This is a genomic window from Legionella norrlandica, from assembly GCF_000770585.1.
In the GTDB taxonomy this organism is placed as follows: Bacteria; Pseudomonadota; Gammaproteobacteria; order Legionellales; family Legionellaceae; genus Legionella; species Legionella norrlandica.
The window spans coordinates 1-47852 of the sequence record NZ_JNCF01000020.1; the positions used below are offsets into that span (position 1 = coordinate 1).

Sequence of the window (47852 nt, forward strand, 5' to 3'; positions counted from 1 at the left end):
AAAAAGAAAAGGAATTAAAATTAGTAAATACTGAATTGCACCAGATAAATCAAGATAATGTAAGGGAAATACAACAATTAACAAAGAAAAAAGAACAATTAGAACTAGAGATTATTAATTTAAAAGAAAAAATACAAGAGCAAAAGAAAACTATTGATGATTTGTCTAAGAAAATACTGGAGCAAGATAATCAGATTGTAGAATTAAAACTGAAAAATGAAGAACAGGCTCGTAAAATTATTGAACTGGAAGCTGTTAAAAAACATGAGGAACAACCATCGCAACCTGTTGAAAATAAAGAACAGATGGAATTAATACAGCAATTGCTTTCTCAAAAAGAAATTAGTTGCGCTAATCTAATTGAAACACAATTAATACCGTTAACTAATAATTATCTGCATCATTTAATTGAAAAAGCAAGAAAAATTAATCCAGCCGTTACTGATCAGAGTTACGACACCTTGCCTCCATTGGCTGGCTCAAAAAAAGATCTGGAAAAATATGAAAAAATAGTTACTAAATATGATATTACAAAGTCTATGAGCACTATTTTAAACAATAAAGAAACCATGCCATTACCTAGTATGCGTGTTCAGAATTTTACTCAGGCACTTCGTCAAAACGATAAAAAATTGGGTGAGCATCGCGATTCAGCGTGGAAACATTATGCAAAAAAATGCCTCATAGTCATTGGAGTTATTTGCAGTGGTATTATACCTGGAATTATTGCTTTGGCAGCCTATAGCAGCTATATGGGAAAATCATCACCTATGTTCTTTACCAATAGTCAAGGCGAGGAATATACTAAACAATTAGAGAATTCTCTTACTACACTTCTTCCATCAGTTGGCCCTCGTAAGTAAGGGTTAACTGCTGTTAACTGTTGTTGTAAATTAGTACTATTGATTAATAGCCAATAAGCTGATGGCGTCCCCAGGGGGATTCGAACCCCCGTTACCGCCGTGAAAGGGCGATGTCCTAGGCCTCTAGACGATGGGGACCTAGATAATATTTCCTACAATTACTTCTCCCTGCATACAACAGAGCATTAAACGCCAAACAATGGCGTCCCCAGGGGGATTCGAACCCCCGTTACCGCCGTGAAAGGGCGATGTCCTAGGCCTCTAGACGATGGGGACCTATACTTTTTTTAACCATCAACATACAATGATGTTGATGGTGGAGCTAGGCGGGATCGAACCGCCGACCTCTTGCATGCCATGCAAGCGCTCTCCCAGCTGAGCTATAACCCCAAAATAAGGTGTGCAGTTTAATTAGCTGTTTGAGTACTGTCAAGTGATTTTTCTATTTTAATAAAAGTCTTTTCAAATTAAAGATACAATTTTGAATGTCTGTGGTAAAATCCAACTTTCCATGCTTGTTATTTATTCATACTATTCAAAATAGTCTTATCATTAACGCTTAGGGCGATAGCTTATAATTTCATATCGAATCAGATATTGAAATAGGAACTGACCTTCTTGCTTATATTATGCCTAATATGAATAAAAAAGTATTAACAAAATTTGCAAGAAAGCTTATTATTGCCTTCTATCTCTCCATTTTAGTGACGAAGAGCGAATGAATCGAATTAAGCGTGGTATTAGTAACATTATTTTTATGGGAAGATGGCTTCAACTTCCCTTATACTTCGGGCTAATAATAATACTAGCCGGCTACGTATATCGTTTTATAATGGAGCTGTTTGAGCTCATGTTCCATATAAAAGGCATGGACGATACTCATATTATGTTGGGTGTATTAGACCTTATTGATGTCGTCATGATCGCTAATCTTTTAATCATGGTTGTCATGGGTGGTTATGAAACTTTTGTATCCCATCTGCAATTAGATTCCCACCCTGATCAACCTGAGTGGCTTGATCACTTTGATGCCGGGGCAATGAAAATCAAATTGGCACTGTCTCTGATAGGTATATCCTCCATCCATTTGTTAAGAACTTTCATTGATCCTGCAAAATTAAGTAATTATTCCATCATGTGGCAAGTTATTATTCATTTGACTTTAATTGTTTCAGCCTTAGCTATTGCAATGACGAATCGTTTACTGGATCATTCCCATAAAGCAGAAGATAACAAGTCTTGATTTAACAGGAAATATCGCAACGCCCTAAAAAACAATGACTGGCTTAAAATTATTCGATAGAATCATGACTGTTTCACTTTTGAGGAATTCTTTTATTTTTGATTTCTCAGAGTTTTCTTGGCTCTTACTGAGAAGAATTCAGCGTTTAACCTGATAAAAAGGAACAAGAAGGATTACCTGGAAAGAATCATTAGTGCCTTCCAGGCTAAAAGGTAGTTAAAATGGAAATAAAGGGATATAAATCATGACAGACACTCCAGCAAATCTAGCAATTGGCATCCATGAAGAGAATACCAGCCCTGACTTCTCTCCTTCTACAAACAACTCAGAGAAATTAATAAAAAACCTGAAAGAACTGGAAACTACCCAAGAAAATTTTGCTCAAATTAAAAAACACATTGGAGCAATTATTGATGCGATAGCAAAAAATCGCAGTCTATTTAGTCGTGCTGCGGTTTACTGGGAAGAAATGCCACTGTGGTTAAAAATTATTGCCGGACTAGCAATTGTTGTTCCCACACTAGTATTAGGAATTGCCATTCAGGTGATTTCTCTTATTGTTGTAAGTATTTTGAGCCTGGCTCTTTATGTGGGCTGTGCACTAATTCTTGAGAACCATGTCAAAAAAGAAGAGCATGTCACTGAACGCCTAAAGGAAAATATGATAACATTGGCGGATTCTTTGGGTTCAGTGATTGAATCCTTTGAACCCCTTCGTAAACAAATCGCTGCTGAAATTGAGTATTTTCATCAGGAAAATGAAAGATTAAATCTTAATATTATTGAACTTGGCGATCAAATTGAACAATTAACTATCCAGGCAGAACAATTGCAACAAACCCAACAGTCATTGCAGAAAACAAAAGAAAAATTAGAAAAAACGGCTGAAACACTGGATGAGAAAGTAAAAATACAAGCGGAATTATTACAGATAAATCAAAAAGAGCTACAAAAAACTAGGGAAGCTATTGCAAAAAATGAACTGGAATTATCCGAAAAAATTATTGAATTAGCGAACGTAAAAAAAGAACTTGGAATAGAAATTGAAAAAACGGAATCTATTTCCAGAGAGTTAAAAAAAGCCGTAGAAAGTCTATCGAAAACAACCATTCAAGATCAAAATCAGAGAGAATCATTTCAAAATAAATTAAATAATTTTCTTACTAATAAGGAGGAAAGCTTTAAAAAAGTAGCAGATCGAATTTGTGATGCAGAACGAGCATTGAGTCTAGCGAAAGAAGAGTTAAACTTTAGTAACCAACGCTACCAAGAATTATTAGAGCGCCAAGAGCAAGTATTAGAACGTTTGGAACAAATCAAACTCCATCGCAAACCTATGTATAGCAATGCCAATATACTGAGTAAATTAGGCATTCTAGCCCAAGAAGAAAATAAGGCTTCCAAGTGCGATCCATTGGCAGAAAACAATACCATGAATACACAAAGTCAAATTGCATTAACAGCTTAGCACATAAAGTTCGATAGCACAGGGTGGAGTAAAAGCAGCACAAAAATACCTATTCATAAGACTTTTTACAATTTTAGCCACCATCATTACTGTACTGCTTTTACTGAATTATTGGAGTATTGCAGAATAGGCTCAAGAGATGAGTCCATTCATTGCCATATGAATTTTTTAAGAGACTAATGAAACTAAATAAATATGATACATTGGAATAATCAGCTTTTAAAAGCCAAAGTAATGTCCTTATGAAAATCTCAAACAGACAAACTATGAATTCAACATACTTCTAAAAATTTTTTAAAAATAGGCTTGTTTATAAATCTGAAATTTGATTAAATCAACATCGTGCTTTAAAAAGGCTGTCTATGGAAAAAAAGTAAACTTGATTTAATTTACTAATTCAAGTTGGATGACTGCAAGTTAGAAATTAATGGAAAACGGATTATGTCTAACGATTTGGCGATTTATTTAAGCAAGCAATTACTTTGGAATGCGTTGCTTATTGCTTCCCCTATCATTATAGCTGCTATAGTCAGTGGCTTGCTTGTTGCAATATTGCAAATAGTTACTCAAATTCAAGACTCTACCTTAAGTTTCGTACCTAAAATATTAGCCGTCGTACTAATGCTCATGTTCTGCGGAGAATGGATGCTGCATTCTCTTATCGAATTTAGTCAAAGCTTGTTTTTAAATATTCCAGAGACAATAAGATCATGACCTTACTATCATCTTGGCTTACCTGCCTCTTTTTTATAAGTATCCGGCTGGGTACAGTTCTGTTATTCATCCCTGTCCTAACAATGAGTAAATTACCGGCCTCTATACGCCTGGCATTAATCTTTGCATTTAGCACCCTAATCATTTACTACCTACCCCCTAACAACCACGAAGATAATACTCACGTTCTTTTGGGAGGGATTGCTGAATTTTTCAATGGGTTAATTCTAGTAACGGCCCTTTATGCCGCATTTTCTGTATTTCAGATAGCAGGTCAACTCATTGATAATGAAACAGGGTTGAATTCGCTAGCCATTTTTAACCCTGGGGAGCAAACACAAGAATCTATAACCAGTCACTTCTTATCCATGTTAGCTGTATTGTTCTTTTTTGGACTGGATGGGCATCTATGGTTATTCAAAGGCTTAACTTATTCTTTTGTTATCATTCCGCCTGGGACAATGGCTCTGTTTGGAGGAGTTACTACTACTCTGTTGAAACAATTTGCCTTTATGTTTTCTCTGACCTTAATGATTGCCAGCCCTATCATTTTGAGTTTGCTAGCCATTGATTTATGCTGTGCACTAATTGCTCGTACTATGCCGCAAGTAAACACTTATTTCTTAATTTTACCTATTAAAATTTTACTCGGTTTGTTCTTATTAATAATGACACTTCATTATCTTAATCCTTTGGCTGATAAAATTTTTACGCGTTGTTTTGGAACTTGGCAGGAAATCATATCATGAGTGAAAAGTCCGAGAAACCAACGCCTTACAAATTGCAAAAAGCTAAAGAACGAGGTCAAGTGAGCAAAAGTATTGAATTATCGACCACGACTTCACTATTAATTATGCTAGGAATTATTTCTGCTTTATGGTCCAAAGAATTTATAGAAATCAAAAGGGTGTCCCAAAAGATACTTTACTATGCACCTTATTTTCAATTTACCCTGGATAATATTAGCAAATTACACACCACTGTCTTGCAGCAAATCATTATTTTATGGTTGCCTTTAGCAATAGGAGGTGTGTTAGCTATTATATTGGTTAATTGGATACAATTCGGCATTGTATGGTCTACTGTTCCTTTAGTTCCCAATTTTAAGCGTTTTAACGTTGTTCAGGGATTCAAAAAAATTTTTTCAATTAAAACTTGTTTCGAAGCTATCAAAAACAGTTTTAAATTAATCCTTATGTTTATCTTTTTTGGGGTTGTTTTTAAAACCCAGCTGACTCACCTTACTCAATTTATCTTAATTCAGCCCTACCTGTACCCTCGGCTTATGATGAGTTTTCTTTTAAAGCTTATTTTTCAATTGCTTTTGTTACTAGTTATATTGAGCATTGTAGATAAATTTTATTCAATTTGGAGTTTCAAAAAAGATAACCGCATGACCAAACGGGAGATCAAAGAAGAATATAAGCAAAAAGAAGGCGATCCTAAAATTAAACAAAAAATAAAGCAATTACAGTATAAGTTGAGACAAAAAACTGCTTCCTTAGTTCAAGTCAAAACAGCGGATGTGGTCATTACAAATCCTACCCATCTTGCCATCGCGCTTAAATATGAGCGGCATAGTATGCCTGCACCAAAAGTGGTCTGTAAGGCTGAAAATGATATGGCAATTCAAGCAAAGAAACTAGCTAAAAAATATGACATACCTATTGTAGAAAACAAAGCTTTTGCCCAACTGCTCTTTCGTACTATTGAACTAAATCAATGGATCAGCAGAGATATGTTTCCAGTAGCAGCCGATATTTTTAGGGACATTTATCAACAAAGGAAAATAAATGAGCTCTAATACATCACTCTTCAGCAACAGCAGCGAAATTCTTATAATATCTCTTGCTACAGGAATCCTGTTCATCCTGTTTATTCCTATTCCCTCCTTTTTATTGGACTTATTGCTCATTATTAATTTTAGTTTGGCTTTAACCATATTACTCTTAACCTTTTACACGGATAAACCATTAAGTTTTTCTACCTTTCCCACGTTACTACTTATTACAACTCTTTTTCGTCTGGCCTTAAACATTTCTGCGACTCGATTGATCCTGTCTGATGGCGATGCAGGAAGAGTCATTCAAGCAATGGGACAATATGTAATTCATGGAAATTATCTCATGGGTTTAGTCGTATTTTTTATTTTGATCATAGTTCAATTTATCGTAGTGACTAACGGAGCGCAGCGTGTTGCAGAAGTTGCTGCACGTTTTACTCTGGACAGCATGCCAGGCAAACAAATGAGCATAGATGCTGACTTAAACATGGGAAGTATTTCTCAAAGTGAAGCTAAAACTAGAAGAGCACAAATAGAAAAAGAAGCTAATTTTTATGGGGCTATGGATGGAGCCAGTAAATTCGTTAAAGGAGACGCTATCGCTGGAATCTTGATTATCATGGTAGATATAATTGGCGGCTTTGCCATAGGATTAACTCAAAAAGGACTGAGTTTAGGCGAGTCTATCCAAACATACACCCTACTTACAGTAGGTGACGGTTTAGTCACTCAAATCCCTGCTCTAATTATTTCTACAGCAACTGGAATTATAGTAACTCGTGCTGCAACGGACACTCATTTAGGAAATGAAGTAGCAAAACAAATCAGCTCTTACCCTAAAAGTTTAATAATGGTCAGTTGTGGTCTAATTGGATTATTATTCCTAAAGGGTATCCCAGCCCTTCCTGTTTTACTGATTTTAGGGATTTTTGCAAGCATAATCTGGTATGCGCTCAACTCCGAAATACAGGAAGCAACAGAAGAAACCAAGGAAAATTTATACGAAAAAATTCGAATTTATCCCATTGAAATTAATCTCAATAAAGATCTCTATGCCTCTTTATTACTGCATGAAAAACAACTGTTGAGAACAATACATCTCATAAGAGAAAAATTAGCTTATGATTTAGGATTGGTTTTGCCAGATATTAAAATAAAAATCGATCAAAAACTGACTTTTCCTCAGTATTACATTGCCATTCAAGGTAATAATGAAGGCAACCATCCTTTATACCTTGATAAAATACTCGCCATTTATTCCACGCGAAGTACCGATAAAAATTTCCTCAAAGGAATAGAAGTACGAGATCCGAGTTATGGCCTACCCGCATTCTGGCTAGATTCTCAAGAAAAGCAAACAGCAGTACAAGCTGGTTATACGGTATGCGAACCCTTGGTTGTTTTGACAACACATCTTAATGAAACAATCCAATCTCATGTAGCCGAATTATTGACCCGAGAAGAAACGGAAAAAATACTGTTACAATCGGGAGCCAAAATATTGAGTGAAGAACTCATTCCTACTGTGCTCAGTTTAGGCCAAGTGCAGCGAGTTCTTCAGGCATTACTCCAGGAGAAGGTTTCAATACGCCCCCTCAACCAAATATTAGAATTATTATTAGAACATGCCAAAAAAATTCAGGATCCAATCCAACTTGTTGAATTAATCAGATCAGGTTTAGCGAGATCTATTTGTCAGAAGCTACTGAGCAATCAAAACAATTTACATGTACTGACTCTTGAAACATCACTTGAGCAAAAACTTAATCAACAGATTAATAACAAAGAATCTTTTGCTCTCGAACCTGGATTAACTGAACGCTTAATTACTTCTCTAGCTACCAGGTAGAAAAGATGCTTAATGAACGTAAAAGACCTGTTTTACTTTGTTCAACATTATTAAGAAGACCTATTAGACAATTAACACAAAGAGTTATTCCACATCTGACTGTGTTGGCCATGAATGAGATACCAATTAATGTTCAGGTGGAATCATTTGGAGTAGTAAGATAAGGACGTAAGATGTTTGATGCCATAACAGCAACACAACTCGCCATGGAAGTTGATCAATTGAAACTACAATCCGTCAGTCAAAATATTGCGAATATGCATACTCCTGGTTTTAAAAGACAATTACTTGAAATCACTAGTTTTAATGATCAATTGCAACCTAATGGATATGAATTAAATCAACAATTACAAAGGACACAAATTTCAACTCAAGGTGTTTTCACCCAAACCGATCGCCATCAGGATTTGGCACTAGCAGGTGATGGTTATTTTCAAGTTCAAAATCAACAAGGAATTTTTTATACCAGGCGAGGAGATTTTCAAATAAACAGCCAAGGCGAACTTTGTACTGCTACAGGTGAAACTCTATTAGGTCAAAACGGAACTATCAGAGTTGATGACAATAACTTCACAATTGATGCACAGGGGATTCTTTATATTAATCATCGCAAAGTAGATCAATTAGAGATAGTTCAATTTAAACAATCCAATAATCTCGAGTATGTAGGTAATGGGCTTTATCAAAGTGAAGACTCTCCTACTCCAGTGGAAAATACCCGTGTACTGCAAGGATTCCTAGAACAGTCTAACGTAAAATCCATAGATGAAATGTTAGATATGGTTATGTTCTCCCGTCATTTTCAAGCAAACCAAAGAGTTGTGCGAATTGCAGATAATTTAATGCACTTGGCAATCAACCAGTTAGGAGAAGGAAATGTCTGATGCTATTGCCATAGCCGCCAGCGGTCTGAAATCAGAAGAGTTTTTTATAGATAAAATAGCTAATGACTTAGCTAACTTAAATACTCCTAATTACAAAGCAAGCAAGTTAACCTTCGAAGATATTCTCTACCAAAATATTAATGGCGAAAATTCTTTATTTAATAATGGACCAATGCCAAATTAGGCTTAGGAACTGCTGTTTATAAATCTGGCAAGGATTTTTCAACCGGACCATTAAAAACAACTAATAATTGGAATGACGTAGCCATCAATGGTGCTGGATTTTTTCAAGTAATTAACCTCGATGGAACAATAGCATACACCAGAAATTCGACACTTAGTATTGATTCAGATCACTACCTTGCAACCCAGGATGGCTTAAGACTAGCAGATAATATCCAGATTCCTGAAGACTTTATCAAATTAACCATCCAAGCCAATGGTGATATCGAGGCCACTTTAGCAGACGATCCTGATCCACAATTATTAGGAACGATTCAATTAGCTAAATTCGCCAATCCAGAAGCTTTAAATCCTCTTGGTACGGGACTGTATCTTTCTACCGAGGATTCAGGCGAACCTTTAATTGATAATCCTGGAAACAGCGGGCTAGGCCCATTAGTGCAAAAGCAAATTGAGAGTTCTAATGTAGACATGGTCAGCTCCCTAATGCAATTAACTATGGCTCAGCGTATCTACCAACTCAACGCCAAAACTGTACAAATAGCCAATGAACTGGAAAAAATTACAAATGAAATACCTGGTTAAGTTATTAATCCCAATGTCATTGACCGTACATGGAAATACGCAAGTTGTAATGCGATTTCAACCCCATATTACCCCTCATGCTCGTTTATTGGGAGATATCGTTCTTATCTCTGAAGAAAACGAACATTGGATGGCTATACCTTTAGCTAGCCAACCTAAAGCAGGTGAACAAATTAGTAAAAAACAAATTATTCAATGGTTAATAAGAAAAAATGGTCAATTTACTTATCTTTGGAGAGGAAAAAACAGAGCACTAATTCAACAAAGCATTTTAACTAAAGGAAATGACTTAATTAATAAAGCGGAATCAACCCTGAAACAACAATTATTACAACGATATGAATCAGTTGAGTTGACAGTCAAAACAAAAGTAAAAAATACCGAGTTCCCTTTATCTTCTTACAGGGTTGACCTACCTAAAAATGATCCTCCCGCAAGACAAATTTGTGTTAGGCTAAATCACGATAATCATTCCATCCCTGTTTGGTTTACTATAAAAACTTATCAAAAAGTACTCGTAGCAAAATACAAAATAAAAACATACACCCCAGCGCATGAAAGTCATTTTGTTTTGCAAAAAAGGAATATTGCTGGCTTGCGCAGTAAACCATTAACTGAGCTACCGCCCAAATCATGGTTAAAAAATTCAATCAATAAAAATCAAATTTTGACCCAAGATGACTTGATTAAAATCCCCCAAATTATAAAAGGGCAATCCGTCGAAGTCACTGTGCAACACAAAGGTATTTCTCTTAGTATAGAAGCGATCGCACAAAGTAACGGATATAAAGGCCAATTGATCCGCATGCTAAATCCAGCCAGTCACAAATTCTTCATAGCCCAAATTACTGCTCCGAATAAAGCGGAGATTAAGATATGAAAAAAAAGGCAATGATCCATTCAAGACGCTTCCAATCGCCTTTAGGTAGTTTCCATAGTTCTGCTCCTTCACTGCTATGGCTCGGTTTGAACTCTAATTCGAGCCCAAGCCCTATAAAATCAGATCGCAGATCTTACTTAAATTTTTTAGGGTTTCTGTTAGCGATTTCACTCTGGGAACTTTCAGAAATTCGCAATCACCTAAAAATATCATTTTGGAGTTACTTGCGTATATTACTATTTATCCTATTTTATCCAACGCACCCAGCATGGGCGATTAGTTTATTTAACGAGGATCTTTACAGGCCTTTAATTGCTGACCGTAAAGCATCCTTACCGGGAGACGTGCTGACTGTCCTAGTTCTCGAAACCTCCAATGCACAAACCAGTGCTGATCTTGCTTCAAGTAAGGAAATAAAAAGTGCATTGGAAGTTGGTTACAACAAAAATAATCATGAAGTGGAATTTGGTCTAAAAGGAAAAGGACGCGCTGCTGCGAAAACAGGGCGAAATGGAAAAATCAAAGCCTCCTTAACAGTAAGAATTAAAGAAGTGTTTCCTAACGATACATATCTTGTAGAGGGAATTCAAACAATTACTATCAATGGCGAGCAGCAAACCATATTGTTGAATGGAATAATAAGACCCGAAGACATTAGCCCACAAAACACTATTTTATCAACCCGCCTTGCAGACGCTCACATCACCTATACAGGAAACGGTTCAGTATCAGACTCTCAGGCCCGCAATTATTTCTATAAAATTTTATCTTTTGTGGGGTTGGTATGATGAGACTCCACAAACATATTAGCAGACTTCTTTTCAGATTGGCTCTGTTTATCCTGATAGCATTTATACCTTTCACATCATTAATTCAAGCAGGAGTCCGTTTAAAATCGGTAGCCAGACTTTCCGGGCTACAAGAAAATCCGATTACCGGCTATGGACTAGTGATTGGATTAGCTGGCTCTGGAGACTCTAGACGCAATAAAGACACCACCCAAGCTATATCCAATTTACTTCAAACATTTGGAGTAAATATCAGTCCTCATGAAATTAGCAGCAGAAATACTGCCACCGTTATCATTACCGCTAATCTTCCCTCCTATGCTCATACAGGAGATAAAATTGACATTAACGTCGCTTCACTCGGAGATGCCAAAAGTCTCTTAGGCGGTACGTTATTAGCAACCCCTCTCAAAGGAACTGATAACCGAATTTATGCTCTGGCACAAGGCCCCATATCTATTGGTGGATTTAAATACGATCTCTATGGCAATGTTATTCAAAAAAACCATCCCACTGCAGGATTAATACCAGGAGGAGCAATAGTTCAAAAAACACTCTATAACGACGTCATGGATAAAACTGGAGATATGCATCTCATACTAAATCATCCAGATTTTACTACAGCAGATAATATTGAGGCAGCCATTAATAAAAAATTTGGCAAAAATACTGCCCTGGCTCGCTCAGCTCAAGACATAGAAATTCATCCGCCTATTACCTCCAGAAAGCACTTTATCCGTTTTATCAGCCAACTCGAGAACCTTACTATAACACCTGATAATTTGCCTACTGTAGTAGTCAATGAACGAACTGGGGTAATTATTGCAGGAAGTGATGTAACCCTTGATGCCGTTACCATTTCTTATGGTAATTTACAAATTGCCATAGCTACCGATTTTAATGTGTCTCAACCTACTTTAGTACAAAATATAGGAAGACAAGTACGTACGACAGTCACCCCTTCAACCAATATTAATGTGAAAGAATCTAATGCCAATACTGTGAAACTCAAAAAGGGGGCGACAATCGGTGATTTAATTGCTGCTTTGAATACGATACAAACCTCAACAAGAGACATTATTGCGATTTTAGAAAGCTTACAGCGAGCTGGAGCTTTACATGCTGAATTGGTTATTCAATAAGGAAAGGAAATGAGCAACGATCCAACAATAACATTACTTGGCTTAGCATTAGATGCAAGTCTAATGCGGCAAACTGCAATTGCCAATAATATTGCTAATACTTATAGCATTAACTATCAAACGATGGAAGTAAATTTTGAGCAACAACTGGATGAACTCGAACTCAATCAAATAGAAAACTTGTCCACTATCACTCCTTTTTATCAATTAAGCGAAAATCAGTCTTCTATGGATGAACAAATGGCCCTAAATATTCAAAACATGACACATTATCGTGCATTGATTAAAGGACTAAATCAAAAATTATCCATTATGAAATTAGCTTTACAAGGGAACAATCAATAATGAGCTACGATCAAATTTATGCAATAGCCACGCAAGGAATGAACGCTGAAAAACTGCGGGTGGATATCGTGGCCAATAATATTGCCAACCAGCACTCCATACAAAACTCCGATGGCAGCTTATTTCAAGTTAGCCGTGTCATCACTACAGCAAAACCATTTTCGGAATATCTAGAAGACAACAGGCAATATGGAATAGATTCGGTAGAAATCGTTTCGGAAAATTTACCTCCCAATAAAGTATATCAACCAGGACATCCTGCAGCAGATAAACAAGGATACGTGAACTATCCAGGCATCAACACAGTTGATGAAATGACTACTTTATTAAGGGCATCGCGAGCTTATGAAGCGAATATCAAAATTATGAATACTGCTCACAGTCTTTATTTACAAGCCTTAAGTATAGGTGAAGAACGATGAAAATTAATGCTGCTAATCTTCCTTTCCTAACAACTCTCAACAAATCTTCTGAGGTAACTCAGAAATCTAATGCTTCATTTGCTGATTGGATAAGTGAAAAAATTATAAATACTAATAGCCAACTTAATGCAGCCGAGCACGCATTGGCAGAGTTAGCCGCAGGAAAAGCTGAGAATTTACATCAAACCATGATCACCTTGGAACAGGCCAAATTATCATTTCAATATTTGGAACAAATCCGGAATCGTTTGATGACTGCCTATCAGGAATTATTAAGAGAGCAAATTTAAAATGAGTTACCTATCGAAGGTTAAATTATGGTTCAGTGAATTGCCAACAAAAAGCAAAATTCAATATTTGCTTGCCTTTATGGTATTTACGCTTAGTGCTGCCTTTTTAAGCTGGTGGATTCTTGCCCCGAGCTATGAGGTACTATTTAATCAATTAGATGCCCAGGATGCCAATAAAATTCTAGGCCAACTTGAGCAAGCGAACATTCGTTATCAAATTCGCAATGGTGGCAGAGATATCTTGATCGATAAAAATTTGATAGCAAAAACCCGGCTTAAAATCATGGGCAGCGGAGTACAATTGGCCGGCAGTGTTGGTTTTGAGCTTTTTGATAAAAACGATTTCGGTATGACTGATTTTTCCCAAAAAATCAATTACCAACGTGCATTACAAGGTGAGTTGGAGCGCACCATCTCTAGTCTTGAGGAAATTCAACAAGCGAGAGTCCATATAGTTATGCCAGAAAGCCATCTGTTTGCAAGAGATGCGATCCAACCTAAAGCAGCTGTCACGCTTCATTTAAGGAAAGCACTAAATGCCAGGCAAGTCCTGAGTATTCAACAGCTTGTTACAGCAAGTATCGCGCATATGAACATAAATAACGTGGTAGTTGTCGATCAAAATGGCAATACCCTCTCATCAAATGAGGATGACAGTTTCTCAAAACATTTTGATACCAAGAAATCCATAGAACATTATCTCAATGAAAAAATCACCCAAATGCTACTTAATATTTTTACTAAAAATCAGGTTATGGTGAAAGTTGACGTGGCCATTAATTATGATGAGTTACAACGAGAATTGATTAAACCCCAAAGCCAAGGACTTATAACTCACGAAAAGAAAATAAAACAGTCCATCCTGGGCAAAACCGATAAGGATAAGACCAACCGAAACGTAACACTTGAAAAATCTTATCACTTCGGCACTGAAAAAGAACTTTATAAGCGAGCCAGCGGCACTATAGAACGACTCTCCATCAGCGTGCTAGTTCCCTATAACACGGATAAAACAATTCTTACGCAAATACAAAGACTTGTTAAAAGTACGACAGGGTTCAATGAGCGACGCGGAGATGTCATTAGTATAGAGCCATTGATAATCGTTCACTCCGAGAGTCCTCAGCTTACTCCACCCACTCAACTGACTTCTATCTCGTTGAATCCCGAAGAATCGTTTGCAGGGTTCCAACAAAATTGGCTGCCTTATAGTTTTATAGTTCTTATTTTTTTATTTATTACAGGGGCATTCAAGCTTAAAAAAAAGCGAGAGAAAAAACGCCAACAATTGTTAACTGAATTATCCCAATGGCTTTCACAATATGAATAACCTTAAGATACTTTTATTAAAAATCGCTAGCTTACCTCCTTCTGATCAAAGATGGATTCTAAATCAACTGACTCCTTCTGAAAAAGAGCGGTTTAACAAAATAAATGGCAGTTTTTTACTGAGAAAAGCACAACAATTTCGCAAAATTTCTCTATCACAATTGCCTCATGAGGCAAAAACAGCACAACTGCCGAAACTCTGTGAGAAATTAAAACGGCAGGATCCTCTTTATATTGCTATTATTCTGGAGCAAGGCCAATTTACATGGGCAAAACCATTTTTAACCTCTATAGGAAATTCTGAAGAAATAAAGCGGCTAATGAATACGGTCGCACCCTCCCTAAAACCTGCTGCCAAATTATGCGTGTTCAAGCAGTGGCAATCGCAATTGGATTTTCATGACCAATTGGAGATCAGGAATGGCTAAAATATTAAAAAAACCCTCTATCAGTCCAGAATTCATTACTCTAGGGCAACAAAAACAAGCTTCTGCTTCCTTTGATCCAAATCCAATGCCTGACTTTATGAACCTTCAAAAGTCACAAATAGAAAAAATACGTGAAGAAGCTTACCAACAAGGATTTTTATACGGGCAGGAAGAAACTAAAACGCTGATTGGGGAACAAATCATCGCATTAAAACAACAAATAGAAGCTTTAATTTTATCTATACCACAAGCTATAGCAGAAAATCGTCTTAATATGACCCAAGAGATTGCTGACATAATCCTTATGATTACCCAGCAGTATTTTATAGAGCGAGCAACTGATCCTAAGGCATTAGAAATTCAAATCAACTCGATACTGGCTCAATTAAACAATAAACAAACAGTTGAATTATATTTGCATCCTTGTGACATTGCTTTATTGCAGAATGAAATAATTCAATTAACAAGCTCACATCTCAATGGAATAACCATTAAAAGCGATGACTCTCTCAAGTCAGGTGGTTGTCTGATTAAGACTAATCATGGGATTTTCGATGCCAGCCTGGATAAACAAATTGATAAGCTAAAGGAGTATTTATTGCATCTGAGGCTAGGAGGGCAAAATGCCTTCCATAATTAAAAATTTACAAGCTATTGAGCGTATTGGCGAAATAATCGAATACACGGGATTAAAGTTGGTAGCTAATGGCCCGCCTCAAACATTCATAGGGGAACTATGTGACATTCTGGATCAAAATCATCAAGTAGTTATTCAAGCCGAAGTAATAGGTTTTGCTCAAGGTAAAGTATATTTAATGACATTCGATACTTCTCCGATTCGCATGGGTTATCTGGTTAGAGCGAGTGGATCTCCTTTGACCATTGCTATCGGCTCTTTTTTACTCGGCCATATTGTCGATGCCTTTGCTAATCCAATTGACCAACCCATAAAATACCCTCAAACTCGCTATATTCCTACATATAACAGGAAAACCAACCCTCTTTCTCGTGTTCCTATAAATCAACGTTTGCCAACAGGCATTCATGCCATAGATGGTTTATTACCTATAGGAAAAGGACAGCGAATTGGTCTATTTGCCGGAAGTGGTGTAGGAAAAAGCACCCTCTTAGGGAATATTGCGCAAAAAAGTCATAGCGATATCAATGTCATTGCTTTCATTGGTGAACGTGGCCGTGAAGTCAATGACTTCGTTACTAACCACTTAGACGATGCCACACGCAAAAAAACGGTTTTAGTTGTTGCTTGCAGTGATGAATCGGCCCTCATGCGTCGCCAAGCGGCCTACACTGCGACCACTATTGCGGAATATTTCAGCCAACAAGGAAAACAGGTCATGCTATTTATGGATTCCATAACTCGCTTTGCCATGGCACAACGTGAAATCAGTTTAAACTTGGGAGAACCTCCAACTGCTCGCGGTTATACTCCCAGTGTTTTTTCCCTTCTCCCAGGATTGATAGAGCGCACAGGCAATTTTAAGAACCAGGGAAGTATTACAGCCATATATACTGTTTTGGTAGAAGGAGATGACTTTAACGAACCGCTAGCAGACCATATGCGTGCTTTACTGGATGGGCATATTATTTTAACGAGGGAATTGGCTCAAAAAGGACATTATCCAGCTATTTCAATCCTGCATAGCGTCTCTCGTTTGGCCAAACAACTTCTTTCAGAAATAGAATTAAATATCGTGAATCAAGTGGTTTCAATTCTCAGCCTCTATCAACAAAATAAAGACCTTATTGAATTAGGGGTATACCAAGCAGGCAGTAATCCATTATTGGATCATGCTCTTGGACGCATCACAGCTATTAACCAGTTATTGACTATAAAAAATAAAGAATCTTTATCTTTTGATGAACTAATTAACAGTTTTACGGAAATTCTGCAATGACTCAACCGATCCTAGCGCTTATGAAAAAATTAAATAGGCAACTCAACGAATTCAGTTTTCACTTGCAATCTGTAGAAAATGCTTCCCTTGAAGTAATCTGCCAACTGCAAGAGTTAGAAAAAGAACTTCATCCACCCTCACCATCCCCCTTGCCGATGTCAATAAATCCTGAATTTGAAATTAATCGCTTGAATTACATTACCCAGAAACAGAGAAAAAAAGACGAACTGGAGCTCGACTTAAAAAATCATAAGATGCTGGAAGATAAATTGAAAGATAAAATTTTACGGGTGAAAACGGAATTAAACATGTTAGAAAAGTATTTCGAAAGAGAACAGCAAGTTCAGAAAAGACAACAACAAATAGTGCAGGATAATGCTCTGGATGAGTGGGTTATACAACAAAAGGAACCAGCATGATAATCAATACTCAATTCCTCTGGGTTAATAGACCAATGCAACCAGATAGGCAAAAAACTCTTAATAATCAAACCTTTTCAGAAATTATGGGATCTGGGGATCGTTCTACATCACTGGAGTCAACAGACAAGCCTCAAAATGTAGACCAAGGAGGGCTGTTACCATCTTCCGATCATTTTGAACGATGGCTAAACACACCAACTAAACAAAGTAGTGGTGATGAATATTTTTGGCAGCACCAGGATCAATTACAACCATCTAACCTGCATTTTATGAATGAGCCTTTAATACAACAATCAATGCCAACGAACATTGAGGGAAAAAAGCCACTTACCATAACCAAAACAGTCATAAACGTAGAAAAGACAGTCTTGCCAATGCCAAATATTTCGGCCTATCATCAAATATCAGCCGCTCAAGTGCTTCAACCCAACACGACACAAAATATTTCCATTCCATTCATATTGAAAAAGAATTCTTCTTTATGCTTTTTACCCTTCATTTCTACTCCGCAAGAAAATCAATTAAATCAATTAGAAAAAAGCGAAGCCATACCTAAATTCATAACTTCTGATTTATCAATAAACCAAGCTGAATCATTTAAAAACCACCATCTTTTTATTAAGGATGCTCAAGTAGAGCTCACTCTCAATACTCATAATCTCAAACAGCACGAAGAATCCGAACTGATACAAATGATAAAAGATAATTTAAAGAAAAAAGGTCTTTCTTTAAAACAGATTATAATAAATGGAGTAACCTATGACTGACCCCATCAATGCCACTGGCTTAAATCAAGCCGATTACTTGAAATTATTCATGCAGGAACTCGCTTATCAAGACCCCCTACAACCTGTAGATAATAAAGAATTCATGGCGCAAATGGCTCAATTTTCTTCGCTACAGGAAGCCAGAACAACTAACGAATATTTAACTCAATTATTAAGCATGACCAGTGGAAACCAAAGCCTTAGTTTATTAGGGAAAATGGTCAAGATTAAAAACTCTGAACATGAGGGAAAAGTTTCAAAAGTAGAATTCTATGAAGGAGCCCCTCCAAAAATCTCTATCATTATGAATAATGGTGAAGTATCCAAAGTAGAGTTAGGTCAAATTATTGAAGTAAGGGACTAGAATGAGCAATACCTATTATACCAGTTTATCAGGAATGCTGGCTGCGAGTTATGGCTTGCAAAATACTTCCAATAATGTCTCCAATATGCAAAGCCCCGGGTTCAAACGCAACGATGTTTTTTATTCCTCATTGGGTAACGGCAATGGAGAAGAAGGCTTAGGTTCTGGGGTTTGTATTGGAGGCAGCATTACTAATTTCAGCGATGGAAAATATTTGGAAACCAATAACCCTTCTGACTTAGCCATCATTGGCCAAGGCTTTTTTATTATTCGGATGAAATCAGGAGAATTACTTTATACTCGTGATGGCGAATTTGATTTTGATCAGAATGGAGTGTTAATCGATAGGCATAGTGGCGGACAAGTCCAGGGTTATGACAATGCAGGAAATCTAGTACCTATCCATGAAAAAGGACCTAAAAGTTCTGAAGGCAAAGCAACGCGCGAAATATTCCTTAATGGTCAATTTATTCTGATTGAAAAATCAGATGAAGACAAAAACCAACCAGGACCATTCAAAAATAACTATGAAAACATTAAATTTTCAATAGCCAAAGTTTATGATGCCCAAGGGAAAGAACATACCTTACATCTTGAGTTTCAATCAACACCTGTTCTGGTGAATGGGGACAGTACCAATATTCCCGATGATGGCAAAAGTTGGGATCTGGTTAATATTACTTGTGATGATGCTCAAATTGATTTTTCGCCTGAACAGAAGCTTATATTTTCCAATCTCAATAGTGCCGCTAATCCAGATAATTGTTCTATTCAATTCACCTTAAACGGAGGACAAGCCGTTGCACTTAGATTTGGTAACTACATGGATGGAGCTGATAGCTCAGTGCAGCTTAAGGACTCGAAACAAAATCCGGAAGGTACCAAAATCGAAGTTCTTCAAAATGATGGATATGGGGAAGGAAAGCAAATAAGCTTCTCCTTCGATGAAAATGGCCAGATTCTCTATTATTACGATAATGGCCAATCCATCAGTGGAATTTATATCAGTTTGGCTTTTTTTGATGATATGGAACATTCCCTAGTTCAAACTCAGGATAATTTATTCAGAGCGAAAAATGATAAAGGAATTCATATAGGAAAAGCCAACAAGGATGGCTTTGGTAGTATTAAGGCTAAGCAACTGGAATCTTCCAACGTAGACTCTACCACCGAGTTTGCCAATATCGTCGTTTTGCAAAGGATGTTTCAAGCCTGCTCACAAATAATGGATATAGACAAGCAATTACTGGAAGAACTGGAAAAATAAAATGAAACCTTACAGATTAATCAATCGCTCAGAATTAGAAGTAATAAAACAGCATTGTTTAGGTATTATTACCCGTTGGAGTAATGAGTTCTGTTTAGTTTCCCCTGGCTTAGAGCTGTCTAAGCCTCAAACTCTCTCTCCCTTATTCCAAGGTTTTCTTATTAAGAATAACGATCGCCCTTTGGCAATAGTGGAAAACCATTATCTAAGTTTTGTAAACGAACTATTATTTGGCACTGATAAATCCTGCTTTGACTCTGTAAGTCAAACAATATTTGCTGACCTGCTGAAGCAGTTATTTACGACAGAGCCTTGCTTTATATTAGAACCAGAAGAAGAATTGCCAAATTGGTTTTATCCTGGGTCAAGTAGCCTCTTACTCACTTTCAGTATTGGATATCGACAATTACAACTCATTCTCAGTTCTGATTGGGTAAATCAACAATTACCCTCTATTAAAAGCACAACAAGCGAAACCATTTCCTTCGATAAGACAATCGAAGAACAAATCGTTACTTTAACTGTGGAACTGGATTCTATCAAATTGCCTTTAGAACAGTTAATTAATTTACAAAGTGGAGATGTTGTCACAACTGATCATCTCATCAGCCAGCCTTTAAGAATAACCCGTAAAAAACAACTCATAGCTCAAGGCAAGTTAGGTCAATCATCACTTCATAAATCTATATTACTAAAAAATTATTAATATTAAAAAGAGGTCTTCATGAGCATTCTAGTTAAAAAAATATCTCTGACTGAGCAAATTGATCAATCAGAAGAGCAACCAATTCATAGTAATCATTTAAACCTGGTGGCCGATATTGAAGTGCAATGCAGTATTCGCATCGGGACAATCAATTTAACTATCGCTGAACTTAAACAACTCAAATCAGGGCAACTGCTAGCCATGGAGCAAAAAACCAATGAACTCATTGAATTGCTTGTAAAAGATAAAGTCATTGCCAAAGGAGAACTTATGAGTTGTGATGATAATTTTGCACTGCTTATTAAAGAGGTGGCATGTTAATGGATAAGATGATTGTGTTGTTTTTATTTGCTATAACCAATTCTGTTTATGCTAATTCTATAACATTTAAAAAAGAACTGATTGCTACTCCCCAGTGGTTTTCCTATGGGTTCGTATTCATACTATTATTAATAATCTTATTTATTTTGGCGAGATTTTCCCCAAAAACAAAATTTACGCCGACAAAATGCCAAATTATTGAAAAACTAACGGTCCACCAAAAAACTAAAATTTACATTATTGAATATCAAAGTCAGCAATTTTTAATAGCAGACAATCAAGCCGCATTAGCAGTCCACCTTTTACAAAAAGATTATCCATCATGAAATATGCACCCATGAAACTCCAAAATACTATCTTTGTATTATTGCTTTTCGGAATGCCCACAATACTTCATGCCACTGGAACGACTATTGGACCCATTTCGCTCAATCAGGATCAAATATCCCCGGCCTTGCAAATTTTCGCTGTGCTAACGATACTGAGTCTTGCCCCAAGTATTTTGATAATGTTTTCCTCCTTTACTCGCATTGTTGTTGTGTTATCCATGTTGCGCAGTGCCCTGGGACTACAACAAACCCCTCCTAATACCGTCATTATCAGTTTGTCATTGTTTTTAACACTGTTTACCATGATGCCAGTAGCCAAAACAATTTATATGGAATCCTATCAGCCATACCAAAGCCATCAAATCAATAGCGAAACAGCACTTAATAATGCCGTAAAACCATTAAAATATTTCATGTTAAAGCAGACTAGAGAAAAAGATCTCAAGGTTATTTTGCAACTCGCTAAAGATCCCATGCCCTCTTCTGCTGAAGAAATCAAATTATATGAGTTAGTACCTGCATTTTTATTAAGTGAATTGCAAACAGCTTTTCAAATAGGTTTCATGATCTTTTTACCTTTTATATTGGTCGACCTGATTGTATCAGGTATTTTGATGACCATGGGCATGATGATGATGCCTCCGATGAGTATCTCCTTACCTATTAAATTGCTACTTTTTGTACTTATTGACGGATGGGATTTAGTAATTCAGGCTTTAGTAGGGAGTTTTCATTAAAATCGGTATAAATACTATCTAACTCATTTTGCTATAGTTACAATGGGTATTCTATACAAAACAAGTAATAACTAAGATGGATCATTTAACAACGGAGATGAAAAATGAAAAAAAGTTTTTTTTATATCCTTTCTTCCTTAATATTGGCCAATTGGTCTATTTCAACCTATGCTGACTCAGCCACCAACTAACAGGGACGCCTCAGAGCAAATTCAACAATTAAATTCCCAAATTCAAACTCAACTACAACAAATGCAAACGAAACAACAAGAACAAATTGATGCCTTGAATACACAATTACAAAATCAAATTAAAGAAGTTCAAAGCCAATTGCAGCAACAAATTCAAACCCTTAATTCGCAAACCCAAGATCAAATAAAACAAGTACAGAGCACATTACAAGACCAAATTAAACAAGTGCAGCAACAAGCAATACAAAAAAACTAGCAAGTTGGTCACCCTGACCCAACAAGCGATCTCTTGAAATCAATAATGTTGGATCAGATGACCCAACAACCTACAGACTGGGAAAGCAGGATCTTTTCTCTGGTATTAACACGGGTATTCCGTTTGCAAAAATAGGTTCATACAACAACTTTATTGCCTTTTGAGCTAATTCTGCATTATCAATCACAACATTAGTCTCATGGCTATTGTGTAAGCTGAGTAAATCAAGATTCGCTGAGCCATAAATGATGACTTGGCCATCAATGACCATAAATTTCATATGAATGACATCTGGCTTCTTGGATACATTAGAAACGCGATGAAACCAACGAATTTGTAAATTTTCTTGCTTTCCTTCATCGATCAAAGATCTGAAATATTCTACTGTATTCTGATTAGTACCACCGTAAAATTTCTCACGAAGATCATTAAATTTTTCTCCCATCAATAATTCAACATGTCCATTCCTGCAATTAATAAAATCAGCCAAAGCATGAATAATTTCAGGAGTATTTAAATTCGGAACAGCTATTTGAATAATATGCTTAGCATGCTTAATCGCTGCCATATAAGCATTATTCAAAGGATCTTTTGGTAAAGGGGCTTTGTAAAATGGGAGTATTGCTGGATAAGGTCTTATTGTATTGGTAACGTATAGCATAGAACAAGGATTTCCACCTGTCTCTATTGGTTTTTGCTCCAGGTATATTGGAGAACTATCTGGAGCCTCATATTTATTAGTTCGCTTATTCCACATAGCTTGAAAATCGTAAAAAACAGCATCTGAAGCCCCCTTCGGTATAAATATACCTGCATCATGAAACCTATGAGGACCATAATTTTGTGGCTGGAAATTGGCTCCTGTTAAAATAACATCTCCATCAATCCATACCGCTTTATTATGATTAGACGCGATGGAATTATGAACATACGTCCCTATATGCAATTTGATATTTGGAGGCAAATTATCCAAACCTAAACTGGTTGCATCATGCTTGGGCTTCATAAAAGATATTTCACCTTGATAAAAAAACCGAGCGAAACGATCAAGTTGGTCAACCAGAAGAAATACTTCTACCTCGTCTTTCAATTCACAAAGTGCATCCCTGATTTCTTTGACAACTTGAGTACTTGGATCCCAAACAAAAGCCTGAATCAGTATTTGCTTTTTGGCTTCTCTAATTTTACGTACAATTAAGCTATACACATTTTCACTACCAGATACTATTTCTATTTGTGAAGGATTAATAGTACTAACCATTTTTTCTACTGGGACTGTCCCCTGTCCCGAAGATAAAGTTGCAGCTTCGATTATTTTTGTCATTAAAAATGAGTTAGAAGAGAAAGCGTCTTCCATCTCTTTCAAGTTTCTTTCAAAAAAACCCAACATCATTCTCTCATCAATTGAAATAACCTACCCATATCATTGAATTTATTTAATATTTTTGCAAATAAATTCACATTTTAATAAGAATAAAAATAATACATTACAGGCATATAAGCTCAGTGCACTCAGTATGCCAATTACCGCCATATTTATAGGAACTAGCTGGCATAATTTTTCCTAAACGGGCGATATTCCTGTTGAAAGATCTGTGATTAATTATACCAACACTTAATAAAATCATCAGAATTGATTAAAAAACTTGCGGATTTGCTACAGTCAGTGTTATGGTGAAAGTGAAAGGATTTTGAAGTGGAGTTAAAAATGGAATCAATCGATTTAATCGGCTATATCGCTTCATCTTTAGTTTTCGCTACATTTTATGTCAAAAGGATTTTGACACTAAGGCTTATCGCAATTTGTAGTAATGTAGCGTTTATTACCTATGGTTTGGGTTATCATTTGCATCCTATATTCATCTTGCACTCAGTTTTATTACCATTGAATTTATATAGGATTTTTGAATTGCTAAAAAATGACCCTGAGTTAACCTTCCCTATAAGGATCAATATTAAAGCAACGAGGTGATTATTTTTTATCTGGCTTTAGATCAGGGAAATTTACAAGTTTTCAAAAGTCATTTTATTAGAGCTCTTGCATAACCGGTAGATTTTGAATTAGTGCAAAGCGCAAACGTTTCGAGGATCAGAGTTTATATGAAGTAAATGAGTACAGGAGAAATGCTTGCAACGAAGCGCTAATACAAAAGATGTAGGTTTGCAAGAGCTCTATTGGCTTTTGAAAACGTATATCATTTAAATAAAAAGGAAATTCCCATGTGTTATTGTAATAAGGTAATTAGCTTTCTATTAATGGGTTTTTCTGCTCTTTTGCAAGCCGGAACCTATATCCCGCAATGCCCAAAAGAAATTAATACGCTGGAGCACATACAAACTTCTCCTCAAGGCTGGGAAACTCTGACTGGAATTAAAAATAATTATCTTAGTCGTGTTTCTTTTTATTCCGGCCATCCTAAATCACAAGCCAGTTTAAAACCCAATCACTCTAATAAAAGAAAATCCGAGTGGAAATTTTCCCCTTATGATACTATTTACATTGTTTGCCATTACAATCAAACAGGTATCGAACTCACTCAACAATTGCCTCAAAAAATAAAAAGTTGTACTGTGACTTATAATCTAAACGCAAAAGGCCCTTATGGGTTTTTACCGCAAAAAATAAGTTGTTCGAAATAATGGAAAATTATTTTTTAGCAAGGCCAGTTCATAGCTTTAATATAGGACATTTAAAGGACACCCCATGAGCAATCAAATATTACAAGAGAAACTTAACCGACATCTATCTTATTTAGATCAAGACGAAAATAATTTACACCTACTGGTCCACATCAGCAATCTTTATTTGGAAATGGAAAATCTGGAGCTCGCACAAGTTTACTTAAACAAAGCCAGCGCTATTGATCGTATTGCTTGTCTAGGACAGCAAGGTTTACTTCATTTAAATCAAGGTCAATTTGCTCAAGCTAAAGAACATTTTATTGAGGCACTCCAATATGCAGACACCCCTGCTCTTCGCTATAATTTAGGATTTACTCATTTCATTACCTATGATTTTGAGCAAGCCTGGGAAGTATTGGAACCTCTAAAAGAGAATGAATATTATCCTGAAGCCCAACTACTAATAGCCAGAATCCTGCAAAAACAAAATTCGTATGAAGAAGCCGTCAGTATTGTGGAGCATAGCTTAAACCATAATCCCAATAATGTAGAAGCTTTAGGCCTTCTATCACTTCTCTATTTTGATCAAAATAAAGAAGAACAAGCAAAAGAAACCAGTCTTCGCGCCTTGCAAATAAGCCCGCATAATTATGATGCCAAATTAGTTAATATTTTGATTCGTGTGATGACCCAGGAAACTCATATCGAAGAAATTGAAGAGCTATTACAAATTAATCCACAGGACAGCCGCCTCTGGTTTGCTTTAGGAAATACTTATTTAGCGCAAGGCGATATCGAATCTGCAAAACATGCTTTAAATAAAGCTATCGAAATTTACCCTGAATTTTATGATTGTCTAATTGTTTTAGCCTGGTGTCAGCTACTCAATAATAATATTGGAGAAGCCTATGAAAGTTATCAAAAAGCATCTCATCTAGCAGAAGAACTTTCAGATGCCTGGGGTGGATTAGCTTTAATTCACGCCTTATCAGAAGATTTTATACCTGCAGAACAATTAATTGATAAAGCAAAACAATTAAATTCGGAGTGTTTTCTCACTGAAATTGCTGAATCTATATACTTTAACCATAAAAATCCCATGAAAGCGAAACAACATTTGTTTAGGGCATTGAAAAATACGGAAATGGCAATCAGCGAAAAATTGGTTCTTTTTATAAATGAAATTGAAAATTGTCAATTGCATTAATTTTTCTAGATTCAGAACCCTGGCTGCAAGCAACCAGGGTTCGACGGCAATTAGGCTATCCTCTCCCTTCTTCTCTAGTACAACAATATGTTTCATCAATTAATAGCAAAGTCAGTAATGCTAAAATCAAAGATATTGGCAACAGCAGAAGAGACCAGTAGTATCCTTGTAAAGTAAATTGGTGAATGCCATCAATTACTGCTCCATCCCAACTCCAGTCTAACAAAGCACCAACTAGTGGCTCAAATAAAGCCTCAAAAATTGAATTAAATGTGTTCATAATACCAAGCACTGTAGCGACAAGGATCAAAGGGAACAACTCTCTGATCATGGCAAAACTGGTAAAAAACCCACTTGCACTAAAACCAAAGATAAATAAAAGAACTATCAAAGTAAGCAAATATTGGTTTGAGCTATAAATGACAACCAATAGACTTATTAAAGCTGAAAATGTTCCCGTAAATAGCACTGGTTTTCTGCGTCTTATGAAATCTGAGAACCAACCCCAAAATGGCGCACCTGCCGCAAAACCTACAAAAATAAACGAGATAGCAAGAGCGGCATCAGTACGTGACAAATGATAGGCTTTTTCTAAAAAAGGCACTCCCCACAAGCCGCCAAAAACTGAAACAGGAGCAAAAGCTAATCCACTATATAAAGATAAAGCCCAAGCCTGTTTATTAATCACAATACGTCGTAATAGCTCACTAATCTTTTCTTGATTATTTGGAACCTGCTGTGTTTGAACAGGTTTATCTCTTAAAACGAGAAAATACAGAACTCCTAACACAATACCCATAGCACTAACTACCTCAAGTGCCATTCTCCAACCTTCTTGTTGAACCAAAAATGCCAAAGGCATCTGTCCACCTACCGCACCCAACATGGCGGCTGTCATAAACATCCCGGAAACTAAAGCAAATCGTGTTGGAGAAAACCATACTGCTGCTAATTTAAAACAGGAAACTGCAGCAAAAGCTGCTCCTGCCCCCATTAATGCTCGACTCAAACAAGCTAGCCATAAGGTATCGGTTTGTGAAAAAATAAAAGTACTAATACTGCATACAAAAATGGCAAGAGTTGTCAGCAATCGTGGGCTGTACCTATCCAACATGATGCCAACAGGTATTTGCATGAACAAATAGGAATAAAAATAAAAAGCGGATAAATTCCCAAGGCCGGTAGCATTCACCTCAAAGGCTTTCATCAAATCAGCCGTCATCACACTAGGGGATACCTGAATCAAATACTTATAAAAAAAGAAACACGCAGCTATCGCCCATATGATCCAGAGATAAGTTTTAGCAAGCAAAGGATGCTTAAATGGAAATGTGTTCACAATAACTCCTAACTTGTTCGCATTAGGTTAGAGACAGAAATCAATAACCGCTTATTCTTACCCGCCGATATTTCCGCCCTGAGGCGGGGCAGATAAGTCAGGAGAGTAGCCGTCTCAGAGCAGGAGAAAGGGTAACACTGACCACCACGACGACAACTGAGATTAATGAACCTAATGAGATGGTGGCAACCCAACAGCTAATCTGTTGGTATTTTGGGAGAGCGATTCTCTTTTTATTAATTGCCAACTTTTATTCATAAAAAACAAATGATTAAAACACAATGTGAAATGTTAACTTTTTATTCAATGTGTTGTCAAGATTGCAAATCACCAAAGGCATCCTTTTTAAGCTATTATAGTAGATTACACTATATTTTAATCAAACGGTGTGTATCGATTTGTAGACGTTGATCCTGTAAACTCGTTCGCTGTATAACCCGTGTATTGCGCATTCTGGGAGGATTCGTTTGACTTAGGAATTAGTTGTTTGTTTAAATTATAACCATAATCACTTAATAATTGAACCAAACTCTCAAAGCTTTTTGGGGGAAGTGCCTTACTAAAAGCAGCCTCAGCGCGTTTTGAGAACTCAATCGCCTTATAGAAATCTGAGGGTCCAAACTCCCATTTATTTCCCACAAAACCAATTCGGATATGAACGTACCTGTCCTTTTCATGATTAAAATAGGTAATCGTCAAAAGTCCAGGCACAGAACTTTCTCTCAAGAGCCACACTGCTTTATCCTCTTTTTGAGGTGCTCCTTCTTTATCTAGCCGCAAACACGCTTTTTTTGCATCAGTTTCGGATGAGAAAATGACTGTTTGATTTTCTGCTTTTGATTCCATAACTGTCTCCTAATAGGGATCTTGCAAAAGTACTTGGTCTCGGATGATACTTCGAATTAAATTATTCGTCTTTACGTAATTATAAGCACATTAAAAAAGATATACAAAATGATAAAAATAAAAATTATTTGTCTATATATTGGGAGATGCTAATATTAACCTAAAACGTAAAGCACTGGCGTAATCACCTCGGCCCGAGTTTTATTAAATTGCTTGGAACAGAAACACAGGCAGAAACAAAAACTAAACATCCAGTCCCCTCCTAGTATACGAGAATTCGTACGTCATGCAAACCAAGAGGGAAATACTTTTAATAGGATAATCTCGAAGAATCCTGATGTTGTTGCCCAGGACATAAAAACTCTAGTAATTTTTCTAATTCGCCCTTAACTATTAACGGAACTTTTTCACTAGATATATTTTTAGTAGGCAACCAAATATTATCTATGACTATATCTGAAGATACCATATGAGTAGCTACGTATTGAAAAAATCCTCCCATCTGGTTTTTCTTCATAGCCTGAATATGAGATTCTGATTGCTTTCTTTCAACCATATCTCTTTCTTCTTTTCTAGTATAATTGTCTTTTAGTTGATGTGATTGCAAATAAACTTTGAATTTTTCTGTTTCCCTTCTCAAAAATGAGGGGTATTCACCGGCAAAAATGCCTTCAACGATAATGACATTGGTAGGTTCAATTGATACCTCTCCCTCCTCTACCCTGTCGCCAGTTACCATACTATACGTTGGCCTAGTAATAGCTTTTCCAGCCTCCAAATCCCGTAAATGCTCCCGTATTAAGGACTGCTCCAGGGCTTCAGGAACATCAAAATTCTTTGGCTTTTCAGGATCTAACTTGCTCTTTGGTAAGTAATAATGATCCAAACTCAATATAGAAACAGTTAATTGTTGATCCTCTGCTTTTAATTTAATTTCCTCTGAAACCGTAGACTTCCCTGATCCAGTACCTCCAATAACAAAGATAAATTTAGGCATTTTTTTCCAAATGAACAAAAAGAGGGCATTATAATAGCTTCCTTATAAATTACAATATGGGAAACAACATTAGTTTCTGATGGAGAACTCTACTCGCTTATTCTATCAACCACAAATTTTAAAAATTGTGAATAAAACATAACCATTACCACAAGACAAACTCTTAAAAATCCACTTATTATTAATAACTAATTGATAATTAATATTATTTTGTTTAATAAATTCCAAAACAGAGCAATGAGGTTATCCACAAAATCTGTGCATATCCTTGTGAATAGCTTGTAAAAGCCCTAGTAAAATCAGTGCCAATCACTAATGCTTTTTACTTACCATCTTGCTTTGGACTCAAAAAGAAGGAGAAATAATAAAAATTACTACGTTTTTTTAATCATTAATTTTACTGGTAATTCCTCGTTAACTGATTTAAATTAGTGACTTTTAAACTTAATAATAAACATGGAATGAGTTACTAAATCATGAAAAAATTTATTCTAATACCCTTAATTTCTGTCTTATCCAGTTCATTTGCCCACGCAGGAGGTATGGGAGGCTATAATTCTTCTTGTTGCTCTGGTTTTGTATCACTTGAGGGGGGGTACACCTGGAGTTCAATTGATGGATATAATTTTAGTGTCGTTGGGAGCAGCAACACTCTTACATCAACTCAAGACGAGCAAGGTTATACTGCCCGACTTGCAGTAGGCGTGCTCAGTATGATAGACGATCAATATGGGATTACTGGAGAAGTTGGCTGGGGTTATTATGGTAAAACTACTATTAACCCAAGCATTTCAGACACTTTTGCCACGCTCCCAGCGGCCTTAAACATTGAACACACATTAAGTGGATTTGATGCCTTATTAGGCATTAGTTATATTCAAAATTATTTTACTTTGTATGGTAAAGCAGGTGCACTAATCCAAAATATGCAAACAAGCTCTACTGCCTATTTTACTCCTACTGTATTTCCAGTCGTAGACAGTTTTAGTCTTAAAACCAATAGGACTGCTGTATTACCAACAATCAAGCTTGGAGTAGCTTATAACATAGATTCTAATTGGTCCATCACTGGTTCTTATTTACTTGCTGTGGGAGCAAGCCCAGGAACATCTGGGGTTTTTAATCCTGTTACATTAAGATCCAGCTTAACCCTTGATGATCAAAACCCCATGATGAATACTGCTTTGCTGGGAATACAATACACAGCATAATTCACGTTTTTATAATTCCATCAGTAATAGATCTCCTTACGATCTATTACTTGTTATTCAAATTAAGGAGAGACAGTACTTCATCGTCTTCTGTCTGAGAAAAATCATCATACCATAGCCCTACTGCATTAAAAGGGCTCGGTACCATAAGGCAAACATATTCATCCGCAAGGCCTTTCATTGTAGCATTCATATCCTCAGGAGCTACAGGAACTGCTACAATAATTTTTTTAGGTGATGCCTTGCGTAAAGCAAGAACAGCGGCACGCATACTTGCCCCAGTTGCGATACCATCATCAACCAAGATGACTATTCTATTTTTTAAGTCAGGGAAAGGTCTGCCACCGCGATAAATTGTATTTCGTCTCTCTAATTCGCTTTCTTCTCGAGAAATAACTTCGTCAATTGCTTCTTGAGATAACTGTAGATACTGAAGCAAATCCTCATTGTAAACTTTGATTCTATTGCTTGCCAAAGCGCCAAAAGCTAATTCTTCATGACCTGGGACACCCAATTTACGGACAATCATCAAATCCAAAGGAGCATTTATAGCCTCTGCAATCATGGCAGCAACAGGTACTCCCCCACGTGGCAATCCAAGTACTATTACATCACTTCGGTTTCGATAAAATTTAAGTTGCTCTCCTAATAGCCGACCTGCCTGATAGCGATCTTGAAATCGTTCCATAAAATTCTACTCAATATACTTATCCTTACTACTTATTGTAGTCCCAGATCTGGAAATTAACATGCACTTTGAAAAACTACTTCAAATGCCAAAGCTAATGAGGTTTTTGTCTTAAAAATGGACCCATATTTTGATCATTTTTTGGGCATAAATTAAAAATTAACTCTATACTTATTCTGTATGTTACAAAAACAAATTAAATAGTATAAGGAGAGTATCATGAATGCACGTTCCGTGTGTTTCCAAGGTTTGTTGCGTAATATAGCTATGATAAGTCTATTGCTTATGGCCGTAGTGTTCACCTCCACAGCAAATGCAGCTCAAGGATGTGGATATGGATATCATCGTGCCATTCATAATGGTGTTTGTGTACTAAACTATCCAGGTCCTTATGCAACTCCAGCACCATATCATCCAGGCTGTTGGCGCAATATGTGGGGACAATTACGTTGTTTTAGATAATGGTCTCAAAAGCCGCTGACCTTGCAGTATTCAGCGGCTTTTGTGTTACTGCTATTGAAATGCTCCTTTTTCTAAAAAATTTATAATTAATTCTTTTGTTTTTGAATTATTCATAATAAAAGTATGAGTGGTATTAATAATGACTGGCTCTGCCTGTCCTTGTAGATAAGCTGAAGAAGGAGGCACTTTCGCATCAAATCGCCCAGCGATTATACCCATTTTTATATTTGGTATAGGAACACGATGCACATAAGATGTTTCATCAGAACTTAGCTCGCCTAGCGGTTTGATAAAATACGTAATCATTGGGAAAAATTTAATCGATAATTTGGCAAGATCTGAGCCTTGATTAGGAGGTGCCAGCATAATGAGGTAACCAATATTTTTTAATTGTTTTTGAGATAATTTGGATAATGCCTCTCTGACGACAATCCCCCCAAGACTATGTGTAATGAAATGAACTTTTAACCCCGGATGATCCACAAGTAATGTCGAAATAAACTGATTGAGATAAATGCCATGTTGTTGAATAGTATATTTCGCAGAAGGATATTTGTATAAATACACTTCATAACCTAGAGATTCTAAATGGGTTTTTAGGGGTCTCATACTCATATAAGTACGCATTAAACCATGTATTAATACAACGATTTCATGGGCATGATTAGGCTTCATTGTAACTACAGAATTAGTTGTATGCATTTCGATTCTATTTTTAGATAAAAATGCATAGGACGGGGTATAAAAAAATATTCCAAAGAATAACATCAAAATCAATTGAATAGTTAAATTTTTATTAATAATGACATTATTCATTATTATCTCTTTTGTATTAATTTAATCAAATCTTGATCCTTTTTGTTCATAAGTCCAAGATATTGATTACAATTCAATTATTACATCAATTTTATAGTAAACCACCTTTTTGGATATTAATAAAATTCTAAAACTTCAAATAAAGCAATTTTTGAACAAAGAGGTGTATTTTTTGTATTTTTTGCGGTATATTTGCTCTATCAAAATATTTAATAATATCAATCTGGGAGAGGAAATGCTTGAATATTTGACATGGATTACTGCCAGTATTGCACTAGTAAGTAATTCATTTTTTGCAAGCAACCAGCCACCTCATGAGCAATTACAAGTGCCACAGTGTCTTGGTGCAGAAATTACTATTGCTCATAATGTCTTAGCGGAAAATGAACAATACAAAATCATAGATTTAACCAGTTATGATGCTGAAAAGATGACTCTTTTAGTGAAACAAACCCAGTGCGGCGACATTATCAATCTCACTGATAAATTCACTGATGTCCAATTAGCCACTAAAAAGAAATCAGCAGAAAATCTATTACGGAATAGTGCATTAAACTCAGCTAAAACTGAACAGTATATTTATACAATCAAGCATCAAAAAGAAGTAGATATGGCATTAAAAGGAGTAGTTTCTGACAACATTTGGCAAGCGTTAAATCATTTAACCTCCTATGCTAATCGTTCAGCAACCAAAGATACTGGAGTTGATGCGGCGAATTGGTTAAAAACTACATTCGAGACCATGGCAAGAACTTATAATCGGGTGGATACAGCAGCATTTTTGGTGAAAACAGGATGGTATAAGCAACCTTCTGTTGTGACAGTGATTGGTAAAGACATTAAAACCCCTGCCATTGTAATTGGTGCCCATATGGATACTCTCGATGGGCGTATGCCAGGCGCTGATGAAGGAAGCGGTGCCGCTGCGATTATGGAAACTGCTCGCACCCTGTTAGCCTCTAAAATTAAATTAAAGCACCCTATCTATATTATTTGGTACGCCGCTACCGATAGAAATTTAGCTGGTTCTCAGTATGTAGTTCAGTATTTTCAAGAAAAATCTATTCCTATTAAAGCGGTTCTCCAACTCGATAAAACAGGATTTCGCATCAATTCAGCTGACTCTACAATGTGGGTATTTACTGACAATACCAACAATGATCTGAGTCAATATATTGCAAAATTAATTACAACTTATATTCATGTGCCAGTTGATTTTTCTCAATGCGGTTATGAATGTAGTGATCATGTCTCCTGGAATGAAGAAAGCATTCCAGTAGCATACCCTGTCGAATCAGATTTAAAAGGCATGAATCCTTATATAGGTAGCTCTTCAGATACAATGGACTTATTGAATCTGGAGCATATGACTAATTTTTCAAAATTAGCCTTAGCCTTTGCTATAGAGCTAGGAGTCGAATAAATAATACAAATATCATGTTAAGTAAATAAAACTAGAGGGCCGTTGGCATGCCTTCATCATCGACATACTTTGGGCTTTATGCCCACAACCGTAAAGCTAGAAATAATGATGTTATTGCAGTTTTCTATCCTATAAATTTTTAGCTTGATGTGCTATTTGATGATAAATATAAGCTGGATAGAAAAAATAGAAAGGTAACAATTTTACTACCGCATAAACAAATAATGGTAAGCCTGCAATTAGAGCTCCCATTTTTAAAACTGGATGTCCACTTGTCATACCAACAATAAACCAGGGAGTTATCAAAGAAAGGAGAATCAAGACACGTAATCCCCATACCTTTCCAACCAATTTTTTATTACTGAGAACAAATTGCATAGACTCTAAACTTTTTTTCAAAGGTGATTGCGGATTATTAACACTTAGAATAGGAGTAAAAATAGCCAGTATATAGGTGAATAAAACCAACAATTGAACAGGCTTAAAGAAAGTACCTGCCATCTGTAAAATAATAACCGCTAATAAAATGGGCCCCATAGATAAGCTCATTGTTTTAGATGTATCTGGGTTAATAAAATCAATCGCATCATTATTTAAATTAACAATTTTTCCATCCAGATGCGTCTTAATCGTCTGGTATAAACCATCAAGAAAAGGGAAAAGAGCCAAACAAATCATGCCCAATAGTATTAGAAGATAGGGATAATTAATAATTGCATGATTAAAGCTAATCCAACCCCAATGGTTTAATCCCAAAGGAATAATCAATCCAAATACAATCAAAACGGCAAGAGGTGTTAACAAGAGGTAGCTCAAAGGCCACCAGAGTGAAGAACGACATTGTTCATAAGATTGCCATGCTTCATTAAGCCAAGGAAAGAAATTTTTCAGAGTCATAAATTCGAACACAATTTATATCAAATAATTCATATTAGCACGTAAGTTCTGAGGTTAGAAGCCCGGTATTCAGTCAGGGCAAAATCATAGTTTGATACGTTTTTAATTGCGCGCCATTCCCACCATACACAAGTATGGCATAATGTTAACTACCTTTTAGTTCAAACCCCAGAAATAGTTATTTAGGTCCATGTCCAGGCTTTAATTCATCTGTACTATCATCCTCTACAAGTGTCTCTTTGGCAGGAGACGAAAACAGTGGTGGACTGTGTATAGGCTCTTTATCAATTTCAGGACTTTGTTTATGAGATTTATCCAATTTATGGGACTTTAATCCAGGAGCTTCTTGAGTCATGGTATTATTTTCTGAAGACTGGGTATTTGATGTTTGACGACTTCTGATCCAAAATAAACTCGCCATCCCCGTCACCAGAAGACCTGCCCCTACACCGATAGCGGCTCCTATTACAGCTCCAATTGGCGCACCAAATCCTGGCAAAAGAAAGAAGCCCAGGAGTCCACCAATAACCGCACCTATGCCCCCTGAAACTAAGGTACTTCCGCCAATAAAAAGCCCAATCCGAGCTGCTAATGATAATTTGCTTTTCTTTTCGGAAGAACTGTCTCTTGCTTCTTCTTTAGATTGCCCCTTTGCTATCTCATCCTTATTCTCATCATCCTTATTAGGGAGGCGATCTGGAACCTTTGGTGGAATGGGTGAGTTTATTTTGTTTTTTTCAATTAATTTACGAGTTTCCTCCCGCGTTGCTAATCGAAGGACATCATTTTCATTTCCCAAATTATCGAGAGTATCGATGAGAATTTGATTATAACTGGTTTTAGGAGCCCCGAACTCTTTCATCTTCTTGTGGCTATGCGCGCAAGTAAAATCCCCGCATGAATAAGCATCTCCCCGAGGGAGCTTTGGACCAGTATGACGTATATTAATGCGTTCTTTAGGAATTCCACATCGAGCTAATAAGTCCAGGATATAATCATCAAGCGTAGCAGCACCTTGGGGTCCATAAGGATCGAAAAGCTCCAGGTCATATTTTACCTCATCAGTTACTATCATGGGTTTGGTTAAATAGACTCCTCGCCAGTGTCCTGGGCCAACAGGTATAACAATGTGTTGAAATTCTGGATTATATATATCATTTGCCAGAGCCTCTATGATGGCATTAGCAGAATGTGGATCATAACGATTGATAACTGCCATAACGTCAATATTGCCTTGAGATTTAGGCATAAGAAGGGTCATATCATGATCTTGCAGTTGATCTCGCTCATTTCTTAAATGCAATGGCTCTTCATCAAAGCGTCCTTGCTGCAAATGTCTTTGCCGGTTTAAAGCGGATTGAACCTCCATCTCCCTTATTACCAAGCCATAAATTAAATGAGAAGTATTCTGCAAATCGGAGTTTTGTTCAGATTTGCTTTCTTTAATAGTTTTAATTAAAAAATTGATAATACTTTGGTCCTGGGTGTATAAAGGAATATCATCAGCGGCGGCAAGATTATTTATAAACTCTAAAAGCTTTATATCCGTTTCATTTAATTGATCCTTATAATCATGTATTAATGACTTCAAACTCGCTTCTTGTATTTCTTTACTCAACGACATAGCTTCACCATGAAAACTCACATATAGAACATTGTAATTATTATAGGCATAAATTATTAAGGAAAAATGAAGTCTTCTCTAGGGCGTTGTTCAACACGCCCTAATTTAAATAAGGTATTTTTGGGAATTAATCTCGAGAATACCTTATGATAACTAATACACTCTTTCTCTGCAGTTATACCACATCCAGTAAATTAAAGGGCTTTATTCAACGAAGGACTATCCTCGTCTAGCTGCTCAGGCTCGGTATTTCTTAAACTATCGCTTGAAAAAAAGCCAGCGGGGTTTTCCCCCTGTTTAAGCGAAGGCGTTATTAGAAATTGTCTTAACTGGCCCAAATCCATAAAATTAAGCAGATGCGAGCCCTGTTCTTTTCCTTTAAAACTAAACTCAGTCCTAATCCATTGGGTAAATTGACTGTCGTTGGCTTGCTCACCATATTTATCAACTAAGCTCTGCTGAAATTCTGCTTGCTTGGTTGGCGATATATTTAAATTCACTAAAATCTCGTCTATGGTATCCTCATCAAGAAAGGTCTCAATGGCGTCATTAATCTTTTCTCGATTAAGAGAATTAATATTTGAAGAATAAAAATGACGGACAAATTCGCGAAGCTCTTGCCGAACATCATCTAAAGTCAACATTATCAATAAAGGATGGCCTGGTACCGATTGAAATAAGCGTCTCTTTACGCCTGAAAAACAGCTGGGCTTATCACCCTCCAAATCATCATATTCCTCCTCATATTCACTCCCTTTTGCATCAGTGGCGATTCGTGTTTTATCCCAATTATGGGCGCGGCCAATCAGGGCCAATTCCATAAGAAAATGATCAAGGCGTTCTTCAGGCGTTTTAAAATTATCAGAACCGACAATGCTGCTATCAATCGCTGCCAACCAGAATAAAACAATCAGGGGTTTATATTCTTCAAAGGTCGAATAACGACCAGCCTGTTCTTCATCAACATAAACATAAGAAGCATTGTTAGCCATCCAGGGATTTGGCTTACTAAAATAGCGTAAAACTGTATGCACTGTATGTTGGTAGTAAGCCATCATAGCGTGCTGATAACTGTCGGCGTCTAAATTCAAGGCTTGAAAATCAGACCACTGTTCAGGTAAAACAAGAGTCTGCCCATTGTACTCTATACTCGCAGGATTCTGCTGATAGCGGCTGCTTAAATCGTTTAACAATTCCGCAAACAGGTTTTCAACTCCCGCGTCCTTCATCATTGGCTCGTACCTTTCCATGGCCGCTTTAAGCCGTTTCTGCTCTCCTTGAGTTAAAGCAGTCATGGATGATTCATGATCTTGCGCCAAGCGCCTTAAATCCAATGCGCCTAAATTGAACTGCTGATAAAAATTGCTCTGTTCCGCCAGGTGCCTCACTGCAGGGACTTGCAGTAATTGCGTTGCCGCCCAGTCATTATCCTCAGACAATGCTAAACGTAATAACTCATTCTGTTCTTCTGGAGTTACCGCTGTATGCAATAGAGATTTGACTGCAGGAATATCCATTAATAAAAGGAAGTCATCCTGTAAATCCGGATTATTGCGACGAATTAAATTTCTTAGTATATAGAAGCAATGACGTGCTTCTTCTGCAGAAACATCAAAAACCCCATTGGGATTAGCTTGTTCATAGCTAGTTTTAGCCTGAGCAATTATTCTTAGTTTTTGCTCAATAAAAGGATACACATAATTCGCTCCATATTCCTCATCATGCATTTCGACATAAGCCAGTACGTCAGCGATTTCAAGAAAATGATGCACAATTTCCCGGTGACCCTGGCTAATTGCATTTTGCAATGCTGCATAGCGATTATATTTTACGGCTTCATATTTTTCCTGCTCATTGAGATGTGTTTCTAAGTGCTTAATCATTTTCAAATGACCATTTTTTGCCAAGTTTCGAATGATCATGTAGTTAGATTGCTTTACCTGCTCTTTTTTTTCTGTGTCGTCAAGCTGTGTTTCTAAATGTCTCACTGTATCTGGATGGCCAGCTTCAACAGCTCGTCGGTAAGCTGCATACCTGTTAGCTTTAACAGCTTCCTTCTTTTCCACCTCATTAAGATGTGTTTCTATGTGCTTGATTATTTCTGTGAAACCGCCTTTTGCTGCAGATTGAGTAATATTATAGTTCTGGGCTTTCGCTGCTTCCTTTTTTTCTTGCTCATCAAGCTGCTTTTCTAAGTAATCCACCAGTTCTTTGTGACCATTACCAGCTGCTAATCGGTAAGCTGCATAGTCCCCAGATTTAATCACTTGCTTTATTTCCTGCTCATCAAGATAGGTTTCTAAATGCCTAAATGTTTCTATATGACCACCTTTGGCAGCTAGTTGGAAAGGGGAATAACGATCCTCTCTAATGGCTTGCTTTTTTTCCTGCTCATCAAGAGACTCAACTAGATGCTTAATTATTTCCAGGAAACCGCCTTCTGCTGCAGTTCTAATAACACTATATTTATACGCTTTTACTGCTTCCTTTTTTTCCTTCTCATCAAGATGCCTTTCTATATGCTTAATTATTTCCAGGAAACCACCTTTTGCTGCAGATCGAGTAATACTATAGTCATACGCTTTCGTGACTGCCTTTTTTTCCTGGTCATTAAGATGTGTTTCTAAATATTTAAGGGTATCCAGGTGACCATTAGCTGCTGCTAATCGGATAACTGAATAGCTATCTATCTTAATGGCATCCATTTTTTCTTGATCAGTAAGATAGCTTTCTAAGTGTTTCACTATTTCGGTGTGGCCATTTTTAGCCGCATCTACCAGGGCTGCATATCTGATTGCTTGAACTGCTTCTTTTTTTTCCCCGTCATTAAGATAGCCTTCTAAGTAATTAACCGTATCCAGGTGACCATTAGCTGCTGCTAAATGGATGGCAGAATAACTTCGATTTTTTATTTCGCCGTGATAGTCTTGAAAAGCAGATGCTTGTATATGAGCTGTCTTACCTAAGTAGGCACATAGTTGCAAAAGCGACAATCCATTGTTTAATGCTAAATTATAGCTACCTGTAGCAAGCTTACTGACTAAGCTAGTATCAGGTGGATCGCTTTCAAGAAATGCACATAAAACAGGGTATTTATTAAGTTCTGATGGAATTGACATTTTTACTCCAGGGCAAAATAATAAAACACAATGAAGCGTATATTTTTTATAATATTAGTATATATTTTATTGTGCTTGCATTTTTTTGTCGTAACATATTGCGACACAGCTGCGACACAAAAAAGACCTTCTCGAAAAAATTTCGTAACTACTTGATTTTACTATGCCGCTGAGAGGAGTCGAACCTCCGACCTTTTGATTACGAATTAGAAAATTAGGGTTTTAGACATTTCGACACGTTTCGACACGCAAAATTAAAATTGAGAGAACAGGATGCGAATCAACAAAACCAATATTGAAAACTTAACATTCCTAAGCCTATTAAAGCGGGGCAAAGTGCACAAAAGAAATATACGATGAAGCCATTGAATTACTTGGGCAAATTGCTATGGGTAAAGATCCGGTGGCTGAAAAAAGGGCACAGTCCATGCGAGAAATCACTCTTAATGACTAACCATGTGACTGCAGGATATATCATTACTGATGTGGAACGCCTTAGAAAACCGATGGAATTAATTACAGAGTATTTTTTAAAGTGTATGGGGGTTGTTAAATCAGCTTATATTATTGAAATCCAACCTTCAAAAATAGAATCTTTAACAGGATAATCACTTTTTTGCTTAATTTAATCGAAAACTAAGGAAAAACGTAAGCGGTCGGCCAACTACGTTGGCCTCTGATTCAAATTAAAAGGAAGTAAAGCAGTGTAATCCTGCAGGGATTTGCAGGCACGCACATTTTCAAAGAGGACTCTGAGATAATCAAAAGCATTCCATCCATTAGCATTAGCTGTTGCAATGAGACTATAAAAAAGGGCGGAGGCCTGAGCGCCATTAGGGGTAGCAGCAAAAAGCCAGTTTTTACGCCCGAGAGCTAAGGGTCTTATCTGATTTTCGATAGCGTTGTTGTCGATTTCAAGGATACCGTCGAGCAAGTAATGATTTAGTTCTTTCCAGCGTTGATGCATATAGGTTAAGGCATTAGCTAATTTGGATTGGGGTACGGCATAAGAGATAGATTTCTCGAGCCAGTGCGCCATTTCGTTTAAGATGGGAGCAGCCTTGCTTAATCGCAAGTTGTAACGTTGTTCTGGCGAGAGCTTCTCAGCTTTAGCTTGTTTTTCAATAGCATAGAGTTTTTGAAAAAAAGCGACAGCTTGATGAGATTTTCCGGTGGTTTTGGCCAGTTTGACGAGTTCGGCAAAGGTTCTTCTGGCATGAGCCATGCACCCAAGATGAATGATGTCCGGCTGCTGATTCACCCAGTCATAGCCACTATAGCCATCGGTTTGTAAATAGCCTTGGTAACCCTTAAGGATTTCTTTCGGCCAAAGCGCTTGTCTGGTTTCTCGGTAATCAAAAAAATGACTTTTTTGTCAGGTTTTACACTTTGGTAAACCCACATATAACTGTTTGAGGTATTGTTTCGTCCCTGTTCATTCATGACCTGCAGTGGTGTTTCATCCGCTTGTAAGTAATTGAACGCTAATAAAGCGCGGATTAACGCTTCGCGCATGGGGAGGCACACCTCAGCTGCCTGCATTACCCAGCCACAAGCAGTATTTCTTGGTATATGAATGCCCATACCTTCCCATGTTTTTTCCTGGCGGTAAAGCGGAAGATGGTTTTGGTATTTGCTAATGATAGTATGTGCCACCAAACTGGGGGCCGCCATGCTTTTAGGTAGGAAGAGTATGGGCATTGGCGCGATACTGACGCCTTCATCACAACGATTACAGGCATATTTGGGTCGAACATGGGCAATTACTTTTAATTGAGCGGGAATGATTTCTAATTGCTCGCTAACCTCTTCACCAATTCGTTGTTTCATGCTTCCACAAGCACAGCGCTTATCAAGCTCCGTAATATCATGTTCAATCACCTCATGAGGCAAATCATCTGGCAAGGCTCGGCGCTTTGGTTTGTTACGGGTGTAAATGATCGTGACGGTATTTTCTTCTTCAGGCAATTCTACAACAGGCACGGCTTCTGCCTCATCAAACTGCAATTCCATTGCAATACGTTGCTTTCTGAAGAGCGAGAAAAGCGCTGTTGTTGCGCGAGTCTAAATTGCTCTAAAACGCGCTCGTAGTTCTGCTTTAATGCCGCATTTTCCTCTTGTAATGCAAGAACAAGTGCTTGAAGTTCAGCTATGGATTGAGGTAATAAATCTGTCTTTTTCATGGACGGATTATACCATAATCACCCTGATTTCATGAGGATTTTTTAATAAAAATCGCGATAAATTATCGGGTCTTCACCGGATAATGAACGAATTTATTACTCGCCAATAACCACTTAAAATGCTCTTGGCTCAGCTCAATATTGCCCTGGGCATTGTGCGGAAAAATAAACTTACCCTTTTCCAACTGGCGATACCATAAGGTAAAGCTGTGCTCTTCATAATAAGTGCTTTTAACTTATCGCCGCCGCGGCCACGAAATAAAAACAAATGGCCACTCGTAGGCTCCATGGCCAATACATCTTTTACCATCATGGCTAGCGTATTTATTGATTTGCGCATAACAGTAATTCCGCAATATAAATGAATTTTTGCATTGTCCGGAATTAACATGCTTTCAATACCTGTGTTAATAAGGATGAAAAGCTCTCTCCCTTACACTTAGCTTCATTACACAACGAATTTGGTTTGGAAAATGCAGGCTTAGTTCCATTAAACTGTTTTCGGGTATACAGCCTGGCGGTGATTCGGTTAGAACAACCGGTTCAAACGAGGCAATTCGGCTAGCTTTTTTTTGAAGTGACTGCCTTATCCATGCCCCTCTTTAGTGATTTTTTCTTTTCGTGCCAACGATATAAAAACTGATTGAGCATCACATTATTACATTTACAAAATTCAACTTGCGTTAAACCACTTGCTTTATAGCGTTCTATTATTTCGTCCCAATAAGGGGTCTCCCGAGCCATCGATACACTCCTTCTTATTTAAAAGAATAATGTTGCTTAATTTATCGCGCCGCAGAAGGTGTATTTGGGTGAGCGTTTACAAATAGCGATGTGCCTTGTAGTGTTGAACTTCATCGTCCTTGTGGCAGTTGGAATATCGGCAGAAAAGACTTCATTACATAAAGCGCATCGTAGCTTCTCAATCCAGTATTTATCAACAGAGGCTAGATGTAATCAATAGGTTGTGGTGAAAATAGTGAATCAATGTTTTTTTGCTGCAAAGTCACAGTTTATCGTCAAAGAATTCAACTGGCTCTCATGCTCACCCGTTTTGACTTTTGATGAAAATAGACCATGAGTATCCAAGGTGTCTGTCGCACTTTTTTTAGGTAACTTATGCTTTATAAACTCCGGCTCTCCTCCCTCCTGCCGATGTCTTTTAGCCAGATTAGAAAGTGGTCTGGCTTGTTCCTCATCAAATTTATTTAATATTTCAACAGGGATTTCAACCTCTTTTTTAAGCATTTTTAATTCATTTTCTTCAGCAAAATAATTCCGAGCAGATTTCGTTTTTTTAAATCTTATATTCTTATTAATATCTAACCATTCTGTAAGTTGATTTTTTTGCGCCTCTGTAAAAAAACTATTATCTATCTCTAGGTCAATCAGGGTTTTATTTTGAAGAAAGAAGTCTTCCAATACAATAAAAAGTTTATCAGTAGATTGAGCATCTAGTTGACCTGTTAAAGATAATACTTTTATTTTAGTGTCATTTTTTAGTGCGTTGAATAACTTTGTAATATAATAAATATAATATATGGGTATTTCATTGCTAAACACAGACAATTCTTCTAGTGACGATTGGTTATCACTTATCAAATTATCAATTATGGTTGAAGATTGTTCTAAACTCAATTTTTTTAATGTGTTATTCTTTCTTAAAGCGAAATATAAATCGTCTAAAACATTAGAATCCCCCATGTTACCTGGGTAAGAAGTAAGATAAAGTTCTTTTAAATGATTACTACTCCTAAGTATCTTAGCTAGACACTCTCCTACAGACATCCAAAAAGACTCCTGTTCCACGGAGTATCGCACAAAGGGCTGGATGCTCTTTAAATACAGTTTTTCAATAGGGATTTCTTTTTCGCAAATTTCATCAATAATATCCACAAATACATCACTGCTGACCTTACAAGAATGAAACGTTAGCTTATCAAAACATTGAGAACGATCAGTTAACATCTGTTTTATGGTCGAAACAAAATTGTCTTTGCCGGCAATAGAGGGGCGATGATCATAAAAATTTGCAAATATAGTTAACTCATTAGAATCAGATTTCGATATTTCAATTCTCACTCTACCCTTCCCGTCTTGTAACATAATATTCTGGTTTGGCATTTGCGATACCTCCTATTGGGCTTATACATCCTTTGTTGCTTAACTCTCTGCACATTTGCGTATTATAAGCTCTTTTGCCCCAATGTATAAGTTTTTATAATTAGCACCTTCTTGTTAGTACTACAGAGTAAACTTGAAAAATATCTTATCGATTCCTCTATTAAAAAATATAAAATAGGTCATTTATAACTGAGTTAAAGATTCTGTAATGATAAAAAATTAATGAATTCATTGTGTTATGCAAAAAAGTCTAATATATAATGCTTTGCGAATTCGCAATTCCCACTTAAAATCCCTTAAATTTAGAAGATTAACTTTATGAAAAAAAATGAATTAATGGTATTACTTGACAAATATCTTATTGATAAATCCGAAGAAGAAAAACAGTATACTTATATAAAAGGAATTTTAATAAAAAAACATGGTGAAAAAATTTATGATATTTTTAACTCTTTAGTAAATTCAGAAAACAACGAAGAAATAAATTTTGAGATTTTTAAAAATATTTTTTTAACCATCTGGGAAGAAATCAAGTGTACAGCACTCTCATATACAGCTTTACCAGAATCAGCAACAACAAAATTTTTAGTTAGTCTCGCCTGTGCGTTGTTTAGTGAAAAAGGCAAAACCTCTCTGTCTCTTATAGAGGTTATTCAACTTTTAATGCCGAGTCTTATCTTTGGAGAGTCGCCTGAGATACATACGCCTAAAGATTGGAGATGGCAATCAGGGTCGGCCAGCAAAATTTCTACGCTCAGCTTTCAGGAAAATTGTAATAGAACAACTGTCGTAATCAAGTTTCTAAAAACCCATATTATATCAGACAATGGACAATATATTATTCCGTTATGGGCATTAAATTCTTTAGGAACTGAAGAAATAAATATGTTAGTACATAATTATTATTTTGAGAATGATCCCAATTTACCATCTAGCATAAGTGACTCTGAATTTAAACGTTTAAGTACGCATAATTCATTAACAAAAAATCTCATAATACATTATGAATCCATGCAAAATATTGCACAGGATAAAACCACTCTGCTTGGACAATTACATTTATTATACAACTCTCTTTTTTATAACAGTAAAGACGGAATTGGAACTGAAGAAATAGCCGGCTCTGGAGTAGAAAAAGCAATAAGAAACTTTTTTGAATATTACAATAAATTACAAAAAAGCTCTCCGTTTACTTTAGACGACAAGCTTACAGAGTCATTGAATAAATTACGTAATTGTATAGGAGAATACTTACCAGGAGAACGGCCTATTGGCCCGTTGGAAACCTGTATGCTACTTCGTAAAAACTCGCTTCATCAGGCTATGTTGGGAAAAGAAGTTCAACTAGCAGGTATTGGATTAAGGGAAACTGATAGTAAAGAATTTATAGAAAAATTAAAAATAGAATTTTCAACTACTTTAGATAAGCTAAATGAATCAATAGAAACTGGCATGATAGAAGGATATGACCATTTACCTTTGACCAAGAAACTTTTTGAGTCATGTAATATCAAATTTACTGGTTATTCATTTCAAAGTTTAGTAAACCTTATTAAGGATTTACCTGAAATAGAAATAGAAAAAATTTTATTAGGCAATGAGGTTCATATTAAAAATTGGGGTAAAACAATCAAAAAATTAGAAAATCTAATTATCTTGTTTACCGAATTAACACCAACAAAAATAGAAACATTATGCAAACATCTTTTAGAATATCTAAAAGAATATTTAAATAAGGCTGAATATCTTTATTTTCTGCTCACTATGACTAATGAAGAGATGCAAAAAGTCATTTTTAAGCACTTAATTAATAAAGAAAATTTATTAATTAATGAAGGTGTGGAAAAAGGTCTGCTTGATTTATTATTACCAATTTCCTTACTTTTTGAGTTAACTTGGAATCAATTTTCAGAAGAGGAAAAGCTTCTAATTTTAGGTAATAAAAATAATCCTAGAGGAAATACGATTCTTCATTCTAGTGTAACTTATCCTGGTACCTTACAAATAGTTTTAAAATATTTAACACCTAATAGAATGAAAGGAAATAGCTATTTTACTTTAAATAAAAATTTAGATAATTTGATTCATCTAGCCGCTCCCTATCCCGAAAGCTTAGAAATGATTTTTAACTGGCTGCCAGAGGAAGAACACTTAAATGCAATAAAAAGTATAAATATAGTTAAAAATACACCTCTCCATATTGCTATAAAGAACTTGGACAGTTTAAAAATTATACTGAAACGTATTCCATTGCATGAGCTTAAAGATATTTTATTTTTATCAAATGCATGTAATGAAACGCCTTTTGGCCTCGCCTGTGAAAATAATAATTTAAAAATAATTTTAAAATTATTTTTAGAAAATGATCGTCTTGACCTCCTAAAACAATATAATAAAAAAACTGGCAATATTTTTCTTGAGGATTATGCATTTTGTAACTCAAATAAAATACCTTTATTTCTTAATTTATTACCTAAAAATCAGCGTTTAGATCTAATCAAAACTCCATTTGAAGATGGTAACACTTTTTTTCATATTTATGCCCATAATCCAGCTGCTATTAACTATCTTTTTGAAGAATTTCCTGTAACACAGGCTTTTACATTATTTACCCGAGTAATACAACGAACAAGAGATACAGTTTTTCATAAGGCGGTTAATAACCCAGCAGCATTAAAAATACTTTTTGATAAGATAACCTGCGAAGAGTACTTAAAAATATTAAATTTAAGTAATCGATATAGTCATTCTTTTGTAGAATATGCTTTGAAGAGAAACTTCGATAGCTTTATATATATTTGGCAGCGCACTCCTAAAGAGCATATGTCAGAATTAATTAAAAATATTCAACAAGATTTCTTTGAAATTTTATTTCAAAATGATCAACTAGACCAGAAAAATACATGCCAAAAACTAGGAGAATTCCTTATCTCAGAAAAAATTGTCCTTCCTCAATTTATTGAAGTCCTCAACCATCAAGAGTCTTCTAAATTTTTTGAATTAAAAAAGGCTATAAATAAACAATTTGGAGATCCTTGTGATGTTTTGTATAATTTTACTTTAAATCGCAGGTAAAATTTCGTACGTATCGAGATTGCACTACTAAGCAGCGTTCATTAAGTATCGATAACGTTCATAACGTCTGCCATCCATGCTAACGGTTACTCAATCAAAAAATGGTTAGGTAGAATGGCTACACGCCAAGGAAGGTCGAGGCGCGTACTTATTACTCGCCAATAGCCAATTAAAATGCGCTTGGCTCAGCTCAATAGTGCCCTGGGCATTGCGCGGAAAAACAAATTTCCCCTTTTCCAATCGTCGATACCATAAGGTAAAGCTGTTCTCCTCATAATAAAGCGCTTTTAGTTTATCACCACCGCGACCGCGAAATAAAAATAAATGGCCACTCGTTGGTTCCATGGCTAATACATCTTTTACCATCATGGCGAGTGTATTTATCGATTTGCGCATATCGGTAATACCACAATATAAATGAATCCTTCCACTCTCCGGAATTAACATGCTTTCATCACCTGTTTAAACAAGGATGAAAAGCTATCATCCCTTACGCTTAGCTTCATGACCTAACGAATTTGGTTTGGAAAATGTAGGCTTAGTTCAACTAAGCTGTTTTCGAGTAATGAGCAGGGCGACGGTTCCGTTAGAACAACCGGTTCAAACGAGGCAATACGGTTGGTCTTCCTTGAGCTGACCGCTTTTTTATTGTCACTCTTTAGTGATTTTTTCTTTTCGTGCCAGCGATAAAGAAAGGAATTGAGCATTATGTTATTGTTCTTGCAAAATGCATATTCTTGCTGAAGT

The 47852-nt window shown here is 36.4% G+C and carries 52 protein-coding genes, 3 tRNA genes and 3 pseudogenes; 38 read left to right on the forward strand and 20 right to left on the reverse strand.

Features of this window, described 5'->3' with window-relative positions; all coding sequences use genetic code 11:
• Positions 1–863, forward strand: a pseudogene (locus OK13_RS14550) (hypothetical protein); the annotation flags it as partial.
• A gap of 62 nt (positions 864–925) precedes the next feature.
• Here the strand turns inward: OK13_RS14550 and OK13_RS06695 are convergent.
• The 3 genes from OK13_RS06695 to OK13_RS06705 form a co-directional block, all read right to left on the reverse strand.
• Positions 926–1001, reverse strand: a tRNA-Glu gene (locus OK13_RS06695).
• Between the two features lie 62 nt (positions 1002–1063).
• Positions 1064–1139 (reverse strand) — tRNA-Glu (locus OK13_RS06700).
• Positions 1140–1177: 38 nt separating this feature from the next.
• A tRNA-Ala gene (locus OK13_RS06705) sits at positions 1178–1253 on the reverse strand.
• A 328-nt stretch (positions 1254–1581) separates the two neighbouring features.
• Here OK13_RS06705 and OK13_RS06710 point away from each other — a divergent pair.
• From OK13_RS06710 to OK13_RS06840, 29 genes are all read left to right on the forward strand, one after another.
• Entirely contained in the window at positions 1582–2106 is a 525-nt protein-coding gene (locus OK13_RS06710) for a TIGR00645 family protein (RefSeq protein WP_035889140.1), read from the forward strand.
• Between the two features lie 244 nt (positions 2107–2350).
• Positions 2351–3574, forward strand: coding sequence for a LegC2/C7 family Dot/Icm T4SS effector (locus OK13_RS06715; RefSeq protein ID WP_035889142.1), 1224 nt, complete (start codon positions 2351–2353; stop codon positions 3572–3574).
• Positions 3575–4015: 441 nt separating this feature from the next.
• Positions 4016–4288 (forward strand): flagellar biosynthesis protein FliQ, encoded by a 273-nt coding sequence (fliQ, locus tag OK13_RS06720; protein WP_035889144.1) that lies wholly within the window; start codon positions 4016–4018, stop codon positions 4286–4288.
• Positions 4285–5037: a flagellar biosynthetic protein FliR gene (locus tag OK13_RS06725; protein WP_081964885.1), complete on the forward strand. Its 753-nt coding sequence runs from the start codon at positions 4285–4287 to the stop codon at positions 5035–5037. The genes fliQ and OK13_RS06725 overlap by 4 nt, the downstream gene beginning before the upstream one ends.
• On the forward strand, positions 5034–6092 hold the full coding sequence (locus OK13_RS06730) for an EscU/YscU/HrcU family type III secretion system export apparatus switch protein (RefSeq protein ID WP_035889149.1): 1059 nt from the start codon (positions 5034–5036) through the stop codon (positions 6090–6092). Before OK13_RS06725 ends, OK13_RS06730 begins: the two co-directional genes overlap by 4 nt.
• Entirely contained in the window at positions 6082–7920 is a 1839-nt protein-coding gene (locus tag OK13_RS06735; RefSeq protein ID WP_206538893.1) for a flagellar biosynthesis protein FlhA, read from the forward strand. The genes OK13_RS06730 and OK13_RS06735 overlap by 11 nt, the downstream gene beginning before the upstream one ends.
• A 5-nt stretch (positions 7921–7925) precedes the next feature.
• Entirely contained in the window at positions 7926–8084 is a 159-nt protein-coding gene (locus OK13_RS15830) for a hypothetical protein (protein WP_206538894.1), read from the forward strand.
• Positions 8085–8093: 9 nt separating this feature from the next.
• On the forward strand, positions 8094–8804 hold the full coding sequence (locus OK13_RS06740; RefSeq protein WP_035889150.1) for a flagellar hook-basal body protein: 711 nt from the start codon (positions 8094–8096) through the stop codon (positions 8802–8804).
• Positions 8797–8988 (forward strand): flagellar hook-basal body protein, encoded by a 192-nt coding sequence (locus OK13_RS06745; RefSeq protein ID WP_035889153.1) that lies wholly within the window; start codon positions 8797–8799, stop codon positions 8986–8988. Before OK13_RS06740 ends, OK13_RS06745 begins: the two co-directional genes overlap by 8 nt.
• An 83-nt stretch (positions 8989–9071) precedes the next feature.
• Positions 9072–9572, forward strand: coding sequence for a flagellar hook-basal body protein (locus tag OK13_RS15250; RefSeq protein WP_081964886.1), 501 nt, complete (start codon positions 9072–9074; stop codon positions 9570–9572).
• Positions 9556–10452 carry a flagellar basal body P-ring formation chaperone FlgA gene (gene flgA, locus OK13_RS06750; protein ID WP_035889154.1) on the forward strand — a complete coding sequence of 299 codons (897 nt, stop codon included), beginning with the start codon at positions 9556–9558 and terminating at the stop codon, positions 10450–10452. Before OK13_RS15250 ends, flgA begins: the two co-directional genes overlap by 17 nt.
• 224 nt (positions 10453–10676) lie before the next feature.
• The gene (locus OK13_RS06755) at positions 10677–11240 is read left to right on the forward strand and encodes a flagellar basal body L-ring protein FlgH (RefSeq protein WP_160264738.1); all 564 of its coding nucleotides are present in this window, start codon (positions 10677–10679) and stop codon (positions 11238–11240) included.
• On the forward strand, positions 11237–12382 hold the full coding sequence (locus OK13_RS06760; protein ID WP_241480461.1) for a flagellar basal body P-ring protein FlgI: 1146 nt from the start codon (positions 11237–11239) through the stop codon (positions 12380–12382). The genes OK13_RS06755 and OK13_RS06760 overlap by 4 nt, the downstream gene beginning before the upstream one ends.
• Positions 12383–12391: 9 nt before the next feature.
• Positions 12392–12727, forward strand: a complete 336-nt coding sequence (locus OK13_RS06765) for a flagellar basal body rod protein FlgB (RefSeq protein ID WP_035889156.1) — start codon at positions 12392–12394, stop codon at positions 12725–12727.
• On the forward strand, positions 12727–13149 hold the full coding sequence (flgC, locus tag OK13_RS06770) for a flagellar basal body rod protein FlgC (RefSeq protein WP_035889158.1): 423 nt from the start codon (positions 12727–12729) through the stop codon (positions 13147–13149). The genes OK13_RS06765 and flgC overlap by 1 nt, the downstream gene beginning before the upstream one ends.
• Positions 13146–13439 (forward strand): flagellar hook-basal body complex protein FliE, encoded by a 294-nt coding sequence (fliE, locus tag OK13_RS06775; RefSeq protein ID WP_035889160.1) that lies wholly within the window; start codon positions 13146–13148, stop codon positions 13437–13439. The genes flgC and fliE overlap by 4 nt, the downstream gene beginning before the upstream one ends.
• A gap of 1 nt (position 13440) precedes the next feature.
• Positions 13441–14769: a flagellar basal-body MS-ring/collar protein FliF gene (fliF, locus tag OK13_RS13920; protein WP_052117602.1), complete on the forward strand. Its 1329-nt coding sequence runs from the start codon at positions 13441–13443 to the stop codon at positions 14767–14769.
• Positions 14762–15196 carry a hypothetical protein gene (locus OK13_RS06785; RefSeq protein ID WP_035889167.1) on the forward strand — a complete coding sequence of 145 codons (435 nt, stop codon included), beginning with the start codon at positions 14762–14764 and terminating at the stop codon, positions 15194–15196. Before fliF ends, OK13_RS06785 begins: the two co-directional genes overlap by 8 nt.
• Positions 15189–15836: a FliH/SctL family protein gene (locus OK13_RS06790; RefSeq protein ID WP_035889171.1), complete on the forward strand. Its 648-nt coding sequence runs from the start codon at positions 15189–15191 to the stop codon at positions 15834–15836. Before OK13_RS06785 ends, OK13_RS06790 begins: the two co-directional genes overlap by 8 nt.
• Positions 15820–17112: a FliI/YscN family ATPase gene (locus tag OK13_RS06795; RefSeq protein WP_035889173.1), complete on the forward strand. Its 1293-nt coding sequence runs from the start codon at positions 15820–15822 to the stop codon at positions 17110–17112. The genes OK13_RS06790 and OK13_RS06795 overlap by 17 nt, the downstream gene beginning before the upstream one ends.
• Positions 17109–17531 carry a hypothetical protein gene (locus tag OK13_RS06800; protein ID WP_035889175.1) on the forward strand — a complete coding sequence of 141 codons (423 nt, stop codon included), beginning with the start codon at positions 17109–17111 and terminating at the stop codon, positions 17529–17531. Before OK13_RS06795 ends, OK13_RS06800 begins: the two co-directional genes overlap by 4 nt.
• Positions 17528–18301, forward strand: a complete 774-nt coding sequence (locus tag OK13_RS06805; RefSeq protein ID WP_035889176.1) for a hypothetical protein — start codon at positions 17528–17530, stop codon at positions 18299–18301. The genes OK13_RS06800 and OK13_RS06805 overlap by 4 nt, the downstream gene beginning before the upstream one ends.
• The gene (locus OK13_RS06810) at positions 18294–18665 is read left to right on the forward strand and encodes a flagellar hook assembly protein FlgD (protein WP_052117603.1); all 372 of its coding nucleotides are present in this window, start codon (positions 18294–18296) and stop codon (positions 18663–18665) included. Before OK13_RS06805 ends, OK13_RS06810 begins: the two co-directional genes overlap by 8 nt.
• Before the next feature lies 1 nt (position 18666).
• Positions 18667–19932: a flagellar hook-basal body complex protein gene (locus OK13_RS06815; RefSeq protein WP_035889178.1), complete on the forward strand. Its 1266-nt coding sequence runs from the start codon at positions 18667–18669 to the stop codon at positions 19930–19932.
• A gap of 1 nt (position 19933) precedes the next feature.
• The gene (locus OK13_RS06820) at positions 19934–20638 is read left to right on the forward strand and encodes a FliM/FliN family flagellar motor C-terminal domain-containing protein (protein ID WP_035889180.1); all 705 of its coding nucleotides are present in this window, start codon (positions 19934–19936) and stop codon (positions 20636–20638) included.
• Positions 20639–20656: 18 nt separating this feature from the next.
• Positions 20657–20959 carry a FliM/FliN family flagellar motor switch protein gene (locus OK13_RS06825; protein ID WP_035889184.1) on the forward strand — a complete coding sequence of 101 codons (303 nt, stop codon included), beginning with the start codon at positions 20657–20659 and terminating at the stop codon, positions 20957–20959.
• A complete protein-coding gene (locus OK13_RS06830; RefSeq protein WP_152571614.1) occupies positions 20959–21285 on the forward strand; it encodes a hypothetical protein in 327 nt (108 codons plus the stop codon). The genes OK13_RS06825 and OK13_RS06830 overlap by 1 nt, the downstream gene beginning before the upstream one ends.
• A complete protein-coding gene (gene fliP / locus OK13_RS06835) occupies positions 21282–22025 on the forward strand; it encodes a flagellar type III secretion system pore protein FliP (protein WP_241480462.1) in 744 nt (247 codons plus the stop codon). Before OK13_RS06830 ends, fliP begins: the two co-directional genes overlap by 4 nt.
• Positions 22026–22193: 168 nt before the next feature.
• The gene (locus OK13_RS06840) at positions 22194–22472 is read left to right on the forward strand and encodes a hypothetical protein (RefSeq protein ID WP_035889187.1); all 279 of its coding nucleotides are present in this window, start codon (positions 22194–22196) and stop codon (positions 22470–22472) included.
• A 70-nt stretch (positions 22473–22542) separates the two neighbouring features.
• Here OK13_RS06840 and OK13_RS06845 read toward each other — a convergent pair whose 3' ends face one another.
• Entirely contained in the window at positions 22543–23865 is a 1323-nt protein-coding gene (locus OK13_RS06845) for a phospholipase D-like domain-containing protein (RefSeq protein ID WP_277619278.1), read from the reverse strand.
• Positions 23866–24180: 315 nt separating this feature from the next.
• Here OK13_RS06845 and OK13_RS16025 point away from each other — a divergent pair, with 315 nt between their 5' ends.
• The 3 genes from OK13_RS16025 to OK13_RS06860 all read left to right on the forward strand — a co-directional run bounded on the left by OK13_RS16025 (position 24181) and on the right by OK13_RS06860 (position 26301).
• Positions 24181–24444 carry a hypothetical protein gene (locus OK13_RS16025; protein WP_035889191.1) on the forward strand — a complete coding sequence of 88 codons (264 nt, stop codon included), beginning with the start codon at positions 24181–24183 and terminating at the stop codon, positions 24442–24444.
• A 248-nt stretch (positions 24445–24692) separates the two neighbouring features.
• Complete coding sequence (locus tag OK13_RS06855; protein WP_035889193.1) at positions 24693–25112, forward strand: STY0301 family protein; 420 nt, start codon at positions 24693–24695, stop codon at positions 25110–25112.
• 64 nt (positions 25113–25176) lie between these two features.
• Positions 25177–26301, forward strand: coding sequence for a tetratricopeptide repeat protein (locus OK13_RS06860; protein ID WP_035889195.1), 1125 nt, complete (start codon positions 25177–25179; stop codon positions 26299–26301).
• A gap of 55 nt (positions 26302–26356) precedes the next feature.
• Here OK13_RS06860 and OK13_RS06865 read toward each other — a convergent pair whose 3' ends face one another.
• The 3 genes from OK13_RS06865 to OK13_RS06875 all read right to left on the reverse strand — a co-directional run bounded on the left by OK13_RS06865 (position 26357) and on the right by OK13_RS06875 (position 29483).
• Complete coding sequence (locus tag OK13_RS06865; RefSeq protein WP_035889196.1) at positions 26357–27640, reverse strand: MFS transporter; 1284 nt, start codon at positions 27638–27640, stop codon at positions 26357–26359.
• 375 nt (positions 27641–28015) lie between these two features.
• Positions 28016–28486, reverse strand: a complete 471-nt coding sequence (locus OK13_RS06870) for a hypothetical protein (protein WP_035889198.1) — start codon at positions 28484–28486, stop codon at positions 28016–28018.
• Between the two features lie 310 nt (positions 28487–28796).
• A complete protein-coding gene (locus OK13_RS06875) occupies positions 28797–29483 on the reverse strand; it encodes a nucleoside/nucleotide kinase family protein (protein WP_052117604.1) in 687 nt (228 codons plus the stop codon).
• Between the two features lie 476 nt (positions 29484–29959).
• Between OK13_RS06875 and OK13_RS06880 the strand changes: the two genes are divergently transcribed.
• Entirely contained in the window at positions 29960–30694 is a 735-nt protein-coding gene (locus OK13_RS06880; RefSeq protein WP_035889201.1) for an outer membrane beta-barrel protein, read from the forward strand.
• A 46-nt stretch (positions 30695–30740) separates the two neighbouring features.
• On the opposite strand, the gene OK13_RS06885 is transcribed toward OK13_RS06880, so the two are convergent.
• Entirely contained in the window at positions 30741–31382 is a 642-nt protein-coding gene (locus OK13_RS06885) for a phosphoribosyltransferase (RefSeq protein ID WP_035889203.1), read from the reverse strand.
• 219 nt (positions 31383–31601) lie between these two features.
• Between OK13_RS06885 and OK13_RS06890 the strand changes: the two genes are divergently transcribed.
• The gene (locus OK13_RS06890; RefSeq protein ID WP_035889205.1) at positions 31602–31844 is read left to right on the forward strand and encodes a hypothetical protein; all 243 of its coding nucleotides are present in this window, start codon (positions 31602–31604) and stop codon (positions 31842–31844) included.
• A gap of 51 nt (positions 31845–31895) precedes the next feature.
• On the opposite strand, the gene OK13_RS06895 is transcribed toward OK13_RS06890, so the two are convergent.
• A complete protein-coding gene (locus tag OK13_RS06895; RefSeq protein ID WP_035889206.1) occupies positions 31896–32660 on the reverse strand; it encodes an esterase/lipase family protein in 765 nt (254 codons plus the stop codon).
• Positions 32661–32895: 235 nt separating this feature from the next.
• Here OK13_RS06895 and lapA point away from each other — a divergent pair, with 235 nt between their 5' ends.
• Positions 32896–34083, forward strand: coding sequence for an aminopeptidase LapA (gene lapA / locus OK13_RS06900; RefSeq protein ID WP_035889228.1), 1188 nt, complete (start codon positions 32896–32898; stop codon positions 34081–34083).
• 129 nt (positions 34084–34212) lie between these two features.
• Here the strand turns inward: lapA and OK13_RS06905 are convergent, their stop codons facing one another.
• The 3 genes from OK13_RS06905 to OK13_RS13925 all read right to left on the reverse strand — a co-directional run bounded on the left by OK13_RS06905 (position 34213) and on the right by OK13_RS13925 (position 39723).
• The gene (locus tag OK13_RS06905; RefSeq protein ID WP_035889207.1) at positions 34213–34980 is read right to left on the reverse strand and encodes a hypothetical protein; all 768 of its coding nucleotides are present in this window, start codon (positions 34978–34980) and stop codon (positions 34213–34215) included.
• Between the two features lie 178 nt (positions 34981–35158).
• Positions 35159–36604: a DUF456 domain-containing protein gene (locus OK13_RS06910; protein WP_035889208.1), complete on the reverse strand. Its 1446-nt coding sequence runs from the start codon at positions 36602–36604 to the stop codon at positions 35159–35161.
• Positions 36605–36798: 194 nt separating this feature from the next.
• Entirely contained in the window at positions 36799–39723 is a 2925-nt protein-coding gene (locus OK13_RS13925) for an ankyrin repeat domain-containing protein (protein WP_052117605.1), read from the reverse strand.
• Positions 39724–40169: 446 nt separating this feature from the next.
• Here OK13_RS13925 and OK13_RS14400 point away from each other — a divergent pair.
• Positions 40170–40331, forward strand: a pseudogene (locus OK13_RS14400) (integrase); the annotation flags it as partial.
• A 56-nt stretch (positions 40332–40387) separates the two neighbouring features.
• Here OK13_RS14400 and tnpC (OK13_RS13930) read toward each other — a convergent pair.
• From tnpC (OK13_RS13930) to OK13_RS06940, 6 genes and pseudogenes are all read right to left on the reverse strand, one after another.
• Positions 40388–41041: an IS66 family transposase gene (gene tnpC, locus OK13_RS13930; protein ID WP_081964889.1), complete on the reverse strand. Its 654-nt coding sequence runs from the start codon at positions 41039–41041 to the stop codon at positions 40388–40390.
• Positions 40981–41736 carry an IS66 family transposase gene (gene tnpC, locus OK13_RS13935; RefSeq protein ID WP_081964890.1) on the reverse strand — a complete coding sequence of 252 codons (756 nt, stop codon included), beginning with the start codon at positions 41734–41736 and terminating at the stop codon, positions 40981–40983. The genes tnpC (OK13_RS13930) and tnpC (OK13_RS13935) overlap by 61 nt, the downstream gene beginning before the upstream one ends.
• Positions 41694–41906 (reverse strand): hypothetical protein, encoded by a 213-nt coding sequence (locus tag OK13_RS14405; RefSeq protein ID WP_052117608.1) that lies wholly within the window; start codon positions 41904–41906, stop codon positions 41694–41696. Before OK13_RS14405 ends, tnpC (OK13_RS13935) begins: the two co-directional genes overlap by 43 nt.
• Before the next feature lie 62 nt (positions 41907–41968).
• A pseudogene (gene tnpB, locus OK13_RS06930) lies at positions 41969–42297 on the reverse strand (IS66 family insertion sequence element accessory protein TnpB).
• Between the two features lie 170 nt (positions 42298–42467).
• Entirely contained in the window at positions 42468–42650 is a 183-nt protein-coding gene (tnpA, locus tag OK13_RS06935) for an IS66 family insertion sequence element accessory protein TnpA (protein WP_035889212.1), read from the reverse strand.
• A 240-nt stretch (positions 42651–42890) separates the two neighbouring features.
• Positions 42891–43988, reverse strand: a complete 1098-nt coding sequence (locus tag OK13_RS06940) for a hypothetical protein (RefSeq protein WP_152571615.1) — start codon at positions 43986–43988, stop codon at positions 42891–42893.
• A gap of 360 nt (positions 43989–44348) precedes the next feature.
• On the opposite strand from OK13_RS06940, the gene OK13_RS06945 reads away from it, so the two are divergent.
• Complete coding sequence (locus OK13_RS06945; protein ID WP_035889214.1) at positions 44349–47105, forward strand: ankyrin repeat domain-containing protein; 2757 nt, start codon at positions 44349–44351, stop codon at positions 47103–47105.
• A gap of 105 nt (positions 47106–47210) precedes the next feature.
• Here the strand turns inward: OK13_RS06945 and tnpB (OK13_RS06950) are convergent, their stop codons facing one another.
• Together tnpB (OK13_RS06950) and OK13_RS14855 are read right to left on the reverse strand one after the other, a co-directional pair.
• Entirely contained in the window at positions 47211–47552 is a 342-nt protein-coding gene (gene tnpB, locus OK13_RS06950; protein WP_052117610.1) for an IS66 family insertion sequence element accessory protein TnpB, read from the reverse strand.
• Positions 47553–47614: 62 nt separating this feature from the next.
• Positions 47615–47852, reverse strand: a 238-nt coding sequence (locus OK13_RS14855; RefSeq protein WP_206538895.1) for a hypothetical protein, incomplete at its 5' end; no start/stop codon positions are given.

Coding starts and splice junctions, on each gene's coding strand:
- OK13_RS06710 (WP_035889140.1), top strand. CDS start 1,582: ATGAATCGAATTAAGCGTGGTATTAGTAACATTATTTTTATGGGAAGA.
- OK13_RS06715 (WP_035889142.1), top strand. CDS start 2,351: ATGACAGACACTCCAGCAAATCTAGCAATTGGCATCCATGAAGAGAAT.
- fliQ (WP_035889144.1), top strand. CDS start 4,016: ATGTCTAACGATTTGGCGATTTATTTAAGCAAGCAATTACTTTGGAAT.
- OK13_RS06725 (WP_081964885.1), top strand. CDS start 4,285: ATGACCTTACTATCATCTTGGCTTACCTGCCTCTTTTTTATAAGTATC.
- OK13_RS06730 (WP_035889149.1), top strand. CDS start 5,034: ATGAGTGAAAAGTCCGAGAAACCAACGCCTTACAAATTGCAAAAAGCT.
- OK13_RS06735 (WP_206538893.1), top strand. CDS start 6,082: ATGAGCTCTAATACATCACTCTTCAGCAACAGCAGCGAAATTCTTATA.
- OK13_RS15830 (WP_206538894.1), top strand. CDS start 7,926: ATGCTTAATGAACGTAAAAGACCTGTTTTACTTTGTTCAACATTATTA.
- OK13_RS06740 (WP_035889150.1), top strand. CDS start 8,094: ATGTTTGATGCCATAACAGCAACACAACTCGCCATGGAAGTTGATCAA.
- OK13_RS06745 (WP_035889153.1), top strand. CDS start 8,797: ATGTCTGATGCTATTGCCATAGCCGCCAGCGGTCTGAAATCAGAAGAG.
- flgA (WP_035889154.1), top strand. CDS start 9,556: ATGAAATACCTGGTTAAGTTATTAATCCCAATGTCATTGACCGTACAT.
- OK13_RS06760 (WP_241480461.1), top strand. CDS start 11,237: ATGATGAGACTCCACAAACATATTAGCAGACTTCTTTTCAGATTGGCT.
- OK13_RS06765 (WP_035889156.1), top strand. CDS start 12,392: ATGAGCAACGATCCAACAATAACATTACTTGGCTTAGCATTAGATGCA.
- flgC (WP_035889158.1), top strand. CDS start 12,727: ATGAGCTACGATCAAATTTATGCAATAGCCACGCAAGGAATGAACGCT.
- fliE (WP_035889160.1), top strand. CDS start 13,146: ATGAAAATTAATGCTGCTAATCTTCCTTTCCTAACAACTCTCAACAAA.
- fliF (WP_052117602.1), top strand. CDS start 13,441: ATGAGTTACCTATCGAAGGTTAAATTATGGTTCAGTGAATTGCCAACA.
- OK13_RS06785 (WP_035889167.1), top strand. CDS start 14,762: ATGAATAACCTTAAGATACTTTTATTAAAAATCGCTAGCTTACCTCCT.
- OK13_RS06790 (WP_035889171.1), top strand. CDS start 15,189: ATGGCTAAAATATTAAAAAAACCCTCTATCAGTCCAGAATTCATTACT.
- OK13_RS06795 (WP_035889173.1), top strand. CDS start 15,820: ATGCCTTCCATAATTAAAAATTTACAAGCTATTGAGCGTATTGGCGAA.
- OK13_RS06800 (WP_035889175.1), top strand. CDS start 17,109: ATGACTCAACCGATCCTAGCGCTTATGAAAAAATTAAATAGGCAACTC.
- OK13_RS06805 (WP_035889176.1), top strand. CDS start 17,528: ATGATAATCAATACTCAATTCCTCTGGGTTAATAGACCAATGCAACCA.
- OK13_RS06810 (WP_052117603.1), top strand. CDS start 18,294: ATGACTGACCCCATCAATGCCACTGGCTTAAATCAAGCCGATTACTTG.
- OK13_RS06815 (WP_035889178.1), top strand. CDS start 18,667: ATGAGCAATACCTATTATACCAGTTTATCAGGAATGCTGGCTGCGAGT.
- OK13_RS06820 (WP_035889180.1), top strand. CDS start 19,934: ATGAAACCTTACAGATTAATCAATCGCTCAGAATTAGAAGTAATAAAA.
- OK13_RS06825 (WP_035889184.1), top strand. CDS start 20,657: ATGAGCATTCTAGTTAAAAAAATATCTCTGACTGAGCAAATTGATCAA.
- OK13_RS06830 (WP_152571614.1), top strand. CDS start 20,959: ATGGATAAGATGATTGTGTTGTTTTTATTTGCTATAACCAATTCTGTT.
- fliP (WP_241480462.1), top strand. CDS start 21,282: ATGAAATATGCACCCATGAAACTCCAAAATACTATCTTTGTATTATTG.
- OK13_RS06840 (WP_035889187.1), top strand. CDS start 22,194: ATGCTGACTCAGCCACCAACTAACAGGGACGCCTCAGAGCAAATTCAA.
- OK13_RS06845 (WP_277619278.1), bottom strand. CDS start 23,865: ATGATGTTGGGTTTTTTTGAAAGAAACTTGAAAGAGATGGAAGACGCT.
- OK13_RS16025 (WP_035889191.1), top strand. CDS start 24,181: ATGGAATCAATCGATTTAATCGGCTATATCGCTTCATCTTTAGTTTTC.
- OK13_RS06855 (WP_035889193.1), top strand. CDS start 24,693: ATGTGTTATTGTAATAAGGTAATTAGCTTTCTATTAATGGGTTTTTCT.
- OK13_RS06860 (WP_035889195.1), top strand. CDS start 25,177: ATGAGCAATCAAATATTACAAGAGAAACTTAACCGACATCTATCTTAT.
- OK13_RS06870 (WP_035889198.1), bottom strand. CDS start 28,486: ATGGAATCAAAAGCAGAAAATCAAACAGTCATTTTCTCATCCGAAACT.
- OK13_RS06875 (WP_052117604.1), bottom strand. CDS start 29,483: ATGCCTAAATTTATCTTTGTTATTGGAGGTACTGGATCAGGGAAGTCT.
- OK13_RS06880 (WP_035889201.1), top strand. CDS start 29,960: ATGAAAAAATTTATTCTAATACCCTTAATTTCTGTCTTATCCAGTTCA.
- OK13_RS06885 (WP_035889203.1), bottom strand. CDS start 31,382: ATGGAACGATTTCAAGATCGCTATCAGGCAGGTCGGCTATTAGGAGAG.
- OK13_RS06890 (WP_035889205.1), top strand. CDS start 31,602: ATGAATGCACGTTCCGTGTGTTTCCAAGGTTTGTTGCGTAATATAGCT.
- OK13_RS06895 (WP_035889206.1), bottom strand. CDS start 32,660: ATGAATAATGTCATTATTAATAAAAATTTAACTATTCAATTGATTTTG.
- lapA (WP_035889228.1), top strand. CDS start 32,896: ATGCTTGAATATTTGACATGGATTACTGCCAGTATTGCACTAGTAAGT.
- OK13_RS06905 (WP_035889207.1), bottom strand. CDS start 34,980: ATGACTCTGAAAAATTTCTTTCCTTGGCTTAATGAAGCATGGCAATCT.
- OK13_RS06910 (WP_035889208.1), bottom strand. CDS start 36,604: ATGTCGTTGAGTAAAGAAATACAAGAAGCGAGTTTGAAGTCATTAATA.
- OK13_RS13925 (WP_052117605.1), bottom strand. CDS start 39,723: ATGTCAATTCCATCAGAACTTAATAAATACCCTGTTTTATGTGCATTT.
- tnpC (WP_081964890.1), bottom strand. CDS start 41,736: ATGGAATTGCAGTTTGATGAGGCAGAAGCCGTGCCTGTTGTAGAATTG.
- OK13_RS14405 (WP_052117608.1), bottom strand. CDS start 41,906: ATGAAAAAGACAGATTTATTACCTCAATCCATAGCTGAACTTCAAGCA.
- tnpA (WP_035889212.1), bottom strand. CDS start 42,650: ATGGCTCGGGAGACCCCTTATTGGGACGAAATAATAGAACGCTATAAA.
- OK13_RS06945 (WP_035889214.1), top strand. CDS start 44,349: ATGAAAAAAAATGAATTAATGGTATTACTTGACAAATATCTTATTGAT.
- tnpB (WP_052117610.1), bottom strand. CDS start 47,552: ATGTTAATTCCGGAGAGTGGAAGGATTCATTTATATTGTGGTATTACC.